The sequence below is a fragment of the Streptomyces sp. NPDC002476 genome (assembly GCF_042889785.1).
Taxonomy (GTDB): domain Bacteria; phylum Actinomycetota; class Actinomycetes; order Streptomycetales; family Streptomycetaceae; genus Streptomyces.
This window is the reverse complement of the sequence record NZ_JBIARH010000001.1, coordinates 173,015-230,685: the sequence shown is the minus strand read 5'-3', so window position 1 is coordinate 230,685 and position 57,671 is coordinate 173,015. Positions and strand designations below refer to the sequence as shown.

Here is a 57,671-nt window from a genome sequence, read left to right as displayed (position 1 = left end):
GGCGAGCGGCTCGCCCCGTACGGCGACCGGGCCACCCTGGTGCACGCGGTCTACGACGAACTGCCCGAGGTGCTCGCCAGGCTCGGCGTCCCGAAGGTCCAGGGCGTCCTGTTCGACCTCGGCGTCTCCTCCATGCAGCTGGACGAGGCCGACCGCGGCTTCGCCTACGCCCAGGACGCCCCGCTCGACATGCGCATGGACCAGACCACGGGCGTCAGCGCCGCCGAGGTCCTCAACACCTACCCCCCGGGCGAACTGGTCCGGATCCTGCGCGCGTACGGCGAGGAGAAGCAGGCCAAGCGGATCGTCTCGGCGATCGTGCGCGAGCGCCAGAAGGAGCCGTTCAGCAACAGCGCCCGGCTCGTCGAGCTGATCCGTGACGCGCTGCCGCAGGCCGCCAAGCGCACCGGGGGCAATCCCGCCAAGCGCACGTTCCAGGCGCTGCGCATCGAGGTCAACGGCGAGCTCGCCGTCCTGGAACGGGCCATTCCGGCCGCGGTGCGGAGCCTCGCGGTCGGCGGACGCATCGCCGTCCTCTCGTACCACTCGCTGGAGGACAGGCTGGTCAAGCAGGTCTTCGCGGCGGGCGCCGCCACCACGGCACCGCCCGGGCTGCCCGTCGTGCCCGAGCGCTACCAGCCCCGGCTGAAGCTGCTGACGCGCGGCGCGGAGCTGCCCACGGAGGAGGAGGTCGCCGAGAACCGGCGCGCCGCCCCCGCCCGGCTGCGCGGCGCCGAGCGGATCCGCGAGGACGAGCGATGAGCACCCGGCGCCCGGGGGCCCCGACGCCGGCGACGACCGGGGCGGCGCAGTGAGCGGACCGGCCCGGCAGGCAAGGGGGCGGGCCGCGCGGCTCGCCCGGCTGATGCCGTCCGGTCCCAGCACCGCGGCCCGTACCCCCTTCGTCCTGCTCGTCGTCCTGCTCCTCGGCGGTGGTCTGATCGCGCTCCTGATGCTCAACTCGGCCATCAACGAAGGATCGTTCAAGCTGAGCGAGCTGAAGAAGCGGACCACCGAGCTGACCGACGAGGAGCAGGCCCTCCAGCACGACGTCGACGGCCTCTCCAGGCCGGACGCGCTGGAACGGCGGGCCCGCGAACTGGGCATGGTGCCCGGTGGCAGCCCCGCCTTCCTCGGGCCGAACGGCAAGGTGCGGGGCGTACCCGACGAGGCCACTGCCGAACCGATCCCCGAGCCCACCACCGCACCGCCGGGCAAGCCCGTCCCCCCTGCCTCCGGGACGGCGACCGGGACCGCGCGGGCCACCGACCCGGTACCGGCCTCGCCCACCCCCTCGGCGACGGCCGTTGCCACGGGCGCCATCCCCACGGGCGCCGCCCCGAACCCGTCCACCGGGCCGAGCACCCCGGCGGACCAGTCCTCGACGAGCCCCGGCAGGTGACGCAGTGCCGCCCAAGGAACCACCGCGCCGCCGGGTCCCCGGCCCCGCACGCCCGCGCGGCTCCGCGGGGGGCCAGGGGCGTCCCAGGCCCGCCCCCCGCAGGTCCGCGCCCCCTGCGTCCCGCTCCCGCGCGCCCCGCAACCGCCCCGCGCGCCGCCTGCGGCTCGGCAGCCCGCGCCCCCGCCTCCGCCTGGTCGGCCTCGCCCTGACGCTCGTCATGCTGGTGTTCGTGGTCCGGCTCCTCCAGGTCCAGGCCGTCGACGCCAACGCGTACGCGGCCAAGGCCGAGGTGAACCGCTACTTCAAGCACACCGTCGCCGCCGAACGCGGCCAGATCACCGACCGCCGCGGCGTCGCGCTGGCCACCAGCGTCGACGCGTACGACATCACCGCGGACCCGTCGATGTTCACGCCCGAGTTCAGCAGGATCCCCGACGCGCCCCGGCAGGCGGCCGACCTCCTCGCCCCGATCCTCGGCGCCGACGCCACCGAGCTGACCGCCAAGCTGACCGGTAAGGGCCGCTACACCGTGCTGGCCCGTCGGCAGACCCCGCAGGTCTGGAACCAGATCAGGGACCTCAAGTCCGTCTTCGCCGAGAAGGCGGCCAAGGACAAGGCGGCGGGCGGCCCCGGGGGCAATGTTCTGGCGGGCGTCTTCCAGGAGGCGACCACCAAGCGGGTCTACCCCAACGGAGGACTCGCCGCCGGGATACTGGGCTACGTGAACGCCGAGGGCAAGGGCGCGGGCGGCCTGGAGGCGCAGCTGAACAAGCAGCTCGCGGGCGAGGACGGCACGATCAGCTACGCCCAGTCCGGCGGCCGGAGGGTGCCCACCGCGGGCACCAAGGAGGTCCCGGCCGTGCCCGGCTCCGACATCGAGCTGACCATCGACCGCGACATCCAGTGGGCCGCCCAGCGGGCCATCACCGCCCAGGTGAAGAAGTCCAAGGCGGACCGCGGCTACGTCGTCGTGCAGAACACCAGGACCGGCGAGGTCCTTGCCATGGCCAACGCGCCCGGCTTCGACCCCAACGACCTCTCGAAGGCCGATGCGGCGTCCCTGGGCAACGCGGCCCTCCAGGACGCCTACGAACCCGGCTCCACCAGCAAGGTCATGTCCATGGCCGCCGTGCTGGAGGAGGGCGTCGCCACCCCCGGCACCCACGTCACCGTCCCGAACCGGCTGCACCGCGGCGACCGGCTCTTCAAGGACGACATCGACCACCCCACCTGGTACCTGACGCTCAACGGCGTACTCGCCAAGTCCAGCAACATCGGCACCATCCTGGCCACCGGCGAACTCGGCAGGACGCAGGCCGAGGCCAACCGGGTCCTCTACTCCTACCTGCGCAAGTTCGGGATCGGCTCGCCGACCGGACTCGGCTACCCGGGCGAGACCCCCGGCATCCTCGCCAAGCCCGGGGACTGGTCGACCTCGCAGCAGTACACGATCCCGTTCGGCCAGGGCCTCTCGGTCAACGCGATGCAGGCCGCCTCCATCTACTCGACGATCGCGAACGGCGGCGTCCGCATCGCCCCCACGCTGGTACGCGGCGCCAAGGGCCCCGACGGGCGCTTCGAGTCCGCGCCCGAGCCGAAGAAGACCCGGGTGGTCAGCGAGAAGACCGCCAAGACGCTCGCCGCCATGCTGGAGTCGGTGGTCGGCGACGAGGAGGGCACCGGGACGAAGGCGAAGATCCCCGGCTACCGGGTGGCGGGCAAGACCGGTACGGCCAACCGGGTCGATCCCGTACGCGGCGGCTACCGCGGATACACCGCGTCCTTCGCGGGCTTCGCACCGGCCGACGACCCGCAGATCACCGTCTACTGCGCGATCCAGAACCCCACGAAGGGAAGCTACTTCGGCGGCCAGATCTGCGGGCCGATCTACAAGGAGGTCATGGAGTTCGCGCTGAAGACCCTCCAGACCCCGCCGTCCGGCCGGCCGCCGGCCAGGCTGCCGGTGTCCTTCGATCCCGGCCAGTGAACACGGGGAACCGATCAGTGACGACCATCACCCCCGATTCCGGGAACCACCGGGACCCGGGCCCCTCACTTCGCGAGAGGCCGGGTGAGCCCGGTACGCTCACCGCCGTGCCCCACGCTGATCAGTTCCAAACCACCCAGAAGGCCGCCCCCGTGAACCAGCCGGGAGCGCCCCGCCCGGATCGGCTCAGGCCGACGCCGCTCGGTGAGCTGGCAGCCCGGCTGGGAGTCGAGCCGCCGGGGACCGCCGAGGTCACCGGCATCACCCACGACTCCCGGGCGGTCCGCCCCGGCGACGTCTACGCCGCTCTGCCGGGCGCCCGTTTCCACGGCGCCGACTTCGCCGCCCAGGCGGCCGGCCTCGGAGCCGCGGCGGTCCTCACCGACCCGGCCGGCGCCGAGCGCGCCGCCGCCACCGGACTGCCGGTCCTGGTCACCGAGGACCCGCGCGCCCGGATGGGCGAACTCGCCGCCGAGATCTACGGACGTCCCGGCGAGGACCTCCTGCGGATCGGCATCACCGGAACCTCCGGCAAGACCACCACCGCCTACCTCGTCGAGGGCGGCCTGCGCGCCGCCGGACGGGCCACCGGACTGATCGGCACGGTCGAGACGCGGATCGGCGACGAACGCATCAAGTCCGAGCGCACCACCCCCGAGGCCACCGACCTCCAGGCGCTGCTCGCCGTGATGCGCGAGCGCGGGGTCGACGCGGTGACCATGGAGGTCTCCAGCCACGCGCTGGTCCTCGGCCGGGTCGACGGATGCGTCTTCGACGTCGCGGTCTTCAACAACCTCAGCCCGGAGCACATGGAGTTCCACTCCGGGATGGAGGACTACTTCCAGGCCAAGGCGCAGCTCTTCACCCCGCGCCGCAGCAGGCGGGGCGTCGTCAACTTCGACGACGCCTACGGACGCAGGCTGGTCGCCGAGGCGTCGGTCCCGGTCGTCACCTTCTCCGCCGAGGGCCACCCGGACGCCGACTGGCGCGCCGAGGACGTCGAGGTCGGCCCGCTGGGCTCCACGTTCACCGTCGTCGGCCCCAAGGACGAGCGGATCGCCGCCAGGGCCCCGCTGCCCGGCCCGTTCAACGTGGCCAACGCCCTCGCCGCCGTCGTCACGCTCGCCGTCGCGGGCCTCGACCCGCAGACCGCGGCCGACGGCGTCGCCGCCGTCCCGGGGGTCCCCGGGCGGCTGGAGCGCGTCGACGCCGGGCAGGACTACCTCGCCGTCGTCGACTACGCGCACAAGACCGACGCCGTCGAGTCCGTGCTCCGTTCGCTGCGCAAGGTCACCCGGGGCAGGCTGCACGTCGTCCTCGGCTGCGGCGGCGACCGCGACACCACCAAGCGCGGCCCGATGGGCGCAGCCGCGGCCCGGCTCGCCGACACCGCCGTACTGACTTCGGACAACCCCCGTTCCGAGGACCCGCTCGGAATCCTCGCCGCCATGCTCGCGGGCGCCGCCGAGGTGCCCGTCCACGAGCGGGGCGACGTCCTGGTCGACGCCGACCGGGCCGCCGCCATCGCCGCCGCGGTCGCCCGAGCCGAGCCCGGTGACACCGTGCTGGTCGCCGGCAAGGGCCACGAGCAGGGGCAGGACATCCATGGCGTGGTACGCCCCTTCGACGACCGCGTGGTCCTGCGCGCGGCCATCGAACGCTCCCTGGGACACGGCGGCACCTCCGGGGCCGCCGACCGCGCCCACACCCACGAGAACAACAGTCAGGGATGACCAAGTGATCGCCCTTTCCCTCGCCGAGATCGCCGAAATCGTCGGCGGGCAGCCACACGACATACCCGATCAGGCAGCGGTCGTCAGCGGGCCCGTCGTCATCGACTCCCGAGAGGTGGAGCAGGGCAGCCTGTTCGCCGCCTTCGTCGGAGAGCGGGTCGACGGCCACGACTACGCGCAGCGCGCCGTCGAGGCGGGCGCGGCAGCCGTGCTGGCCGCCCGCCCCGTCGGTGTTCCGGCGATCGTCGTCGACGACGTCGTGGCCGCGCTCGGCGCGCTCGCCCGCGCCGTCGTCGGCCGCCTCGGCACCACCGTCGTCGCCCTCACCGGCTCCGCGGGCAAGACCTCCACCAAGGACGTCATCGCCCAACTCCTCGAACGCAAGGGCCCCACCGTCTATCCGGCGGGCAACCTCAACAACGAGATCGGCCTGCCGCTGACCGCGTTGCGCGCCACCGAGGAGACCCGGCACCTCGTCCTGGAGATGGGTGCGCGCTACATCGGCGACATCCGCTACCTCACCGGTCTCGTCCCGCCCCGGATCGGCCTCGTCCTCAACGTCGGCACCGCCCACATCGGCGAGTTCGGCGGCCGGGAGCAGATCGCCCTGGCGAAGGGCGAGATGGTCGAGTCCCTGCCCGAGAACGGCGTCGCCGTGCTCAACGCCGACGACCCGCTCGTCCGCGCCATGACCTCCCGCACGAAGGCACGGGTGCTGCTCTTCGGCGAGGCCGCGGAAGCGGACGTACGGGGCGAGAACGTACGTCTCACCGACGACGGCCGTCCCGCTTTCACGCTCCACACACCCACCGGGTGCAGCGATGTGACGATGCGCCTGTACGGTGAGCACCACGTGTCGAACGCGCTCGCCGCGGCCGCCGTCGCCCATGAGCTGGGCCTGTCCGCAGACGAGATCGCCGAAGGGCTCTCCGAGGCGGGCACCCTCTCCCGCTGGCGCATGGAGGTCACCGAGCGTCCGGACGGCGTGACGATCGTCAACGACGCCTACAACGCGAACCCCGAATCCATGAAGGCAGCGCTGCGCGCACTGGCCGCGATGGGGAGGGGCCGGCGTACGTGGGCGGTGCTCGGCCCCATGGCCGAGCTGGGCGACGCCTCGCTCGCCGAGCACGACGCGGTCGGACGGCTCGCCGTCCGGCTCAACGTCAGCAAGCTCGTTGCGGTGGGGGGCAAGGAGGCCTCCTGGCTGCAACTGGGCGCATACAACGAGGGTTCGTGGGGTGAGGAGTCGGTGCACGTGTCCGACGCACAGGCTGCGGTCGACCTGTTGCGCAGTGAACTGCGCCCGGGAGACGTCGTGCTGGTGAAGGCGTCCCGGTCGGTCGGCCTGGAGCAGGTCGCCATGGCACTGCTGGAGAACGCGTCCGAGGGCGAGGTCGCCGGCCGATGAGGCAGATCCTGTTCGCGGGGGCCATCGGGCTCTTCCTGACCCTGGTCGGAACCCCGCTGCTGATCAAGCTGCTGGCCCGCAAGGGATACGGCCAGTTCATCCGGGACGACGGCCCGCGCACCCACGGGTCCAAGAAGGGCACCCCCACCATGGGTGGGATCGCCTTCATCCTGGCCACGATCATCGCGTACTTCCTGACGAAGGTGATCACCGGCGAGCCGATGACCTTCTCGGGCATTCTGGTGCTCTTCCTGATGGCCGGTATGGGCCTCGTCGGCTTCCTCGACGACTACATCAAGATCGTCAAGCAGCGTTCGCTGGGTCTGCGGGCCAAGGCGAAGATGGCGGGCCAGCTGATCGTCGGTGTCGCCTTTGCGGTGCTCTCGCTCCAGTTCGCCGACGGCCGCGGCAACACCCCGGCCTCCATGAAGCTGTCGTTCGTCACGGACTTCGGCTGGTCGATCGGCCCGGTGCTGTTCGTCGTCTGGGCCCTGTTCATGATCCTCGCCATGTCCAACGGCGTGAACCTCACGGACGGCCTGGACGGTCTGGCCACCGGCGCGTCCGTGATGGTCTTCGGCGCGTACACGTTCATCGGGCTGTGGCAGTTCCAGGAGTCCTGCGCCAACGCGGAGGCCCTGACCAACCCCAACGCCTGTTTCCAGGTGCGCGATCCGCTCGACCTCGCCGTGGTCGCCTCCGCGCTGATGGGCGCCTGCTTCGGCTTCCTGTGGTGGAACACCTCGCCCGCCAAGATCTTCATGGGCGACACCGGCTCGCTCGCCCTCGGCGGCGCGCTGTCCGGCCTGGCGATCTGCTCCCGCACGGAGTTCCTGCTGGCCGTCCTCGGCGGTCTCTTCGTGATGATCACCATGTCCGTGGTCATCCAGGTCGGTTCCTTCAAGATGACCGGCAAGCGGGTCTTCCGGATGGCACCGCTCCAGCACCACTTCGAACTCAAGGGGTGGTCCGAGGTCCTTGTGGTGGTCCGCTTCTGGATCATCCAGGGCATGTGCGTGATCGTCGGCCTCGGACTCTTCTACGCGGGATGGGCAGCCGAGAAGTGAGCACAGTGGACTGGCAGGGCAAGCACGTCACCGTCGCCGGTCTGGGCGTCTCCGGAATTCCGGCGGCCCGGGCGCTGCACGGCCTCGGCGCCGTCGTGACGGTCGTCGACGACGGGGACGACGAGCGCTCCCGCGCGCAGGCCGCCGAACTGGAATCCTGGGCAGCGGCGCAAAGCGCCTCGGCCGAGGGTGGCGGCGGGCGACGGGTGGGCGGCATCACCGTCCGCCTCGGCGACGGGGCGACCCTGCCCGAGTCCACCGAGCTCGTCGTCACCGCCCCCGGCTGGAGGCCCGACAAGCCGCTGTTCGCCGCGGCCGCCGAGGCGGGCGTCCCGGTCTGGGGCGATGTCGAACTCGCCTGGCGGCTGCGCGGCCCCGGCGCCGCGCCCTGGCTCGCGGTCACCGGTACGAACGGCAAGACCACGACCGTACGGATGCTCGCCTCCATCCTGGAGGCGGCCGGGCTGCGCACCGCGGCCGTCGGCAACATCGGCGTCTCCCTCCTCGACGCCGTCCTCGGCGACGAGGAGTACGACGTCCTCGCCGTCGAACTGTCCAGCTACCAGCTGCACTGGGCGCCCTCGCTGCGCGCCCACTCCGCGGCCGTCCTCAACCTCGCCCCCGACCACCTCGACTGGCACGGCTCCATGGAGGCGTACGCCGCCGACAAGGGCCGGATCTACGAGGGCAACCGCGTCGCCTGCGTCTACAACGCGGCTCAGAAGGCGACCGAGGACCTGGTCCGCGAGGCGGACGTCGAGGAGGGCTGCCGCGCCATCGGCTTCACCCTGGGCACGCCGGGCCCCTCCCAGCTGGGCGTCGTCGACGGCATCCTCGTCGACCGGGCCTTCGTGGAGAACCGGCACGAGCAGGCCCAGGAGCTCGCCGAGGTCTCCGACGTCGTCCCGGCCGCCCCGCACAACGTCGCCAACGCCCTGGCGGCGGCGGCCCTGGCCCGCGCCTTCGGCGTCGAGCCCGCGGCGGTACGGGACGGCCTGCGGGCCTTCCGCCCCGACCCGCACCGCATCGAGCACGTCGCGGACATCGCGGATGTCGCCTACGTCGACGACTCCAAGGCCACCAACACCCACGCCGCAGAGGCGTCCCTCGCCGCCTACGACCCGATCGTGTGGATCGCCGGCGGCCTCGCCAAGGGCGCCACCTTCGACGAACTGGTGGCCGGGGCCGCCGGGCGGCTGCGGGGCGTGGTGCTGATGGGCCGGGACCGGGCGCTGATCCGCGAAGCCCTCGCGCGACACGCCCCCGAGGTCCCGGTGGTCGACCTCGACCGGACCGACACTGGGGCGATGTCCGAGGCGGTCCGCGAGGCGGCCCGACTCGCCGGGCCGGGGGACACCGTCCTGCTGGCCCCGGCCTGCGCCTCGATGGACATGTTCGTCAACTACAACAAGCGGGGCGAGGCGTTCGCGGACGCGGTCCGCGCGCTCGCAGCCGAGAGCGACTGACGGGGCCGGCCTCCGCGCCGCACCGGCCGGACGACCGGGCGCGGGCGCCCGGCCCCCCGGCGGCGGCCCCGGGCGCGCACAGTGGAGGGGACAGCGACAATGCCGGCCGAAGAGAGCTCCGCCGCAGCGGCCCGTGGGAACCGCCCACGGGTCTCCGCGGCGATCAGCCGGGCACTCGCCCCGCCCCTGCCCGCAAGCGCCGGGGCACCCCTCGGACCCCTCCTGCGGGTCCGCTCCGCCACCGGTCCCCGGCGCCCCGCCGCGCCCCGCTCCAAGGGCCGTACCGCCGGTTCGCCCCGAGCCCCTCGCGGCGGCGCGGCACGGCGGCTGTACGAGCGGGCACGGCGGGCCTGGGACCGCCCCCTGACCGCGTACTACCTGATCCTGGGCGCCGGCCTGCTGATCACCGTGCTCGGCCTGGTGATGGTCTACTCCGCCTCGATGATCAAGGCCCTGGAGCTGAACAAGCCCGGCAGCTACTTCTTCCGCAAGCAGTTCCTCGCCGCCGTCATCGGTGCCGTTCTGATGGCGGTCGCCGCACGAATGCCCATCAAGCTCCACCGGGCGCTGTCCTATCCGCTGCTCCTGGGAGCCGTCTTCCTGATGGCGCTGGTCCAGGTGCCGGGGATAGGGATGTCGATCAACGGCAACCAGAACTGGCTCTCGCTGGGCGGCCCCTTCCAGCTCCAGCCCAGCGAGTTCGGCAAACTCGCGCTGGTCCTGTGGGGCGCCGACCTGCTCGCCCGCAAACAGGACAAGCAACTGCTCACGCAGTGGAAGCACATGCTCGTGCCGCTCGTCCCGGTCGCCTTCCTGCTCCTCGGGCTGATCATGCTCGGCGGTGACATGGGCACTGCGATCATTCTCACGGCGATCCTTTTCGGGCTGCTCTGGCTGGCGGGCGCCCCCACCCGGCTCTTCGCAGGGGTGCTCGCCTTCGCCACCGTGATCGCCCTCGTGCTGATCAAGACCAGCCCGAACCGGATGTCCCGGCTCGCCTGCGTGGGCGCCACCGACCCGGGCCCCGACGACTCCTGCTGGCAGGCCGTGCACGGCATCTACGCCCTGGCCTCCGGCGGATGGTTCGGTTCCGGGCTCGGCGCGAGTGTGGAAAAATGGGGTCAACTGCCTGAACCGCACACCGACTTCATCTTCGCCATCACCGGGGAGGAACTGGGGCTGGCGGGGACGCTGTCGGTGCTCGCTCTCTTCGCGGCTCTAGGCTATGCGAGTATCCGCGTGGCCGGACGCACGGAGGACCCCTTCGTGAGGTACGCCGCGGGAGGCGTGACCACCTGGATCATGGTGCAGTTCGTGATCAACATCGGTGCGGTGCTCGGCCTGCTGCCGATCGCCGGTGTCCCGCTCCCGCTGTTCTCCTACGGAGGGTCGGCCCTGCTGCCGACCATGTTCGCCGTCGGGCTGCTGATCGCGTTCGCGCGAGAGGAACCCGCCGCGAAGGCGGCCCTGGCCATGCGGAGGCCCGGGGTGAGATGGAAGACGATGAGACGGCGCGTCAAGAAGCGTCCGTCCGGAGAGCGGTGAATTTCGGTGCATGTCGTACTCGCCGGCGGGGGGACCGCCGGCCACATCGAGCCCGCGCTCGCCCTCGCGGACGCCCTGCGCAGGCAGGACCCGACCGTGGGGATCACTGCCCTCGGCACGGAGCGCGGACTCGAGACCAGGCTCGTACCCGAGCGGGGGTACGAACTCGCCCTCATCCCGGCCGTACCGCTGCCGCGCAAGCCCACCCCGGAACTGATCACCGTCCCGGGACGGCTGCGCGGCACCATCAAGGCCGCCGAGCAGGTCCTGGAGCGCACCAAGGCGGACTGCGTGGTCGGCTTCGGCGGCTACGTCGCGCTGCCCGGCTATCTGGCGGCCAAGCGCGCCGGTGTGCCGATCGTCGTCCACGAGGCCAACGCCCGGCCCGGTCTGGCCAACAAGATCGGCTCGCGGTACGCCCACGGGGTCGCCGTCTCCACCCCCGACAGCAAGCTCCGCGGCGCCCGCTACATCGGCATCCCGCTGCGCCGGACCGTCGCCACCCTGGACCGCGCCCGGGTCCGTCCCGAGGCGCGCGCCACCTTCGGCCTGGACCCCAACCTGCCGACGCTGCTGGTCTCCGGCGGTTCCCAGGGCGCGCGCCGCCTCAACGAGGTGGTCCAGCGCGTCGCCCCGCTGCTCCAGCGCTCCGGGATCCAGATCCTGCACGTGGTCGGCCCGAAGAACGAACTGCCGCACGTCGACAACATGCCCGGTATGCCGCCGTACATCCCGGTACCGTATGTGGACCGGATGGATCTCGCGTACGCGGCGGCCGACATGATGCTCTGCCGCGCGGGCGCGATGACCGTCGCCGAGCTCTCCGCCGTCGGACTGCCCGCCGCCTATGTGCCGCTGCCCATCGGCAACGGCGAACAGCGGCTCAACGCGCAGCCGGTGGTGAACGCGGGCGGCGGTCTGCTGGTGGACGACGCGGCGCTCACCCCCGAGTGGGTGCAGGGCAACGTCCTCCCGGTGCTCGCCGATCCGCACCGGCTGTACGAAATGTCCCGCGCCGCCGCCGAGTTCGGCCGCAGGGACGCCGACGACCTGCTCGTCGGCATGGTGTACGAGGCGATTGCCGCACGCCGAGGCGTGTGAGGCGGACGGGTCCGGGGGCACGGCTCCCGGACCCGGTGTGAGGAGCGAGCGTGGCCGGACCGACGACCGCCCGGCGCGGTGCAGTGCAGCAGAAGGACTCTCCGGCCGATCCGCCGAGCCCCGAAGGGCGTTGGCGGCCCAGTCGTGTCCGGTTGATCGTGACCGGCGTGCTGGTCCTGCTGCTCGGTTCGGGAGCCGTCTGGGCGCTCTACGGCTCGCCCTGGCTCCGGGTCGAACGGGTCAGGACGACCGGTGTCGGCGTGCTGACCCCGGCCGAGGTCGAGGCTGTCGCGGCGGTGCCGATCGGCGCCCCGCTCATCTCCGTGGACACCGACGCCATCGCCGACCGGTTGCGCCAGAAGGTGCGTCGTATCGACTCAGTGGATGTCGTGCGGTCATGGCCGCACGGAATCGGACTTAAAGTGACCGAACGGCAGCCGGTCCTGCTGATGAAAAAGGGTGCGAAGTTCGTCGAAGTGGACGCGAAGGGCGTGCGTTTCGCGACCGTGGACAAAGCGCCCCGGCGCGTGCCGATCCTGGAACTGACTCCTCGTCAGTCCCCCGGTCTGCGTCGCTTCGGCAGCGATCGGCTGGTGCGGGAGGCGGTCCGGGTCGCGGGCGGACTCCCGGGTGATGTCGCCAAGGACACCGCGGTCGTACGAATCACCTCGTACGATGCGATCTCCCTGGAGCTCACCCGGGGCCGTACGGTGAACTGGGGCAGCGGCGAGGACGGGTCGGTGAAGGCCGAGGTCCTGACCGCTCTGATGAAAGCCGCCCCCGAAGCGGGACACTTCGACGTGAGTGCGCCCACCGCCCCTGCGGTATCGGACGGTTGACGCATATGTGGCCTGGCCAGCACCCTGGTTGGTCAGCGCTACGGGTGATCACATAGGGTGAAAAGAAAAACGGGAGGTTCGGCGTGTTCGTTGAACACGCGCCACTTGTCGACTTAGTGTCCTGTTCGGAAGAGTCCATGAAACAGACACACTGGTAACCCTGAACTTCAACGTTAGGGTTTGGGTCGGCGTTTCGGACCGCCCCAATCGGCATCCGTCGTCGCGGCGGGAACACCGTCAAGCGACGACACGTAACTCGAGGCGAGAGGCCTTCGACGTGGCAGCACCGCAGAACTACCTCGCAGTCATCAAGGTCATCGGTGTCGGCGGCGGTGGTGTCAATGCCATCAACCGAATGATCGAGGTCGGTCTCAAGGGCGTCGAGTTCATCGCGATCAACACGGATGCGCAAGCCCTGTTGATGAGCGACGCCGACGTCAAGCTCGACGTCGGCCGCGAACTCACCCGCGGACTCGGCGCCGGGGCCAACCCGGCCGTCGGTCGCAAGGCGGCAGAGGACCACCGCGAGGAGATCGAGGAGGTCCTCAAGGGGGCCGACATGGTCTTCGTCACCGCCGGGGAGGGCGGCGGCACCGGCACCGGCGGCGCACCCGTCGTCGCGAACATCGCGCGCTCGCTGGGCGCCCTGACGATCGGCGTGGTCACCCGCCCGTTCACCTTCGAGGGCCGGCGCCGCGCGAACCAGGCGGAGGACGGCATCGCCGAGCTCCGCGAAGAGGTCGACACCCTCATCGTCATCCCCAACGACCGGCTGCTGTCCATCTCGGACCGGCAGGTCAGCGTGCTCGACGCGTTCAAGTCGGCCGACCAGGTGCTGCTCTCGGGTGTCCAGGGCATCACCGACCTCATCACGACGCCCGGTCTGATCAACCTCGACTTCGCCGACGTCAAGTCGGTCATGTCCGAGGCCGGATCGGCGCTCATGGGCATCGGCTCCGCCCGCGGCGACGACCGCGCGGTGGCCGCCGCGGAGATGGCCATCTCCTCGCCGCTCCTGGAGGCGTCCATCGACGGCGCCCGCGGTGTCCTGCTCTCCATCTCCGGTGGCAGCGACCTCGGTCTCTTCGAGATCAACGAGGCCGCCCAGCTGGTGAGCGAGGCGGCACACCCCGAGGCGAACATCATCTTCGGCGCCGTCATCGACGACGCGCTGGGCGACGAGGTGCGCGTCACCGTGATCGCGGCCGGCTTCGACGGCGGACAGCCGCCGGCCCGCCGCGAGAACGTCCTGGGCGCGAACTCCGCCAAGCGCGATGAGCCGGCACCGCCGGTCCGGTCCGAGCCCGTGCGCCACACCGGCGGGCTGGGTTCCCTGCCCCCGCGCGAGGAGCTCGCGCCGCCGGCCGAACCCGCTCCGGTGGCCGAGAAGCACCTGCCGCCGGTCACCACCGCGCCGCACATCCCGCCGGCCCGGCCCTACCCGGACTCCCAGATCGAAGAGCTGGATGTCCCGGACTTCTTGAAGTGATAGTCCCGCACCGCTCGGTTCCTGCGGTGGCCTCGGAGACCTCGGCGGGCCGCGCGCACTTCGCCTTCACCGACAGGTGGGGCGGGGTGAGCGCGGCTCCGTACGAGGAGCTCAACCTCGGCGGCGCGGTCGGTGACGACCCCGCCGCCGTTCTGGCGAACCGGGAGCGCGCCGCCGGGGCCCTCGGCCTGGACCCGGCGCGGGTCGTCTGGATGAACCAGGTGCACGGACGGGACGTCGCGGTCGTCGACGCCCCCTGGGGGGACGCCTCGCGGATCCCCGCCGTGGACGCGCTGGTGACCGCGCGGCGCGGGCTCGCGCTCGCCGTGCTCACCGCCGACTGCACCCCCGTACTCCTCGCCGATCCCGACGCCGGGATCGTGGCTGCGGCGCACGCGGGCCGCCCCGGACTGGTCGCCGGGGTCGTCCCCGCCGCGGTCGAGGCGATGACCGCGCTCGGCGCGAAGACCTCGCGGATCGTCGCCCGGACCGGACCGGCCGTCTGCGGACGGTGTTACGAGGTCCCCGCCGTGATGCGCGCAGAGGTCGCCGAGACTGTTCCGGCCTCCTGGTCCGAGACCAGTTGGGGCACTCCGGCCGTGGACGTCACCGCGGGGGTCCACGCCCAGCTCGAAGCGCTCGGGGTGGAGGACCGGCAGGCGTCGACGATCTGCACCCTCGAATCGGGCGATCACTTCTCGTACCGCCGCGACCGCACCACCGGGCGGCTCGCCGGCTATGTCTGGTTGGACTGATAGGGCATGACGGACCGTAGAACCCAACTCGCCGGAAATCTGGCACGGGTGGAGGAACGTATCGCTTCCGCCTGCTCCGCCGCGGGCCGTGCGCGGGAGGAGGTGACCCTCATCGTGGTCACCAAGACCTATCCCGCGAGCGATGTGCGGATTCTGAGCGAACTCGGTGTGCGCCATGTCGCGGAGAACCGCGATCAGGATGCCGCCCCCAAGGCCGCCGCGTGTGCGGATCTGTCGCTCACGTGGCATTTTGTCGGTCAGTTGCAGACGAATAAGGTTCGTTCTGTGGCTGGTTATGCCGATTTTGTGCAATCGGTGGATCGGGTCAAACTGGTCACAGCGCTCTCCGCGGCGGCCGTGCGCGAAGGGCGCGAACTCGGCTGCCTCGTACAGGTGGCGCTCGACGCGGAGAGCGGCGAGCGGGGTGTCCGGGGCGGTGTCGCGCCGGACGGGATCGAGGAGTTGGCCGCCGCGGTCGCCGCGGCGCCCGGACTGCGGCTCGCCGGTCTGATGACCGTCGCGCCGCTCGCCGGGCCGTACGCGGGACGGCGGCGTGCCGCCTTCGATCGGCTGATGGAATTCTCGTCCCGCCTGCGCGCGGACCATCCGGCTGCGAACATGGTCTCCGCGGGGATGAGTTCGGACCTCGAGGACGCCGTCGCGGCCGGAGCGACACATGTACGCGTCGGTACGGCGGTACTCGGAGTCCGACCGAGCCTCGGGTAACGTCGCCAAACGAGTCGGACCACAGCAGAAAATATGGTCAATCCCGCTGATGGCGGGCGGACCACAGTGGATCGCGGGGCACTTGGTGACAGATGCCGATCCACCACAGAGCGGAGGATTCAGAGCATGGCCGGCGCGATGCGCAAGATGGCGGTCTACCTCGGCCTCGTGGAGGACGATGGGTACGACGGTCCGGGGTTCGACCCCGATGACGAATTCGAACCCGAGCCGGAGCCCGAGCGCGACCGGCGGCGGCATCAGCCCGCGCATCAGGTCGAACGGGAGCGGGACCGCGAGCGGGAGCGCGAACAGGACGAACCGGTGCGAGCGGTGCAGCCTCCCGCGCAGCGGGAGCCGGTGCAGATCCCGGTGGAAAGGGAGCGACCCGCCCGGATCGCACCCGTGGCATCCATCACACCCGAACGCCCGAACATGGAGAAGAACGCACCGGTGATCATGCCCAAGGTCGTGTCCGAGCGGGAGCCGTACCGCATCACCACACTGCACCCCAGGACCTACAACGAGGCCCGTACCATCGGTGAACACTTCCGTGAGGGTACTCCGGTGATCATGAACCTCACGGAGATGGACGATACGGACGCGAAGCGACTTGTCGACTTTGCGGCAGGACTCGTCTTCGGACTCCATGGCAGCATTGAGCGCGTGACGCAGAAGGTGTTCCTGCTGTCTCCTGCTAACGTCGATGTCACGGCGGAGGACAAGGCCCGCATCGCTGAGGGCGGATTCTTCAATCAGAGCTGAGAACACGGCACCAAGAACGACCCGGCCGGGAGGCCGGAGCGAGAGAGCCAGGGGAGAGGGAAGCGCGAAATGGGCGTCGCACTGCAGGTTGTCTATATCGCGTTGACGTGTTTCCTCATCGTGCTGATCTTCCGGCTGGTCATGGACTACGTCTTCCAGTTCGCGCGTTCATGGCAGCCAGGCAAGCCGATGGTGGTCATACTCGAGGCCACTTATACGGTCACCGATCCACCGCTCAAGCTTCTGCGGCGGTTCATCCCGCCGCTGCGTATCGGGGGCGTGGCACTCGACCTGTCCTTCTTCGTTCTGATGATCATCGTTTTCATCCTGAGAGGCATCGTGATCGGGTTGTGAGCGATACGGTCTTGCCGACTGCCGACGACTACGTAGAGGTGAAGAAGAGATGCCGCTGACCCCCGAGGACGTGCGGAACAAGCAGTTCACAACCGTCCGTCTCCGAGAAGGCTACGACGAGGACGAGGTCGATGCCTTCCTCGACGAGGTCGAGGCCGAGCTGACCCGCCTGCTCCGTGAGAACGAGGACCTGCGCGCGAAGCTGGCCGCCGCCACGCGTGCCGCCGCGCAGAACCAGCAGCAGGGCATGCGCAAGCCGGAGCCGCAGGACCGGCCCGGGGCCCCCGTGCCCGCCGCCATATCGGGACCGCCGGTCCAGCAGCAGCCCCCGCAGATGGGTCCGCCCCAGCTGCCCGGTGGCGCTCCGCAGCTGCCCGCCGGCCCCAGTGGTCATGGCCCCGGCCCCCAGGGTCAGCACGGTCCCGGCCCCCAGGGTCAGCACGGTCCCGGTCCGCAGGGCCCGCACGGCCCCGGCCCGATGCAGGGCGGCCCCATGGGTGGCCCGATGGGCGGCCCCATGGGCGGTCACGCCCCGCAGCAGCAGATGCAGCAGCCGCCGCAGATGCAGCAGCCCGGTCAGGGTCCCGGCGGCGACAGCGCCGCCCGTGTTCTCTCGCTCGCGCAGCAGACGGCCGACCAGGCGATCGCGGAGGCCCGTTCCGAGGCCAACAAGATCGTCGGCGAGGCGCGCAGCCGTGCCGAGGGGCTGGAGCGCGACGCGCGGGCCAAGGCAGACGCGCTGGAGCGGGACGCGCAGGAGAAGCACCGTGTGGCGATGGGCTCGCTGGAGTCGGCCCGCGCGACGCTGGAGCGCAAGGTCGAGGACCTGCGCGGCTTCGAGCGCGAGTACCGCACGCGGCTGAAGTCCTACCTGGAGAGCCAGCTGCGTCAGCTGGATACCCAGGCGGACGACTCGCTCGCCCCGCCGCGCACCCCGGCGACCGCTTCGCTGCCGCCGTCGCCCTCGCTGGCCCCGGCCGGTGCGGGCGCCATGGGCCACAGCATGGGCGGCAACCACGGCAACCAGCCGATGGGCGGCAACCCGTCCATGAGCGGTGGGCCCTCGTACGGCGGTCAGCAGCAGATGTCGCCGGCGATGACCCAGCCGATGGCGCCGGTGCGACCGCAGGCGCCGCAGCCGATGCAGCAGGCGCCGTCGCCGATGCGCGGTTTCCTGATCGACGAGGACGACAACTGAGCCGGGTGCGCGCGGTGAGCGCGTAGCCGTCGGCAGGCTGAGGGCCGGGCCCCGGGGTTTTCCCCGGGGCCCGGCCCTTTGCGTGTTCCGGTGGGTCCGGGGGATACGGCCGTAGGCCGGGGCACATGCCGGCGGGCCCGTCCGGAACGGTTGGTTCCGGACGGGCCCGCCAGGGAGCCGGGGGTGTTGCCCCCGCTCGGTCCTACCGCTCCGTCCTGCGGAGGCGGAACGTCAGGGCCAGGCCCTCGTCCTCGAACGGCTCGCCGAAGGCCGCGTCCGCCTCGCCCTGTGCGTAGTCCAGTGCCAGGACCTCGTCCGCGATCAGGGCCGCGTGCTCGGTCAGTGCCTCCACCGTGGCGGGGGAGGCGGACGTCCAGCGGACGGCGATGCGGTCCGCGACGTCCAGGCCGCTGTTCTTGCGGGCCTCCTGGATGAGGCGGATGGCGTCACGGGCCAGGCCCGCGCGCCGCAGCTCCGGTGTGATCTCCAGGTCCAGGGCGACGGTCGCGCCCGAGTCGGAGGCCACCGACCAGCCCTCGCGCGGCGTCTCGGTGATGATCACCTCATCGGGGGCGAGGGTGACGGTCTCGCCGTCCACCTCGACCGACGCCGTGCCCTCGCGCAGGGCCAGCGAGAGGGCCGCCGCGTCGGCGTTCGCGACTGCCTTGGCCACCGCCTGGACGCCCTTGCCGAATCGCTTGCCGAGGGCGCGGAAGTTGGCCTTCGCGGTCGTGTCGACCAGCGAGCCGCCGCCCGCTGGACCAGCGGAGGAATCGGAGAGCGATGCCAGGGACTCGACGTTCAGCTCCTCGGTGATCTGGGCGTGCAGCTCGGGCGAGAGGGACTCGAAGCCGGCCGCCGCGACCAGGGCGCGGGACAGCGGCTGGCGGGTCTTGACGCCCGACTCGGCACGGGTGGCCCGGCCGAGCTCGACCAGGCGGCGCACCAGCGCCATCCGGACCGACAGCTCGGGGTCGACGGCCGTGAGGTCGGCCTTCGGCCAGGCGGACAGGTGCACGGACTCGGGGGCGTCCGGGGTGACCGGGACCACCAGGTCCTGCCAGACCCGTTCGGTGATGAACGGGGTGAGCGGGGCCATCAGCCGGGTCACGGTCTCGACGACCTCGTGCAGCGTGCGCAGCGCGGCCTTGTCGCCCTGCCAGAAGCGGCGGCGCGAGCGGCGGACGTACCAGTTGGACAGGTCGTCGACGAACGCGGACAGGAGCTTGCCGGCGCGCTGGGTGTCGTACCCCTCCAGTGCCTGCGTGACCTGGTCGACGAGGGCGTTCAGTTCGCTCAGCAGCCAGCGGTCCAGGACCGTGCGGTCCGCCGGGGCGGGGTCGGCCGCGGAGGGGGCCCAGCCCGACGTACGGGCGTACAGGGCCTGGAAGGCCACCGTGTTCCAGTAGGTCAGGAGGGTCTTGCGGACGACTTCCTGGATGGTGTTGTGGCCGACGCGGCGGGCCGCCCAGGGGGAGCCGCCGGCCGCCATGAACCAGCGGACCGCGTCGGCGCCGTGCTGGTCCATGAGGGGGATCGGCTGGAGGATGTTGCCGAGGTGCTTGGACATCTTGCGGCCGTCCTCGGCGAGGATGTGGCCCAGGCAGACCACGTTCTCGTAGGACGACTTGTCGAAGACCAGCGTGCCGACCGCCATCAGCGTGTAGAACCAGCCGCGGGTCTGGTCGATGGCCTCGGAGATGAACTGCGCCGGGTAGCGGCTCTCGAACAGCTCCTTGTTCTTGTACGGGTAGCCCCACTGGGCGAACGGCATCGAGCCCGAGTCGTACCAGGCGTCGATGACCTCCGGGACGCGGTACGCCTCCAGCTGGCAGTTCTCGTGCGAGCAGGTGAACGTGATCTCGTCGATGAACGGGCGGTGCGGGTCGAGACCGGACAGGTCCGTGCTGGCGAGCTCGCCCAGTTCGGCGCGCGAGCCGACGCAGGTGAGATGGCCGTCCTCGCAGCGCCAGATCGGCAGCGGGGTGCCCCAGTAGCGGTTGCGGGACAGCGCCCAGTCGACGTTGTTGTTCAGCCAGTCGCCGAAGCGACCGTTCTTGACCGACTCCGGGAACCAGTTGGTCTTCTCGTTCTCCGCGAGCAGCCGGTCCTTGATCGCGGTCGTGCGGATGTACCAGGACGGCTGCGCGTAGTAGAGGAGTGCGGTGTGGCAGCGCCAGCAGTGCGGGTAGCTGTGCTCGTACGGGACGTGCCGGAAGAGCTTGCCGCGGGCGGCCAGGTCCTTGGTGAGCGCCTCGTCGGCCTTCTTGAAGAAGACGCCGCCGACCAGTGGCATGTCCTCCTCGAAGGTGCCGTCGGGGCGGACCGGGTTGACGACGGGAAGACCGTACGCCTTGCAGACCTGGAGGTCGTCGGCACCGAACGCGGGGGACTGGTGGACCAGACCCGTGCCGTCCTCGGTCGTCACGTACTCGGCGTTGACGATGTAGTGGGCCTCGGCCGGGCCCGGGAAGTCGACAAGCGCGAACGGACGCTCGTAGGTCCAGCGCTCCATCTCGCGGCCGGTGAAGGTCTCACCGGTGGGCTCCCAGCCCTCGCCCAGGGCCTTCTCGACCAGCGGCCGAGCGACGACGAGCTTCTCCTCGCCGTTGCTCGCGACGACATAGGTGACGTCGGGGTGCGCGGCGACGGCGGTGTTGGAGACCAGCGTCCAGGGGGTGGTCGTCCAGACGAGCAGGGACGCCTCGCCGGCGAGCGGGCCGGAGGTGAGGGGGAAGCGGACGAAGACCGACGGGTCGACGACCGTCTCGTACCCCTGCGCCAGCTCGTGGTCGGACAGGCCGGTGCCGCAGCGCGGGCACCAGGGGGCCACGCGGTGGTCCTGTACCAGGAGGCCCTTGCCGAAGATCTCCTTCAGCGACCACCACACGGACTCGACGTACTCGGGGTCCATGGTGCGGTAGGCGTCGTCGAGGTCGACCCAGTAACCCATCCGGGTGGTCAGCTCGGTGAAGGCGTCGGTGTGGCGGGTCACCGACTCGCGGCACTTGGCGTTGAACTCGGCGATGCCGTACGCCTCGATGTCCTTCTTGCCGTTGAAGCCCAGCTCCTTCTCGACCGCGAGCTCGACCGGCAGGCCGTGGCAGTCCCAGCCGGCCTTGCGGCCGACGTGGTAGCCCTGCATGGTGCGGAAGCGGGGGAAGACGTCCTTGAAGACGCGGGCCTCGATGTGGTGGGCGCCGGGCATGCCGTTGGCGGTGGGCGGGCCCTCGTAGAAGACCCACTCGGGGCGGCCCTCGGACTGTTCGAGGCTCTTGGCGAAGACCTTGCTCTCGCGCCAGAAATCGAGCACGGCGTGCTCCAGCGCGGGCAGGTCGACCTGGGCGGGTACCTGGCGGTACTGCGGCGATGTCATGGGCGGACTTCCTCCGGCGGACGATTTCCACTTCCGTCGGAGGGACGAGAGCCTCGTCGACTCCCGCGGTACCACCCTCCTTGGCCCCGGGCACGCACCCGTGGCCCCCTCATTGGGGTCGCGATGCCGGTTCTACTTGCCTCGTGGCGTTCTTCCGGCGGCTCCGGGTGATCTTCACGACGCGCTCGCCCCCGGGCTTCCACCGTCCCCGGGTCGCTCCTGGCTGCGTACGACGCTACTCGTCCCATCCACGCCTCTCGCTCAGGCCAGTGTACGGGCCCGTCGGGGCGTCGGCCGACCGGATATCGGGCGGTGCGGGGCGTGACCCGAATGGGGAGACGGGGACGGACGGGTCCGGGGGAGCCGGCCGGGGCGTCGCGGGAGTCGGATTATCGGGCTGTGAGCTGGGCACAACGGATTCAGGCAGGTCGGCGTCCGGACGCGGGCGGTGGCGAATCGGCGGCGTGCCCCGTTGCCGCGGGGTCGGGGCCGATTTATCGTCCCAGCACGATTCGCGTGCGAGATCACAATATGTGAAGGGGCCGCGGCCATGGTGGCGAAGAAGACCGCCGCGAAGAAGACGGCGTCGACGAGATCCACGGGTGCGGCGGCCGCAGGGACGGACGCGGAGGGCGGCCCCGAGACCGCGGCGAAGAAGAAGACGACCCCGGGGAAGGCGACCGGAAGGGCCGGGAAGAAGTCGCCCGCGGCGAAGAAGGCTGCGGCGAAGAAGGCCGCGGCGAAGAAGGCCGCGGCTGAGGAGGCCGCGGCGAAGAAGGCCGCAGCCTCGAAGGCGGTGTCCGCCGCGCGCACGGATGCCGGGCGCGCGGCACCGGCCAGGAAGGCCCCCTCGAAGAAGAGCGCGGCCAGGAAGTCCTCGAAGAAGGCCGCCGCGGTGGCCACGGAAGCGGCTGAGTCCGCCGAGCAGACGGGAGCCCACACGGTGGTAGCCAAGAAGAGCGAGGCCCGGACCCGCGTGGCCGGCGAGGCCGCGGCGTCCGTCGCGCCGTCGGGCGGAGGAGCCGTCACGACGGCCCCCGGCGAGCTGGCGGTCCGGCCGGACGAGGACCCCTGGACCCCGGAGGAGGTCGACGAGGCGCGGGCCGTGCTGAGCGGCGAGATCACGCGGCTGCGCAATGAGCTGGAGGCCGCGGGCATCGCACTCGCCGGGCTGATGCGCGACTCCGGCGACGGGGCGGGCGACGACGAGGCCGACACCGGTACCAAGAACATCACACGTGAGCACGAGATGGCGCTCGCCGCCAACGCCCAGGAGATGCTGGCCCAGACCGAGCGGGCGCTGGCCCGGCTCGACGCCGGGACGTACGGACTGTGCGAGGTCTGCGGCAGGCCGATCGGCAAGGCCCGGATGCAGGCGTTCCCCCGCGCCACCCTCTGTGTCGAGGACAAACAGAAGCAGGAGCGACGCGGCTGATCCGGCGCGCCGTGCCGTACCCTCGTCCTCAGTCAGGAACCTAGGTTGAGGGACTCACGTGGCAGAGGCGGAGCGCATCATCGGTACGCCGGACATCCCCGAAGCTGAGGGGACCGGGGGAGAGGAGACCGGGAGCCCGGCAGAGGAGACGCCCCGGGCCGGAGGCAAGCGGAAGATCGCGGTGCTCTTCTGCGTGGCCGCCTTCGCCTATCTGCTGGACCTGGTCAGCAAGCTGCTGGTGGTCGCGAAGCTGGAGCACCACCAGCCGATCGAGGTCATCGGCGACTGGCTGAAGTTCGAGGTGATCCGGAACTCGGGCGCCGCGTTCAGCGTCGGCGAGGCGTACACGATCGTCTTCACCGTCATCGCGGCGACCGTGGTCGTGGTGATCGCCCGGCTGGCCCGCAAGCTCTACAGCCTGCCGTGGGCCATCGCGCTCGGTCTGCTGCTCGGAGGGGCGTTCGGCAACCTGACCGACCGCCTCTTCCGTTCCCCCGGCGTCTTCGAGGGCGCGGTGGTGGACTTCATCTCCGTCGAGCACTTCGCCGTCTTCAACCTCGCCGACTCCGCGATCGTCTGCGGCGGCATCCTGGTCGTGCTGCTCTCCTTCCGCGGCCTGGACCCGGACGGGACCGTGCACAAGGACTGACCGTGCGCAGCGGCCGGCCGTGCACGGGACGGACGAGGCCGTGCGCGAGGGCCGGGCGGGACCGTGCACGAGGACCGGCCGCCGCAAGGCATACTCGATCGGGTGAGTACGTATCCCGAGGTCCGCACCCTGCCCGTACCGGACGGCCTGGAGGGCGAGCGCGTCGACGCCGCCATCTCCCGGATGTTCGGCTTCTCCCGCACCAAGGCCGCCGATCTGGCCGCCGCCGGAAAGGTGCAGGTGGACGGTGCGGTGGTCGGGAAGTCCGAGCGGGTGCGGGGCGGCGCCTGGCTCGAGGTGGAGATGCCGCAGGCGCCCGCGCCGGTGCAGGTCGTCGCCGAGCCCGTCGAGGGCATGGAGATCGTGCACGACGACGAGGACATCGTGGTCATCGTGAAGCCGGTCGGGGTCGCCGCCCACCCGAGCCCCGGCTGGACCGGTACGACGGTGATCGGCGGCCTCGCCGCGGCCGGGTACCGGATCTCGACGTCCGGCGCGGCCGAGCGCCAGGGCATCGTCCACCGCCTCGACGTCGGCACCTCCGGCCTGATGGTCGTGGCCAAGTCGGAGCGGGCCTACACCCTGCTGAAGGCGCAGTTCCGCGACCGGGTCGTCGAGAAGAAGTACCACGCGCTGGTGCAGGGCCACCCGGATCCGATGAGCGGCACCATCGACGCCCCCATCGGGCGCCACCCCAACCACGACTACAAGTGGGCCGTCACCGCCGACGGCAAGCCCTCCGTGACGCACTACGACCTCATCGAGGCGTACCGGGCCGCCAGTCTCCTCGACATCAAGCTGGAGACCGGCCGCACGCACCAGATCCGGGTGCACATGTCCGCCCACCGCCACCCCTGTGTCGGGGACCTCACCTACGGCGCCGACCCGACGATGGCCAAGCGCCTCGGACTGACGCGGCAGTGGCTGCACGCCGTCCGGCTCGGTTTCGAGCACCCGTCCGACGGCAGCTGGGTGGAGTTCTCCAGCGAGTACCCGGACGACCTCCAGCGGGCCCTGGACAGGATCGTGGCCGAGAGCCGGTGAGCAGCCGGTGAGGGCCGGTGCCCCATGGGCCGCGGCCGGCGGGGCGCGGTGCCCGCAGGGGTGAGAAGGGGGTTTTTCCGGGCAGCGGCCGGTGCGTGGCAGGCTTGAATTCCCAGACCGCCCGGCCACGACGGCCGGTCCGTCGCGCTCCGGAAGGCACCTCGTGGACCAACTGACACTGCTCCTCCTGCTGTTGCTCGGAGCCGTGGTCACGGTGCCACTGGGGGAGCGGCTCGGACTGCCCGCACCGGTGCTGATGACGCTCGCCGGGGTCGGCATGGCGTTCCTCAGCTTCGTGCCGAACGTGGACATCCCGCCGGAGATCATCCTGCCGGCGGTCCTGCCGCCGTTGCTCTACGCCTCCGTGCAGCGCACCTCCTGGCGGCAGTTCGCCGCCAACAAGCGGCCGATCTTCCTGCTGGCCGTGGCGCTGGTCTTCGTCACCACGGCCGCCGTCGCCGCCGTGGCCAACGCGATAGTCCCCGGACTTCCCCTCGCCGCCGCCGTGGCCCTCGGCGCGCTCGTCGCCCCGCCCGATCCGGTCGCCGCGACCGCCGTCGCGGGCTCGGTCGGACTGCCGCGCAGGCTCGTCTCCATCCTGGAGGGCGAGGGACTGTTCAACGACGTGACCGCGATCGTGCTGTACCACGTGGCGATCGCCGCCGCGGTGAGCGGCACCTTCTCGCTCCCCGAGGCGTTCGGGCTGCTGGTCCTGTCCGCGGTCGTCGCCGTGGTGGTGGGGCTGGTGCTCGGCTGGCTCACCATCAAGCTCATGGGCCTGCTCGGCGACGCCACCCTCCAGGTCGGGCTCACCCTGCTGGTGCCGTTCGTGAGCTATGTGCTCGCGGAGGAGCTGATGGGGTCGGGCGTCCTGGCCGTCCTCACCACCGCGCTCTTCCTCGCGGAGCACACCGCCGACGCCGACGACGTGCTCGGCCGGCTCACCGGCCGCTCCTTCTGGGAGATCGTCGACACCCTCGTGACGGGGGTCGCCTTCGGGCTGGTCGGCCTCGAACTCCACAACGTCTTCGGTACGGCGGACGGCCGCGAACTCCAGATGCTCGGCTGGGGCCTGGCGATCGTCGCGGTCGTCGTCGGCGTACGGCTGCTCTACCTGCTGCCCGCGACCTGGCTCGCCAAGCGGCTGCACACCCGGCGCGACGTCAGCGAGGACATCCCCACCAGCTGGCGGGAGACCGTCGTCATGTGGTGGTCCGGAATGCGAGGGGTCGCCTCGGTGGCCCTGGCGCTCGCGATCCCGCTGAAGACCGACGACGGGCAGCCCTTCCCGGGGCGCGAGGAGATCATTTTCATCGCCTTCGCCGTGATCATGGCCACGCTCGTCGTCCAGGGGCTCACCCTGCCGTGGCTGGTCCGCAAGCTCCACGTCAAGGCCGACACGGCGGCCGAGGAGGCGCTGGAGAAGGACCTCGCGATCCGTGCCGCCAAGGCCGCGAAGCAGCGGCTCAAGGAGATCCAGGAGGACGAGGAGTTCCCGGAGGAGGTCGCCGAGCGGTTGCAGCGGCTGGCCTACGACATGGGGGCCCGGATCAGCCCCGACATGGTCGACGAGGAGCGCCGCGAGGCGTACGCGCAGCGCGCCGAGCGCTTCAAGGCGGTCAACCTCGTCCAGCGCGAGATGATGTCCGCCGCGCGCCACGCGGTGCTGTCCGCCCGCAGCGAGGCGGGCAACGACCCGGAGGTGGTCGACCGGGTGCTGAGACAGCTGGACGTGCGCAGCCTGCGGTGACGCCCGAGGCGCCGGACCGGAGCGGCGGCGGTCCGGTCCGTGCGGTGCGCGGCGGTGCCCGGGAGCGCGGTTTCGGCGATCGGGATGCCGGGCCGGGCCGTTCCGGCGGGCACCCCGCGGCCGGGCCCCATGCGACGCGAGGCACGGCGGCAACTGGCACCATGGCCCCATGGACATCATGCTTTTCCATTCGACGTACGGTCTGCGCCCCGCGGTGCACGCGGCTGCGGCCCGGCTGCGCGCAGCCGGGCACGAGGTGCACGTACCCGATCTCTTCGAGGGGCGCACGTTCGACACCGTCGAGGAAGGCCTGGCGTTCAAGGAGGAGCTGGGCAAGGACGAACTGCTGCGGCGGGCCGTGCTGGCCGCCGCGCCCTACTCCGACCGCGGCCTGGTGTACGCCGGGTTCTCCCTGGGGGCGGCCACCGCGCAGACGCTGGCGCTCGGTGACGAGAAGGCGCGCGGTCTGCTGCTGTTCCACGGCACCTCGGACATCGCCGAGAACGCGTCGGTGGACGAGCTTCCCGTACAGCTGCACGTCGCCGATCCCGACCCGTTCGAGACGCACGACTGGCTGAACTCCTGGTATCTGCGGATGCAGCGGACCGGTGCCGATGTGGAGGTCTACCGCTACCCGGGCGCGGGGCACCTCTTCACCGACCACGAACTGCCCGACCACGACGCGGCGTCGGCCGAACTGGCCTGGAAGGTCGCGCTCGGGTTCCTCGCCACCCTGTGACCGCGCGGGAAGGGCGACCTCGCCGGGAGGGCGCCCGCGCGAGGGGTCCGGCGCGGTGCGCGGGCCCCTCGCGCGGGCACTCGGCGAACGGGGCGGATCAGGCGCGGTAGGCGATCCAGCTGTCGCTCATCCGCTGCACCTGGCCCGAGGTGAACTGGTACATGCAGGCGTCGTACGAGTAGTCCATGAAGTTGTGGATCGGGTCGACGCCCGGCTTGCTGGTGCAGGTGTCACGCCCGGTCGGGCACCCGGACGCGGGGCTCTGCTCGGCGGGCGTGTCGGAGACGTAGTCGCCGTTGCCATTGCAGCCGCCCTGGAACGTGTGGTAGAGCCCCAGCCAGTGGCCGACCTCGTGGGTGGCGGTGTCGCCCTCGTTGTAGTTGGTGGCCGAGCCGCCGGGCAGCGAGGAGTTCAGGATGACGACGCCGTCGTCGGACGGGTTGGACTTGTACGAGCTGGGGAACGTCGCCCAGCCGAGCAGCCCGCCGCCGAGGTTGGCGGTGTACACGTTGAGGGCGTCGGCGCCACCCTTGCGCAGCGCGGACTTCATCGACTTCTCGGCGGAGGAGCCCGGCGAGACGCCGTACCAGGAGCTGTTGTCCGTGTAGTCCGTGCCGGCCAGCGTGAACCGGAAGCCGGAGTCGGTGTTGCCGGTGCCCTGGCCGCCGTAGGCGGCGTTCAGGACGTTCAGCTGGTTGTTGATGGCGGTCGCGCTCAGCTTGCCGGTCGTCCCGGAGTGTATGACGTGGAAGTACACCGGGATCGTGGCGCCCGCGGCGAGCGCGGAGCCGCCGGCCCGGCGGTCCGAGAGTCTCTGCCGCAGCTGCGTGTCCATGGCCTTGGCCTGGGCGGCGGACAGCTCGTTGGGGTCGTGGGCGTTCGTGGTCTTCTCGGGGTGCGCCCTGCGCGCCGTGGCGTCGGTGGCCGTGCCGTCCGCGCACTGCTGGGCGGACGCGGCGGTCGCGGAGGTGGCGGAGGCGGCGGACACCTTCGCGGAGGCGGAGCCAGGGGCGGCGAAGAGCGGTGCCAGGGCCAGGGTTCCGGCCAGGACGGCGGTGCCGAGCGCACGGTTGCGCATACGCGGCGAAATACGGGCAAGAGCCTGCACGGGGTCTCCTCGCGGGTGTGTGGAGGAGGCACTTCCTCCTCGCCGCCAGGGAGATTACGTGGGCATGTCAGGTCGCCAGCAGAGATGATCAAGCCGCATCGACCGAGGGGTGAACCGTCCGGAACAGGGAGGAAAGAATCCTGGCGTTCCAGGGTTTGAGGCGCGGACCTGACATCATGCGTTACTCCGGCGGGCGGTGTGTCCCCATTGGTGTGTGGAGGCACGCCACCCGCCGTAGCGATGTCATGCGCCGTCAACGCGAGCCCGAGTGGCTGAAAATGGCCCCTCAGCGCACTGGCTGGTTCACCCGCTCGACCTTCTGCGTTCCGCTCAGCGTCCGGTACGAACGCGCCCAGGACGAGGTCGCGTCCCGCTTCGAGCGGTCGGACACGGCGTAGTAGTCCATCTGCGAGCGCTCCGCGGTCACATCGAGGACGCCGTAGCCGTGCGCGTCCATGTCCACCCACTTCACATGGCGGTTGGCGGCCTTCACCGCCGTGCTCGCGACCGCCGAGAGGGTCCCCGGCGCCACGTGCAGGATGTCGTCCAGGTTGTCCGAGGTCACCGACGTCACCACGAACTCGGTGGCCGCCGAGGCCGAGAGCGGGTACGTGGCCGCCTTCACCGGCACGTCGTTGGCCCATGCCATGTGGATGTCGCCCGTCAGGAACACTGTGTTGGTGATCGACCGGTCCCGCAGATGCGTGATCAGTTCCTTGCGGTCGCTGGTGTAGCCGTCCCACTGGTCGACGTTGACGGCGAGCCCCTCCTTCGGCAGCCCCAGCAGCTCGGCCAGCGGCTCCAGCAGGTGCGCGGGCAGCGAGCCGAACGCGACCGGCGAGATCATCACCGACGTCCCGACCAGCTTCCAGGCGGCGTCCGAACCGGCCAGACCCGCCTTCAGCCAGTCCAGCTGCGCCCGGCCGGTGATCGTGCGGGCCGGGTCGTCGACCGAGCCGTTGCCGACCGTCGACTGCTGCGAGCGGAAGGTGCGCAGATCCAGGAGATGGAGGTCGGCCAGGTTGCCGAAGCGCAGCCGCCGGTAGACGGTGCCCTCGGTGGCGGGGCGGACCGGCATCCACTCGAAGTACGCCTGCCTGGCGCCCGCGGCGCGCTCGGCCCAGGAGCCCTCCGCGTCCGGCGTGTGGTTCTCGGCCCCGCCCGACCAGGTGTCGTTGGCGATCTCGTGGTCGTCCCAGATCGCGATCACCGGGTGGGTGGCGTGCAGGGCCTGGAGGTCGGCGTCCGTCTTGTAGTGGCCGTGCCGGGTGCGGTAGTCGGCGAGGGTGAGGATCTCGTGCCGGGGCTCGTGCGGCCGTACGACGTACTTCGCGGCCGGGTAGACGCCCGACGCGTACTCGTAGATGTAGTCGCCCAGGTGCAGCACCGCGTCGAGGTCGGTGCGGGCCGCGAGGTGCCGGTACGGGGAGAAGAAACCGGCCTCCCAGTTGGCGCACGAGACCACGCCGAAGCGCAGACCGGCGACGGTGGCCCCGGCGGCGGGCGCGGTACGGGTGCGGCCGGTGGGCGAGAGGACCGCCGAGCCGTCGCCCGCCGAGAAGCGGAACCAGTACGCGGTGGCCGGGCGCAGCCCGCGTATGTCGGCCTTGACGGTGTGGTCGGAGGCGGCCCGCGCGACGGTGGAGCCGCGGGAGACGATCCGGGAGAAGTCCTTGTCCTCGGCCACCTCCCAGCTCACCGTTGTGTCGGCGCCGCGGCCGGAACCGGGCACGGCGTCGGGCGTGGGGGTGACGCGGGTCCACAGGAGGATGCCGTCGGGGAGCGGGTCGCCGGAGGCGACGCCGTGCAGGAAGGCGGGCCCGTCGGCGGCGCGCGCGGTGGTGGCGGAGCCGAGTACGGGGAGCGCGACGGCGGCGGTGGCCGCGGCCTTGACGACCGTGCGGCGACTGGGGGCGGCCGACTGCGGCGGAAGGTGTCGAGAGGTCATGGGCCAGGACCTTACTGACCGGTAAGCCCAACGGGCAGGCGAACGACGGAAGTTCGCCTGCCCGTTGCTGAAGAGTCGTCAGGATTTGGCCGTGACGCGGGGTGCCCCTTCCGCCCGGAACGTTCGGCTCCGGTGCGGCGGGGCGGGGCTCAGCCCTTCAGCGCGGCGTTGATCGTGGTGTTGAACTCCTCCACCGTCGACGGCGCGTTCTTGCCGTCCGATCCGGTGAGCGGCTTGCCGTTCATCTTCAGCGTCGGAGTGCCCCGGACGCCGCTCTTGTCGAACGTCTCGGACATCTTCATCGCCCAGGCGTCGAACGTGCCGTCCTCGACGTTCTTCTGGAACTCCTTGTTGCCCTTCAGGGCGTCGACCGAGTCGGCGATCTTGATCAGGTACGCGTCGTCCTTGAACTTGTCGTCGGCCTCCTCCGGGTGGTACTTCGCGGAGAAGAGTGCGGACTTGTAGTCCAGGAAGGTCTGCGGGCTGACATCGAGGGCGGCGCCCAGCGCGCTCAGCGCGTTCTTCGAGCCCTCGCCGGGGATCATGTCGTCGAGGAACGTGGCACCGATGTACTTGACCTTGTACTTCCCGGCGTCGATGTCCTTCTGCATCGTCTCGCCGATGGACTGTTCCAGCGTGGCGCAGATCGGGCAGCGCGGGTCCTCGTAGACCTCCAGCGTCTTCTTGGCGGTCGGCTTGCCGATGACGACGGTCGTGCCGTTCTCGCCCGAGGTGTTCTTGGGCGCCGTGACGTTCTTCTCGTCCTTGGCCGCCTCCCACTGGGACGGCTTGTTCATCTGCATGACACCCCAGCCGACGCCGCCGGCGATCGCCAGCACGCCGACGACCGAGACGCCGACGAGGATCTGCCTGCGGGTCTTCTCCTTCTTGGCCTGGCGCTCGCGCTCGGCGCGCAGACGCTCGCGGGCTGCCGCCTTGTTGGCCTGGCTGTTGCGATTGCTCATGTCGCTCTCTCCGTGGTGTGAGTTCTTCGGGGACGTACGTGCTCAGGCGGTGGCGCGGGCCGAGCGCGGCGGTCCCCTCCGTCCCACGGAGTGCACGAGCACACGGGCGTGCAGGAGCGGGTGCGGGCCGTGCCCGGCGGGGCGCACCTTGAGGCGTACGGTCCGGCAGGCCGCGCCCACCACGGCGACCGCGATCAGCAGCGGCCGGAACGCCAGGACGGCGACCGCGCCCAGCAGGGCGACCAGCGCGGACTCGCCGCGCCGGAGCCAGGCCGCGGCGAGCAGACCGACCGTCACATGGGCGGCGAGCAGCAGCCACGGCACCGCGGGGCCGGGGGAGGCCAGCAGCGCGACCGCGGTGTGTCCGCCGCCGGTCACCGAGGTGAGCGGGGCGCCGACGTCACCGGCCGGTGACGCGCCGGCGCCGATGTCGCCGCCACCGCACAGCACGTCCACCCCGACCGAGCGCAGCGGCCCCGCGATCGGACCGCCCGCCGCGCCGTAGCAGAGGTGCTGACCGGTGGTGAAGAAGGTGTCGGCGGCCAGCTCCAGCGGGACCAGCAACCCGGCGATGGCCCAGAAGCCGCGCTCCCGGCCTGCCAGCGCGTACGCCACGGCGAAGACCGCCCCGGCCAGCAGGGCCACGGCGGTCAGCGGCAGCGGGACCCGGGAGAGCAGCACGTGGGACGCGGTGGAGAGCGTCACGACGAGCGCTGTGAAGAGCGCCGCGCGAACGACTCTGAGGTGCGTCCCGGATACGTCCATCGTCGACGAGTGTCGCATGCGGACCTGTGGACGTCCCTTGAAGGGGTGTCGATCCGCCGGGACGGCGTTTCCCCCTCCCGGAGACGTAGACTTCCACGCTGTCCCCACCCGTCACCCGCAGCCCGCCCACCCGTCGCCCCTCATCGAGGCGCTCCGCGCCACGCCTGCACTTCGGAGGCCCACCGCCGTGACCAAGCCGCCCTTCACGCACCTGCACGTCCACACCCAGTACTCGCTGCTGGACGGTGCCGCGCGGCTCAAGGACATGTTCGAGGCGTGCAACGAGATGGGCATGACGCACATCGCGATGACGGACCACGGCAACCTCCACGGGGCGTACGACTTCTTCCACTCGGCGAAGAAGGCGGGGGTGACGCCGATCATCGGGATCGAGGCGTATGTCGCCCCGGAGTCCCGCAAGCACAAGCGGAAGATCCTCTGGGGACAGCCGCACCAGAAGCGCGACGACGTCTCGGGTTCCGGTGGTTACACCCACAAGACGATCTGGGCGTCGAACAACACGGGCCTGCACAACCTCTTCCGGCTGTCATCGGACGCGTACGCCGAGGGCTGGCTGCAGAAGTGGCCGCGCATGGACAAGGAGACCGTCGCCCAGTGGTCCGAGGGCCTCATCGCCTCCACCGGCTGTCCCTCCGGAGAGGTGCAGACCCGGCTGCGGCTGGGCCAGTTCGACGAGGCGCTCCAGGCGGCCTCCGACTACAAGGACATCTTCGGCGAGGGCCGGTACTTCCTGGAGCTGATGGACCACGGCATCGACATCGAGCACCGGGTCCGTGACGGCCTCCTGGAGATCGGCCGGAAGCTCGGCATCCCGCCGCTGGTGACCAACGACTCGCACTACACCTACGCGCACGAGGCCACCGCGCACGACGCGCTGCTGTGCATCCAGACCGGCAAGAACCTCTCCGACCCGGACCGCTTCCGCTTCGACGGCACCGGCTACTACCTCAAGACGGCCGACGAGATGTACGCCGTCGACTCCTCCGACGCCTGGCAGGAGGGGTGCCGCAACACGCTGCTGGTCGCCGAGCAGATCGACACCGGCGGCATGTTCGAGAAGCGCGACCTGATGCCGAAGTTCGAGATCCCGGAGGGCTTCACCGAGGTCACCTGGTTCCAGGAGGAGGTGCGGCGCGGCATGGCCCGCCGCTTCCCGGGCGGCGTCCCCGAGGACCGGCAGAAGCAGGCCGAGTACGAGATGGACGTCATCATCCAGATGGGGTTCCCGGGCTACTTCCTCGTGGTCGCCGACTTCATCATGTGGGCGAAGAACAACGGCATCGCGGTCGGCCCCGGCCGAGGCTCCGCGGCCGGCTCGATCGTGGCGTACGCGATGGGCATCACCGACCTCGACCCGATCGAGCACGGACTGATCTTCGAGCGGTTCCTCAACCCCGAGCGCGTCTCGATGCCCGACGTCGACATCGACTTCGACGAGCGTCGGCGCGTCGAGGTGATCAGGTACGTGACGGAGAAGTACGGCGCCGACAAGGTCGCCATGATCGGCACGTACGGCAAGATCAAGGCGAAGAACGCCATCAAGGACTCCGCGCGTGTCCTCGGCTACCCGTACGCGATGGGCGACCGGCTCACCAAGGCCATGCCCGCCGATGTCCTCGGCAAGGGCATCGACCTCGACGGCATCACCAACCCCAAGCACCCGCGCTACAGCGAGGCGGGCGAGATCCGGGGGATGTACGAGAACGAACCGGACGTGAAGAAGGTCATCGACACCGCGAAGGGTGTGGAGGGCCTGGTCCGGCAGATGGGCGTGCACGCCGCCGGCGTCATCATGTCCAGCGAGCCGATCGTCGACCACGCACCGGTCTGGGTGAGGCACACCGACGGCGTCACCATCACGCAGTGGGACTACCCGCAGTGCGAGTCGCTCGGCCTGCTGAAGATGGACTTCCTCGGCCTGCGCAACCTCACCATCATGGACGACGCCGTCAAGATGGTGGAGAGCAACAAGGGCGTCAAGCTGGACCTGCTCGGCCTCCCGCTGGACGACCCCAAGACGTACGACATGCTCTGCCGCGGCGACACGCTCGGCGTGTTCCAGTTCGACGGCGGCCCGATGCGCTCCCTGCTGCGCCAGATGCAGCCCGACAACTTCGAGGACATCTCCGCCGTCTCGGCCCTGTACCGGCCGGGCCCGATGGGCATGAACTCGCACACGAACTACGCCGAGCGCAAGAACGGCCGCCAGGAGATCACCCCGATCCACCCGGAGCTGGAGGAGCCGCTCAAGGAGACCCTGGGCCTGACCTACGGCCTGATCGTCTACCAGGAGCAGGTGCAGAAGGCCGCCCAGATCGTCGCCGGCTACTCGCTCGGCGAGGCCGACATCCTGCGCCGGGTGATGGGCAAGAAGAAGCCCGAGGAACTGGAGAAGAACTTCGTCCTCTTCCAGGCCGGCGCCAAGAAGAAGGGCTACTCGGACGAGGCGATCCAGGCGCTGTGGGACGTGCTGGTCCCGTTCGCCGGATACGCGTTCAACAAGGCGCACTCCTCCGCGTACGGCCTGGTCACGTACTGGACCGCGTACCTGAAGGCGAACTACCCCGCCGAGTACATGGCGGCGCTGCTGACCTCGGTCAAGGACGACAAGGACAAGTCCGCGATCTACCTCAACGAGTGCCGCCGCATGGGCATCAAGGTGCTGCCGCCCAATGTGAACGAGTCCCTGTCGAACTTCGCGGCCCAGGGCGACGACGTGATCCTCTTCGGCCTGACGGCCGTGCGCAACGTGGGTCAGAACGTGGTCGACTCGATCATCCGGTGCCGCAAGGCGAAGGGGAAGTACAGCAGCTTCCCGGACTTCCTGGACAAGGTCGAGGCCGTGGTCTGCAACAAGCGGACCGTGGAGTCGCTGATCAAGGCCGGGGCCTTCGACGAGATGGGGCACACCCGCAAGGGCCTGGTCGCCCACCACGAACCGATGATCGACAACGTGGTGCAGGTCAAGCGGAAGGAGGCCGAGGGCCAGTTCGACCTCTTCGGCGGCATGGGCGACGAGGACAGCGACGAGCCGGGCTTCGGGCTCGACGTGGAGTTCTCCGACGTCGAGTGGGAGAAGTCCTACCTGCTGGCGCAGGAGCGCGAGATGCTGGGCCTCTACGTCTCCGACCACCCGCTCTTCGGCCTGGAGCACGTGCTCTCCGACAAGGCCGACGCCTCGATCTCCCAGCTGACCGGCGGGGAGCACGCGGACGGCGCCATCGTCACCGTCGGCGGCATCATCTCCGGCCTCCAGCGCAAGATGACCAAGCAGGGCAACGCCTGGGCGATCGCCACCGTCGAGGACCTGGCCGGCTCCATCGAGTGCATGTTCTTCCCGGCCACCTACCAGCTGGTGTCCACCCAGCTCGTCGAGGACACCATCGTGTTCGTCAAGGGCCGCCTCGACAAGCGCGAGGACGTGCCCCGGCTGGTCGCGATGGAGATGCAGGTCCCCGACGTCTCGGCGGCGGGCACCAACGCCCCCGTGATCCTGACCATCCCCACCGTCAAGGTCACCCCGCCCATGGTCAGCCGCCTCGGCGAGGTGCTCAGCAACCACCGGGGCGACACCGAGGTGCGGATCAGGCTCCAGGGCCCCCGCAAGACCACGGTGCTCCGGCTCGACCGGCACCGGGTGAAGCCCGACCCGGCGCTCTACGGCGACCTGAAGGTGCTGCTCGGACCGTCCTGCCTGGCCGGCTGAACCGGTCCCGCGACGGCGGGACGCGCACACCGGGACACATTGCACCGGGGCGTGCGCGCACGGAAGGCGGTCGTGCACGCGAGGCGCACCCAGGGGCGCCCCCGCCCTGTGCGGGGGCGCCCCTGCCGGTCCCGCGGCCTGTCACCGGACGACCGGAAATCGTCGGTCAGTTGTGGCCGAAGCGGCGCTGGTGCTTACGGGCGACATCGGAAGGGCTGCCCTGGGCCTGCGACTGCTGTATCTGCGTCTCGTACGAGGTCTGCTTGGCCTCTTCCGCGCCCTGCTGGGGTGCGGACGTGCGGTTCTGCCGGCTGCTCTGTTTGCGGTTCTTGTTCTTGGCCATGGTGTTCCTCCTGGGGGGACTCTCGGGGCCAGGACCGCGTTCAGGCTCACATAATGGGATGAACCGCGCATGTTGGATCATTACCGTGCGTAATGAACCTGTGGTGAGGGTGTATAATTCGCGCCTTCCCGGGTTCGCCACGCCGATGATCGAGTTCCGGCCGTTTACCTCCGCGCATTCGGGCAGACTCGAAGGAAACTCTTCGCAAAGACCACACCCGAACTCCCGGAAGAGGGTGGAACGCGTGGACCGTTGCGTCGTCCTGGTGGACGCCGGTTACCTGCTGGGTGCGGCCGCGAGCCTGCTGGCCGGGGAACCTGCCCGTTCCCGCATCACCGTCGACCACGCGGCCCTCATCCGGGGGCTGCGCGAGCTGGCGGAGGCCGATACGCGGCAGCCGTTGCTGCGGATCTACTGGTTCGACGGCGCCCCCGACCGAGTGCCGCAGCCCGAGCACCGCAGACTGCGCGTGATGCCCCGGGTGACCGTCCGGCTCGGCGCCCTGACCCGCAGCGACGGGCGCTGGGCGCAGAAGGGCGTCGATGCCGCGATGCACGCGGAGCTCACCGAACTGGCCAGGAACCGGGCCTGTTCCGACGTGGTGCTGGTGACCGGCGACGGGGACCTGCTGCCGGGCCTGATGTCGGCGAAGGAACACGGCGTCGCCGTCCATCTGTGGGCCGTGCAGGCCGCCGACGGCGACTACAACCAGTCCGAGGACCTGGTCGCCGAGGCCGACGAACGCCGGGTGCTCGACCGGACCTGGATCACCCAGGCCGTCCGGGCCAAGGAGACCGGCGGCGTCTGCGCCCCACCGCCCGCACCCGGTCCGGAGATCGCGGCGATCCTCTCCGCGCCGCTGCCGGAGGCGGCCCTCGCGGCGTCCGCCGAGCAGGCGTCGGAGCCGCGGGCGGCGGCCGAGGCCGACGGGAGCGCCCCGCAGTCCGAGGAGGGCGGCGCCGACGAGCGGCCCGGCCCCGGCGGAAGGGGCGTCCCCACCCCGAAGGACCTGGCGGGCAGCCTGCGCGGCCCCGGCACCCAGCCCTCCACCCCGTCCACGCCGGCGGGCGCCACGCTGCGCTGGTCCTCCGACAAGGGCTGGATCGAGCGCGGCGGACCGCTCGGCGAACCCGCCGACACCGCGCCCCTCCCCACGCTGGCCCAGCTCACCAGCGCCGAGCAGCGCTGGGCGGACCGGGAGGAGGACATCACCACCGTCGGCGGCGACCCCTTCGAGGTGGGCCAGGTCTTCGCCCGCCGCTGGATGGAGCGGCTGTCCGACCACACCCACCTGCAGAAGCTGTCGACGATGTACCCGCGCATCCCGCACCGCATCGACGGCGAACTGCTGCGCTACGCGGCACGCTTCGGACTGCTCGCCCACAAGGACGACCAGATCGACGAGCACGACCGCTATGCCATCCGTGCGGGATTCTGGCGGGAGATCGACGTACGCGCTGCGGCGGGGCGCACCCCGGTGCCGGAGCGCACGGGTTCTTCCGGGGACTGACGGCGTCCGGGGCGCCCGGCCCGGGACCGTACGCGCCCCGTGCGCGCCCCGTCCGCGCGCCCGGAGGCGCACCGGGCGCGCGGACGGACGAAGCGGCCGGTGGGAGCGGCGCCGGCGCCGGCCGGGCCCGGCCCCGGGCGTGATCCGGGTCGTGCGACCCCGTACTCTCGTACCTCGTGAGTACGGGCACAGCACAGGCGCAGACGGGGACCGGGACCGTGTGCGCGGTGCGTGACCTGGTCAAGACCTACCCCGCCGCGCGCGGCCGTCGCGGCGCACCGGCCACACCGGAGGTCCGCGCCACCGACGGCATCAGCCTGGATGTGCGGCGCGGCGAGATCTTCGGACTGCTCGGCCCCAACGGCGCCGGGAAGTCCACCCTGGTACGGCAGCTCACCGGGCTGATGCGGCCCGACTCCGGCAGCGTCACCGTGCTGGGCCACGATCTGGTGCGCCACCCCGAACGGGCCTCCCGGCTGATCGGCTACCTCGGGCAGGAGTCCACCGCCCTCGACGAGCTGACCGTGTCGCTCGCCGCAGAGACCACCGGCCGGCTGCGCGGTCTCGCGGTGGCCGAGGCCCGGGCCGAGCGCGACGACGTGCTCGACGAACTGGGCCTCACCGGCATCGCCGGGCGCCCACTGAAGAAACTCTCCGGGGGACAGCGGCGGCTCGCCTGCTTCGCCGCCGTGCTGGTCGGCGAGCGGCCCGTGCTCGTCCTGGACGAACCGACCACCGGAATGGACCCGGTCGCGCGCCGCGCGGTGTGGGCCGCCGTGGACCGGCGCCGGGCCGAGCGCGGCACGACCGTCCTGCTGGTCACCCACAACGTCATCGAGGCCGAAACGGTCCTCGACCGGGTCGCGGTGATCGAGCACGGCCGGGTCATCGCCTGCGACACGCCGAACGGGCTCAAGGAGCGCGTCGCCGGTGAGGTCCGGGTGGAGCTGGTGTGGCGCGAACGGGCGCCGCTGGACGTCCCCGAGGTGGCCGCGCTGCGCGGCTCGGCGCAGGAGTCCGGGCGCCGCTGGGTGCTGCGGCTCGGGCCCGACGAGGCACGGGCCGCGGTCGCCGCGGCGACCGGCGGCGCGGCGTTCGCCGCGCTCGACGACTTCACCCTGGCGACGCCCAGCCTGGAGGACGTCTATCTCGCGCTCGGCGGGGACGTGCGCAAGGGGCTGGTGAAGTCGTGACCGGGGCGGCCGGTACGGGCGGGACGGCGGGGGCGGCCGAGGAGGCCGAGGTGTCGGGGGCGGCAGAGGCGGTCGGGTGCGCGCGCGTGGCCGGGCAGCGAGTGGACAGGAGCAGCGCCAGGTGACGAGCATCGTTCCCGCACAGGCGGTGGCCGGACCGGCCGGGCCCGCCACCGGCGTCCGGGCCGACGGCGGCGACGGCCACGACGGGGCGGCGCCACGGGCGGGCTCGGAGCAGGCTCTGGCGCCGCGGGCCCGGCTGTTCCCCTCGCTCGCGGCCGTGTACCGCGCCCAGCTGTCCCGGGCCCGGGTGGCCCGTATTCCGCTGCTGTTCGTCGCGACGTTCCAGTCCGTCGGGATCATGGTGCTGATGCGCGGGGTCGTCGACGGCGGCTCCGAGGCACGGGCGGTCGTCGCCGGTTCCAGCGTCCTCGTGGTGGCGTTCGTCGCGCTCAACCTGCTCGCCCAGTACTTCGGGCAGCTGCGGGCCGGGGGCGGGCTCGACCACTACGCCACCCTGCCGGTACCGCCCGCCGCCGTGGTGCTGGGCGCGGCAGGGGCGTACGCCTCCTTCACCGTGCCCGGCACGGTCGTCACGGCGGTAGCGGGGAGCGTGCTGTTCGGGCTTCCGCTGACGCATCTGTGGGTGCTCGTCGCCGTCATCCCGCTGTCCGGGGCGGCGCTCTCCGGGCTCGGCGCCGCGCTGGGGCTGCTCGCGCCCCGGCAGGAGCTGGCCACGCTGCTCGGGCAGCTGGGCATGTCGGCGGCGCTGCTGCTCGGCGTCCTGCCGGCCGACCGGCTGCCCACCCCCGTCGACTGGGCGCGCGATCTGCTGCCGTCGACGTACGGGGTGGAGGCGCTCGCACGGTCCTTCGACGCCCACCCGGACTGGGCGGCCGTCGCCCTGGACCTCGCGGTCTGCGCGGTCGTCGGCGTCCTCTCGCTCGCCGCGGCCACCTGGGCGTACCGCAGGGCGGCGGTCCGATGAGGCGGTGTGCGGGGATGCCTGGCACGATGGCACGGTGACCGCACCTCTGACGCCGCCCGACCGGCCCTCCTCCGACAACCCCTGGCAGACCCCGCAGTACGGGGACGGTTCCGGGAAGACCGGCCCCGGATCCTGGCCGGCTGCGGAGGGGGAGAGGGACCCCGGACCGGAACTGCTGCGCGCGGTGGCCGTCGCCCTGCTGGTGACCGTGGCCGGTGTCGGGCTCGGGCTCCTGTGGGTGTGGCTCGCGCCGAGGGTTCCGCTGATCTCGGACGGCACGGCCGTCTTCCTCCAGGACAGCGAGGGCGAGGAGGCGATCGGCGCCGACGGTACGTTCGTGCTGCTGGCCCTGGGTTTCGGGGCCCTGACCGCCGCGCTGGTCTTCTGGTTCCAGCGCCGCGGCGGTGTCGCCATGGTGGTGGCGCTCGCGGTGGGCGGGGTGCTCGGATCGCTGCTCGCCTGGCGGCTCGGAGTGTGGCTCGGGCCGGACCAGGACGTGGTCGCACACGCGCGGGCGGTCGGCAAGGGCGTGGTCTTCGACGCGCCGCTCCAGCTGAGGACGGCGGCCGCGGCATGGCTGGCCTGGCCGGTGGCGGCGATGGTGGTGCACCTCGCGCTGACGGCGCTGTTCGGGCCGAGGGACCCTGAGCCGGAGTGGGGCACCTTCCCGGGGTGGGCGGCCGGCGGCCCGGTCCCGGGCGCGGGGCAAGGGGCCGCAGGGCCGGGGACGGCCCCGGGCGGAAGTACGCCGCCGGTGCCGCCGACCGGCTCGTAGACGCGGAGGAAGGAGCGGGGGAGCGCCCGCCCGGGGTGCGGGCAGGCGCTGCCCGCGCCCGCCGTGCGCAGGCGCTGTGCGGCCGTGTCTGCCGTGCGCGGGCGCCGCCTGTTCGCATTGCCCATGCCCGCCGTGCGCAGGCGCTGTGCGTTCGCGCTGCCCGCGCCCGCCGTGCGCAGGAACTGCCTGTGCTGCCCGCGTCGGCCGGGGCAGGCGCTACCCGCGGCCGATCTCCGCGAACACCGCCCCCGTCAGCGACGCCAGATCGTCGGGGGACAGCTCGACCTCGAGGCCGCGGCGGCCCGCCGACACACAGATCGTCCCGTGCGCGCGCGCCGACGCGTCCAGCACCGTGCGCAGCCGCTTGCGCTGGCCCAGCGGCGAGATGCCGCCCCGCACGTAACCGGTGGTGCGTTCCGCCGCGGCCGGGTCGGCCATCGAGGCCCGCTTGCCGCCCACGGCGGAGGCCAGCGCCTTGAGGTCGAGGGTGCCGGCCACCGGGACGACCGCCACGGTGAGGGTGCCGTCCACGTCGGCGACCAGGGTTTTGAAGACCCGGTCGGGGGAGACGCCCAGGGCTTCGGCGGCCTCCTCGCCGTACGAGGCCGACGCCGGATCGTGGTCGTAGGAGTGGATGGTGAACGCCGCACCGGCCGCGGTCAGCGCGACCGTCGCCGGGGTGCCGCCGGACTGCTGCTTCTTCGGCTTCTTCGCCACGGTGAGGATTCCTCGGGTGGTCGGTTCGTCGGTCGGCGCGATCCGGTTCCTCGGCCGGAGTGCTCGGGCCTGGACGGTCCGCCGGTCAGTTGGGGTGGGTCGGGCCGCGCGTCAGTTCCACGGCGGGCAGCGACGGGAGATGCCGTATGACGGCGGCCTCGGCGCGCAGCATCTTCAGCTCCTCGCGCAGCCTGGTCGCGGTGTCGGGGGCCTGGAGCAGCCGCTGCTTCGCCGGGACGTCCAGCACGGCCGCGGCCGCGACGAGATAGGAGACGACCGAGGGGTCGTCGGGCAGCTCCGCCCCCGTGGTCAGGGAACGTCGGCTCGCCCCGGCCAGACGCTTCTGGTAGCCGCGGAACGCCCGCAGCACGCCCTCGGCGAGCGCACCCGCCTCCTCGCCCGGTTCCTCGTCCAGTTCGCGGAGTTCCGCCGTCAGGTAGGGGCCGCTCGCGTCGACGGAGAGCAGCTCGACGCGGGTGGTGCCGGTCGCGAGGACCTCGAAGGTGCCGTCCGGCCGTTCCCGGATCTTCGCCGCGTCGGCGACGCAGCCCACCGAGTGGAAGGCCCGGATCGGGTCGGGACCGAAGCCGTCGGCGGGGCCGCGCCCTGGGGAGTCGTGTGCCTCCCCCGGCATTCCGGTGGCCGTCGGGGCGACCTCGTGGCCGTCCCGGATCGCGACCACCGCGAAACGGCGGGGTTCGTCCTCGTCGGTCCGGAGCAGTTCGCGCATCATGGCGCGATATCGCTCCTCGAAGACGTTCAGCGGCAGCACGAGGCCCGGGAAAAGGACCGCGTTCAGCGGGAACAGTGGCAGGCGAGCGGTGGTCACAGCGGTCAAGCGTAATGGCCGCGCCGACGGCCCCTGCGGGCCCGCCCCGGCAGGGGCCCCGCACCGGGCGCCCGGGACCGCGCCTCCTCCCGCGCTTCGAGGAATCGTCCCAGCGGGTCCTCGGAGACCGACGCCCACGGGAACGACGTCGCGTGGGGCCCGATCCGCCGGAACTGTTCCAGCGCCGCGTCCCACCGGCCCCGGGTCACCAGCACGTACGCCAGCAGGTTGCGGACCTCGGCGGGCCAGGGGTCGCCCGGCGCGAACGAGGCGGACAAGGTGGCCGCCAGGTCCGCCGCCGCGTCGATCCGCTCCTCCTGCACCGGGGTGGTCCGTGCCCGCGGCCCCTCGACCAGCAGGGAGTACGCCGCCCGCAGCGGCAGCGCCCGCACCAGCGAGCCGGGCAGCGAGTCCTCGGCGGCCCGCTCGGCGAAGTCGAAGCACTCGCGGTGCGAGCCGTACCAGGCGGCCGAGAGGTACCGCAGGGCCGCGACATGGCAGCCGTAGTGGTGCGAGGAACGCCGGACCGCCTGCTCCCACAGCGCCTCGAACGCGGTGTGCGTGGCCCGGGTGCCGCGGGCGTGGTCGAGCGCGAGCCGCCATGGCACCGGGTCGCGCGGATCGCTCTGTGCCGCCGCGGTGATCAGCGGCGTCACCTCGCGCAGCTGCTCGGCCCTCACGGGCGACTCCCAGGCCCTGCGGACCGCCAGCTCGGCCTTGACGAGCAGCGCGTCGGGATCGTGCGGGGCGGCGGCCAGCCACGCGGTCAGCCAGCCGTCACGGCTGCGGGCGAACGTGACGAGCCGGCCGAGGTACCGGTCGCGGTTCTCCCACTCGGCGCCGTCCCGGGTGGCGGCGAGGAGTTCCGCGGCCGGTTCGTACGCCCCGAAGGCGGCGGCGACGAGCGCGGGGGAGAGCCGTTCGTCGGGAGCGTCGAGCAGCACCGCGCCGTCCGCCGTCAGCCCGGCGGACTCCTGCGGGGAGCGCCGGGCCGTGCGCGTGGCACGGAGCAGGGAACGAAGGAGTGACATGGTGCAGACCATTGAAAAGTGCGGGTCGGGACGGCGCCAGTGGGGTGCTGTGAAGCTTTGGTGCCGAGTGAACGGGTTGTACCGGACAAGGTCGATGAAAAGTGAAGGAACGCGGGGCCGGGCGGCAGGTCCACGGCGAGGTGTGCGGCACGGCGACCCGGCCCCGCGGGCGCCGCGGAGCCTGTCGGGTGGCCTCTGGCCTGACGGCCACGCCCTGGCGCGCACGATTCCGGCGCTGCCGGAATCGCACGCACCACGCCGCGTCCGCTTTCCGGCCGAAGGTCACCCGACAGGCTCTCAGCCGCGGCGCAGCAGCCGGGAGGCGCCCGCCGCGACCGCCGTGGCCAGGATCCAGCCCAGCAGGATCAGCGCGGCCGACCCCCACTGCCAGCCGTCCTTCATCCGCCAGTAGCCGTCCTGGCCGAGGTTGATCACCGGTATCAGCAGGTCGAGCGCGTACAGCGCGGGGTTCCACTCCGGGTGTTCGTCCTCCTTGATCGGCGCCGGGGCGTGCCGCGAGAAGGCCAGCGTCCCCGCCGCCCACAGCACCGCCATCCACACCGCGGCCCGCCCCGGCCGGTAGCCGTACGCCACCGTCCAGTCCTGGAGAAACCCCCAGAGCTTCGCGGCGAGCGGCAGCGTCTCGCGCCGCCGCCGCTGCTTGGCCAGCAGCACCTCGCGGGCGTCGGCGTCCTCTCCGCAGTTCCGCAGGACCGTCGCCAGGCGTTCATACGGCTCCGGTACGTACTCCGGGGTCGCGGCGGCCACCCACTCCAGGCGCCGGGCGAGCGGGAAGTGCCCGTACGGGACGAGGTTCTCGTACACGAACCCGCCCATCGCCAGACCGCCGGGGCCAGGCCAGCTGGTCGACACGTCGATCAGCGTGACCACCCGCGCGCCGTTCAGCACGACCCGGCCCTCCTCCGGCCGCTCCGCGTTGAACCGCAGCTCCGGGGTCACGATCCGGCGCAGCGACAGCTCCTCGTGCCGGGCCAGCACGAACCGCGCCTTGTGCAGGTCGACCGCGTCCCCGAACCGCCCGTCGTCCAGCCGCACCCCGCCCCGGCACTCGAAGATCTGCGAACGCGTGCCACGGGCCGGGGTCGGCGCCATGACGATGCCGTACGGAGGGGTGGTGCCCTGGATCCCGGTGTCGACGCTCACCCACGCCTCGCTCATGTACAGCGACCGCTCCACCGTCAGCTGCGGCGCGTTCAGCGCGCGCCGGCCCTCCCGGCCGCGCAGCCGGCTGCCGCGCAGACTGAGCGAACCGCCGACCTTCGCCCCGCGCAGGCTCAGCTCGCCGCGCGCCTCCACCAGCTCCGCCTGGAGGTCCTGGGCGACCGCGAGACCGTCGGCTGCCAGGGCGCGCCCGTTGCGATCGGGGCCGACCTCGATCTGGTTGATCAGCAGATCGGTGCCGATCTGGGCGTCGGTGAGCCGGATTCCGCGACGGACCCGGCAGCGCGGCAGATGCAGATCGCCCTCGGTCCGCAGCCGGGCCGCCTCCAGCCGGGGCATCGCGCAGCCGACGATCCGCAGCGTCGTGAAGTGGCACTCCGGAAACACCACCTCGTTCTCGAAGCGGCAGCCGGTCAGCTCGACGTACGGCGCGACCCGCCCGCCCGCCAGATCCAGCGTGCCGCTGATCCGCACCCCGCGGAGCTTCAGCGCCGCGACCCGCCCGGGACGCGGCGGCGGCCCCGACAGCAGCAGCCGGGCCACGACACGCCCGTCCACACTCCGTTCCGGACCCCAGACGCAGGGGGCGAACGGGTCGTCCCGCGCCGGGTCGCGGGCCCGCAGATCGTAGGTGCTGCCGTTCCGGAACGCCTGCCACATGCCCAGCTCCGCCGCGCTGAGACCATCCGGGAAATCGCCGTCGTGCGCTTCGGTCACGGGTGTACCCCCTTCCGCTCTCGGAGCTGTTCTTCCCTCTGAGTGACGACGTGAACGCTATGGGGCACCGGGCACGGCCAGGACGCGTATCAGCCAGTGAAGCGGTGACGGCGGGGGACACGTATCAGCCAGTGATACGGACACCGGGACGACGGGTGCGGTCTGCGAGAATTGCGGTGTGATCTCTCGAATCGATCTGCGCGGCGCCGCCCTCCCCGAGGGCCGGGCGCTGCGCGACCTGCTGCCCCGTGCCGAGTTCGACGTGGAAGCCGCCCTGGAGAAGGTGCGGCCCATCTGCGAGGACGTACATCATCGGGGCGACGCGGCGCTGATCGAGTACGCGGAGAGGTTCGACGGCGTGCGCCTGGACCAGGTGCGCGTCCCCGCCGCCGCGCTCACCGAGGCGCTGGCCGGACTGGACCCGCTCGTACGCGCGGCCCTGGAGGAGTCGATCGCGCGCGCCACCCTCGTCCACGCCGAGCAGCGCCGCGCCCCGCACCCCGTCCGGGTCGTGCCCGGCGGCACCGTCACCGAGAAGTGGGTCCCGGTCGAGCGGGTCGGGCTGTACGCGCCCGGCGGCCGGTCCGTCTACCCCTCCTCCGTGATCATGAACGCCGTGCCCGCGCAGCAGGCCGGCGTCGCCTCCGTCGCGCTCGCGTCCCCGCCGCAGAAGGAGTTCGGCGGCCTGCCGCACCCGACGATCCTCGCCGCCTGCGCCCTCCTCGGCATCGACGAGGTGTACGCGGCCGGCGGCGCCCAGGCCGTCGCGATGTTCGCGTACGGCACCGAGACCTGCGCGCCCGCCAACATGGTCACCGGCCCCGGCAACATCTGGGTCGCCGCCGCCAAGCGCTACTTCACGGGACGCATCGGCATCGACACCGAGGCCGGACCGACCGAGATCGCCGTCCTCGCCGACGACACCGCCGACCCGGTGCATGTCGCCTCCGACCTGATCAGCCAGGCCGAGCACGACCCGCTCGCGGCCGCCGTGCTCGTCACCGACTCCGAGGAACTCGCGAACGCGGTCGCCAAGGAGCTTCAGCCGCAGGTCGCCGCGACCAAGCACGTCGAGGACCGGATCCTCCCCGCCCTGAGCGGCAGGCAGTCCGCGATCGTCCTGGTCGACGGCCTCGACGAGGGACTGCGCGTGGTCGACGCCTACGGCGCCGAGCACCTGGAGATCCAGACCACCGACGCCGCCGCCGTCGCCGAGCGCGTGAAGAACGCGGGCGCGGTCTTCGTCGGCCCCTGGTCCCCGGTCTCCCTCGGCGACTACTGCGCGGGCTCCAACCACGTGCTGCCGACCGGCGGCTGCGCCTGCCACTCCTCCGGGCTCTCCGTGCAGTCCTTCCTGCGCGGCATCCACATCGTCGACTACACGCGCGACGCCCTCGCCGACGTGGCGCACCACGTGGTCACGCTCGCCGAGGCCGAGGACCTGCCCGCCCACGGCGCGGCCATCAAGGCCCGCTTCGGATGGAAGGTGCCGAACCAGTGAGCACTTCCCCCGAACGCCCCGTGCGCATCGACGACCTCCCCGTCCGGGACGAACTGCGCGGCAAGTCCCCGTACGGCGCGCCGCAGCTCGACGTGCCCGTACGGCTGAACACCAACGAGAACCCCTACCCGCTGCCCGAGGCGCTCGTCGACCGGATCGCCGAACGCGTCCGCGAGGCCGCCCGCGACCTCAACCGCTACCCCGACCGGGACGCCGTCGAACTGCGCACGCAGCTCGCCCGCTACCTCAGCCGCACCGCCGGGCACGAGGTCGGCCTCGCCAACGTCTGGGCCGCCAACGGCTCCAACGAGGTGCTCCAGCAGCTGCTCCAGACCTTCGGCGGCCCCGGGCGCACCGCGATCGGCTTCGAGCCCTCGTACTCCATGCATGCCCTCATCGCCCGCGGCACCGGCACCGGCTGGATCTCCGGTCCGCGCAACGAGGACTTCACCATCGACGTCGAGGCTGCCAGGAAGGCGATCGCCGAGCACCGGCCCGACATCGTCTTCATCACCTCGCCCAACAACCCCACCGGCACCGCCGTCGACGCGGAGACCGTCCTCGCCCTGTACGAGGCGGCCCAGGCGGCCAGGCCGTCGATGGTCGTCGTCGACGAGGCGTACGGCGAGTTCAGCCACCACCCCTCGCTGCTCCCGCTGATCGAGGGCCGTCCGCACCTGGTGCTCTCGCGCACCATGTCGAAGGCGTTCGGCGCCGCCGGGCTCCGCCTCGGCTACCTCGCCGCCGCCCCGGCCGTCGTCGACGCCGTCCAGCTCGTGCGGCTGCCGTACCACCTGTCCTCCATCACGCAGGCCACCGCCCTCGCCGCCCTGGAGCACACCGATACGCTGCTCGGGTACGTCGCCCAGCTCAAGAGCGAGCGGGACCGGATCGTCGAGGAGCTGCGCGCCAAGGGCTTCGAGGTCGTCGAATCGGACGCCAACTTCGTCCAGTTCGGCCGCTTCGCCGACAGCCACACCGCCTGGCGTCGGATCCTCGACCGGGGCGTCCTGGTCAGGGACAACGGCGTACCGGGATGGCTGCGGGTCTCCGCGGGCACCCCGGCGGAGAACGACGCGTTCCTCGACGCGGTCGACGGACTGCTCGACGGAACCGCGGCCGACGCACCGACGGCGACGGCCGCACGTGAGATCAAGAAGGAGCACGACGCATGACCCGCGCGGCCCGCGTAGGCAGAGTGGAACGCACCACCAAGGAAACCTCGGTGCTCGTCGAGATCGACCTCGACGGCACCGGCTCGGTCGACGTGTCGACCGGCGTCGGCTTCTACGACCACATGCTCGACCAGCTCGGCAGGCACGGGCTGTTCGACCTCACGGTCAAGACCGACGGCGACCTGCACATCGACACCCACCACACCATCGAGGACACCGCCCTCGCGCTCGGCGCCGCGTTCAAGCAGGCCCTCGGCGACAAGACGGGCATCCACCGCTTCGGCAACTGCACCGTCCCGCTGGACGAGTCGCTCGCCCAGGTCACCGTCGACCTCTCCGGACGCCCCTACCTGGTGCACACCGAGCCGGAGAACATGGCGCCCATGATCGGCACCTACGACACGACGATGACCCGCCACATCCTGGAGTCCTTCGTCGCCCAGGCACAGATCGCCCTGCACGTCCACGTCCCGTACGGGCGCAACGCCCACCACATCGTGGAGTGCCAGTTCAAGGCACTGGCCCGCGCCCTGCGGTACGCCAGCGAGCACGACCCCCGGGCCGCCGGGATCATCCCCTCCACGAAGGGCGCGCTGTGACCGGCCTCAGCACCATATTGATCGTCGTCGGCCTGTTCCTGGCCGGCGGCGTCTACTCCTTCTCGAAGCAGAAGATGCCCCGGGGCGTCATCGTCCTCCTGGGGATCGGGTCCGCGATGTGCCTGGTCGCGGGCGTCATGCGGATCCAGGGACTCTGGGACTGAGGTACGACTGGTGAGCGACAACACGAAGAGCGGGAAGAAGAAGGTCGTCGTCTTCGACTACGGCTTCGGCAACGTCCGGTCCGCCGAACGGGCCCTCGCCCACGTCGGCGCGGACGTCGAGATCACCCGCGACTACGACGCGGCGATGAACGCCGACGGACTGCTGGTGCCCGGCGTCGGCGCGTTCTCCGCCTGCATGGAGGGGCTGCGCAAGGCCCGCGGCGAATGGGTCATCGGCCGCAGACTGGCCGGCGGCCGGCCCGTCATGGGTATCTGCGTCGGGATGCAGATCCTCTTCGAGCGCGGCATCGAGCACGGCGTGGAGGCCGAGGGGCTGGACGAGTGGCCCGGAACCGTCGGCCCGCTGAAGGCCCCGGTCGTGCCGCACATGGGCTGGAACACCGTGCGGGCGCCCGAGGACTCCCAGCTGTTCGCCGGGCTCGACCCGGACGCCCGGTTCTACTTCGTGCACTCCTACGCCGTGCACGAATGGACCCTGGAGGTCACCAACCCCAAGATCCGCGCCCCCCGGGTCACCTGGGCCACCCACGGCGAGCCGTTCGTCGCCGCCGTGGAGAACGGCGCCCTGTGGGCCACCCAGTTCCACCCCGAGAAGTCCGGCGATGCCGGCGCCCAGCTGCTGACCAACTGGATTGAGACGCTGTAATGCCGAAGCTTGAACTCCTCCCCGCCGTCGACGTCCGCGACGGCCAGGCCGTCCGCCTCGTCCACGGCGAGTCCGGTTCCGAGACCTCCTACGGCGACCCGCTGGAGGCGGCCCTCGCCTGGCAGCGGTCGGGCGCGGAATGGCTGCACCTCGTCGACCTGGACGCCGCCTTCGGCACCGGGGACAACCGGGAGCGGATCGCGGAGGTCGCCCGCTCCATGGACATCAAGGTCGAGCTCTCCGGCGGCATCCGCGACGACGCCTCGCTCGCCGCCGCCCTCGCCACCGGCTGCACCCGGGTCAACCTCGGCACCGCAGCCCTGGAGACCCCCGAGTGGGTCGCCAAGGTCATCGCCGAGCACGGTGACAAGATCGCTGTCGGCCTCGACGTGCGCGGCACCACACTGCGCGGCCGGGGCTGGACCCGCGACGGCGGCGACCTGTACGAGACGCTCGCCCGCCTCGACTCCGAAGGCTGTGCCCGCTACGTCGTCACCGACATCGCCAAGGACGGCACCCTCCAGGGCCCCAACCTGGACCTCCTGAAGAACGTCTGCGCCGCCACCGACAAGCCCGTCGTCGCCTCCGGCGGCGTCTCCTCGCTCGACGACCTGCGCGCCGTCTCCGCGCTCGTCCCGGACGGAGTCGAGGGCGCGATCGTCGGCAAGGCGCTGTACGCGAAGGCGTTCACCCTCGAAGAAGCACTGAGGGTGGTCTCGGAATGACCGAATCCGTCAACCGCGTCTCCTCCGGCGCCCCCTGGGAGGAGAGGTTCGGCTACTCTCGCGCGGTCCAGCTGCCGAACGGCCTCGTCCTGGTCTCCGGCTGCACCTCGGTGGAGAACGGGCAGATCTCGGCGGGCGGCCCGTACGAGCAGACCGTCACCTCCTTCAGGGTCGCCTTCGACGCGCTGAAGCAGCTCGGCCTGGGCCGCGAGGACGTCGTCCGCACCCGGATGTACGTCACCCACGCCCGGGACGTGGACGAGGTGGGCCGCGCCCACAAGGAGCTGTTCGACGACGTCCGCCCCGCCGCTTCGATGCTGATCGTGGCGGGCCTCGTGGACCCGAGCCTGGTCGTCGAGGTCGAGGTCGAGGCGTACCGGGGAGGTGCGCGATGAGCCTCGCGGTACGCGTCATCCCGTGCCTGGACGTGGACGCCGGCCGGGTCGTCAAGGGCGTCAACTTCCAGAACCTGCGCGATGCGGGCGACCCCGTCGAGATGGCGAAGCTGTACGACGCCGAGGGCGCCGACGAGCTGACCTTCCTGGACATCACCGCGTCCAGTGGCGACCGCGAGACCACCTACGACGTGGTGCGGCGCACCGCCGAACAGGTGTTCATCCCGCTCACGGTCGGCGGCGGCGTCCGCACCGCCGACGACGTCGACAGGCTGCTGCGGGCCGGCGCGGACAAGGTCGGCGTCAACACCGCCGCGATCGCCCGCCCCGACCTCGTCCGGGAGATCGCCGAGCGCTTCGGCCGCCAGGTCCTGGTGCTCTCCGTGGACGCCCGGCGCACCCCCACCGGCGGCTTCGAGGTGACCACGCACGGCGGGCGCCGGGGCACCGGCATCGACGCCGTCGAATGGGCGCACCGGGCCGCCGAGCTGGGTGCGGGCGAGATCCTGCTCAACTCGATGGACGCCGACGGCACCAAGGACGGCTACGACACCGAGATGATCACGGCCGTGCGCAAGCACGTGACCGTCCCCGTCATCGCCTCCGGCGGCGCCGGCCGGCTCGCGGACTTTGCTCCGGCCATCGCCGCGGGAGCCGACGCCGTGCTCGCCGCGTCCGTCTTCCACTTCGGCGACCTGCGGATCTCCGAGGTCAAGGCGGCGCTCAGAGAGGCCGGGCACCCGGTCCGCTGACCGTACGGGCACCCCGTCCGCCGTACCCGCCGCGCATCGGCCGGTACGGCGGACGGCTCCCGCCGAACGCCGTCGGGGCGGCCCCGGGCCTACATCCCCAGCTCCGCCGTCCGCAGCCGGGCCACCGCCTCCTGGCCGCCGTCCAGCCCCACCACCGCCGCGTCCTGGCGGCCGAACGCGAACAGCAGCAGCTCGCCCGGCTCGCCGGTCACCGTCACCACCGGCGTGCCCTTGTGGGCCACCACCGTCTGGCCGTCCGGGCGGCGCAGCACCAGCCCCACAGGGGACCTGCGGCCCAGCACCCGGGCCGTCCGCTCGGCCCGCGACCACAGCAGATCGGCGAAGACCGGGTCCAGCTCGCGCCGCGACCAGTCCGGCTGGGCCCGGCGCACGTCCTCCGCGTGGACGTAGAACTCGACGGTGTTGGCCGCCTCGTCGATCTGCTTCAGGCCGAACGGGGACATCCGCGGCGGTCCCGTGCGGATCAGCTGGATCAGCTCCTCGTACGGCTTCGCCGCGTACTCCGTCTGCACCCGGTCGAGCCGGTTCTTCAGGACGCCAAGCAGCACACCTCCCGCCGCGTCCGGCCGGCGCTCCCGCACCACCACGTGGGCGGCCAGGTCCCGGGTCGTCCAGCCCCGGCACAGGGTCGGGGCCTCCGGTCCCGCCGCTTCCAACAGGTCGGCGAGCAGGAGTCGTTCACGCTTCGCATGGGTCGACATGCCCGCCAGCGTACGACCACCGCGCCCGGTCCGCCCAGCGGACGCCGCCCCGGACCGGCCCCCGGCCACGGCACAATGGGCGCATGACCAGCGCGCCCGCCCCAGGCACCCCGACGCCGCAGAGCAACCTCGACCCGGACATCGCCGCCCGCCTCAAGCGCGGCGCCGACGGGCTCTTCCCGGCCATCGCCCAGCAGTACGACACCGGCGAGGTGCTGATGCTCGGCTGGATGGACGACGAGGCCCTGCACCGCACCCTCACCACCGGCCGCTGTACCTACTGGTCCCGCAGCCGCCGCGAGTACTGGGTCAAGGGCGACACCTCGGGCCACATCCAGACGGTCAAGTCCGTCGCCCTCGACTGCGACGCCGACACCGTCCTCGTCAAGGTCGACCAGACGGGCGCCGCCTGCCACACCGGTGACCGCACCTGCTTCGACGCCGACGTCCTCCCACTCGCCCAGTAGGGTTCGGCGCCATGGATCCCGACACGTTCCGCAAGCTGGCCGTCGAACGGCGCGTCATCCCCGTCGGCCGCAGGCTCCTCGCGGACGGCGACACCCCGGTCGGCCTCTACCGCAAACTCGCGGGCGGGCGCACCGGCACCTTCCTCCTCGAATCCGCGGAGAACGGCCGCACCTGGTCGCGCTACTCCTTCATCGGCGTGCGCAGCGCCGCCACCCTCACCGCACGCGACGGCCGGGCGCACTGGCTGGGCACCCCGCCCGTCGGCGTCCCCGTCGACGGCGATCCGCTGGAGGCCCTGCGCGCCACCGTCGAAACCCTCCACACCCCGCGCGACCTGGTCGCCGACGCCGGACTGCCCCCGTTCACCGGAGGCATGGTCGGCTACCTCGGCTACGACGTCGTGCGGCGCCTGGAGCGGATCGGCGACAGCGCGACGGACGACCTGCGCCTCCCCGAGCTGACCATGCTGCTCACCTCGGACCTGGCCGTCCTCGACCACCGGGACGGCAGCGTCCTGCTGATCGCCAACGCGATCAACCACAACGACCTCGCGACCGGCGTCGACGAGGCGTACGCGGACGCCGTCGCCCGCCTCGACGCCATGGAGCGGGACCTCGCGCGTCCCGTCGAGAGCGCCCCCGCCGTCCTCCCGCCCTCCGAGCTGCCCCCGTACACCGCCCTCTGGGGCGGCGAGTCGTACCAGGACGCCGTCGAGGACGTGAAGGAACGCATCAGGGCCGGCGAGGCGTTCCAGGTCGTGCCCTCCCAGCGCTTCGAGACCCCGTGCACGGCGAGCGCGCTGGACGTCTACCGGGTGCTGCGCGCCACCAACCCGTCCCCGTACATGTACCTCTTCCGGTTCGACGGCTTCGATGTCGTGGGCTCCAGCCCGGAGGCTCTCGTCAAGGTCGAGGACGGACAGGCCATGCTGCACCCGATCGCCGGGACCAGGCACCGCGGCGCCACTCCGCAGGAGGACCAGGCCCTCGCCGAGGAACTCCTCGCCGACCCGAAGGAACGCGCCGAGCACCTCATGCTCGTCGACCTCGGCCGCAACGACCTGGGGCGGGTCTGCGAACCCGGCACCGTCGAGGTCGTCGACTTCATGTCGATCGAGCGGTACTCGCACGTGATGCACATCGTCTCCACCGTCACCGGCCGGGTCGCCGAGGGCCGCACCGCCTTCGACGTGCTGACCGCCTGCTTCCCCGCGGGCACCCTCTCCGGCGCCCCCAAGCCCCGCGCCATGCAGATCATCGAGGAGCTGGAACCGAGCCGCCGCGGCCTGTACGGGGGCTGCGTGGGCTACCTCGACTTCGCCGGGGACTCCGACACCGCCATCGCGATCCGGACGGCGCTGCTCCGCGACGGCACGGCGTACGTCCAGGCCGGGGCGGGCGTCGTCGCCGACTCCGACCCGGTCGCCGAGGACACCGAATGCCGCAACAAGGCCGCGGCGGTGCTCCGGGCCGTCCACACCGCCAACCGGCTCGGCGGCGCATGAGGCGGTGACGGCCCCCGCGGCGGGCGGGGGACCCCGCGTCCGGCCGCGGACCGGGCCGTGAGGGATAGTGGGGTACGTGAGTGCTGTCCCCGTACCCCAGCCCCGTACCCGCACGGCCGCCCCCGGCGCCGCGGTGAGCCGCCGCAGCCTGGCCGCCGGCCTGCTCCTCGGGGCGGCCGGCGCCACCGTCGTCCTGCTCGCCTCCGGCCGGACCTGGGCCGAGGGCCGGGCGGCCGTCGTCGGCGGCTCCCTGCCCCTGACGGCCGACGGCCAGGACGTCACCGGCCTCCCGGCGGCCCTCGCCGTCGTCGGCCTGGCCGCCCTCGTCGCCGTCTTCGCCGTCCGCGGCGGCGGACGGCTGGTCGTCGCCGGGCTGCTCGCCCTCAGCGGCCTCGGCGCCGCGCTGAGCGCCAGCCTCGGCGCCTCCGACAGCTCCGCGCTGAACGAGAAGGCCGCGCAGACCACCGGCGACACCTCGGCCACCGTGCAGGCCCTCGCCCACACCGTGTGGCCCTACGTCACCGCCGCGGGCGGCCTGCTGATCCTCCTCGCCGGGCTGCTCGCCCTGCGCTACGGCAGGCTCTGGCCCAGCATGTCGGGCCGGTACGAGCGGGACGGCACACCCCGCCCGCGCCGGGCCGCGGGCAGGGCCCCGGACCCGGACCGGCCCGAGGACCTCTGGAAGGCCCTGGACCGGGGCGAGGACCCGACGCGCTAGGTGTTCTGCCTCGCAAGGCGGAGGGACGTCCTCGTACGGGGCGTACACGGACGATCCCGACGACGTGGCGAGGCGCCGTGCCAGGCATCGCGGGCCGGACGGGACTTCCGAAACGCGCCCCAGACCCCCAGCTCACGTCCTACCCGCACGTACGGGACAATGGGGCGGAGCTTTCTGCACAGCGGCACCACAGCGCCACCAGCTTTGCGTACAGCGACACCAACAGCGCAACACCAACAAGGAGCAACTCATGGCGGGCAGCAGCCACGGACACACCCCGGCCGCCTGGACCGGTGTCATCATCTCCTTCTTCGGCTTCTGCGCCGGGGGCGTCTTCATGGTCGCGGCCAACCCGGTCGGGTTCTGGGCCAGCATGGGCGTCATCCTCCTCGGGGGGATCGTCGGCCTCGCGATGAAGATGGCCGGCCTCGGTACGCCGAAGGAGACGGCGGAGGTGGCCGCGGCCCGGGCACGCGCCGCACAGGCGCAGATCTCCTGACGCGCGCGAAAGCCGTACGAACGCGAGGCGCAGCCCAGGAACGGGCTGCGCCTTTCCGTTTCAGCGGGGACAATCACCGGGTGGACGCATCGCCGACTTCCGCCGCACCGACGTCGCACGGCCCCGGACCCGCCGACGCCGCCCGCCCGCCGACGCCCGGACGGCCGCCGTTCCTCTCCCCTGCACCTGCACCTGCCCCTGCCCTGGCCCCCGGGCCCGGCGCACGCCTGCGGCGGCTCGCCGTCCCCGTGGGCGTCATGGCCGCCGTCGTCGGGGCCTTCGGCTACGTCGGTGCCGTCGACCCCAACGAGCCGGGCCACTACCCGGTCTGCCCGCTGCTCCGGCTCACCGGCCTGTACTGCCCGGGTTGCGGCGGTCTGCGCAGCGCCCACGCCTTCGCGCACGGCGACATCGCCGCCGCCCTCGGCTCCAACGCCCTCGCCGTGGCCGGATACGTGCTCTTCGCCGTCCTGTGGGTGGTCTGGACGGCCCGCGCCGCCCGGGGAAGGCCCATGAGCATCGCCGCAGGGCCTGCCGTCTGGTGGGGGATCGGGGCCGCGCTGATCGTCTTCTCCGTCGTCCGGAACCTCCCGTTCGGGGCAGCGCTGGCACCCTGACCGTTCAGCTGGTGGGACGCCCGCCGACCGGATTCGGGCCTCGGCCCTCCTGCGGATAGCATTGACATGGCTGATCCTGTTCCCTCATCACCTTCCCGGAAGGGGGGCCGCTCGCGTGAGTGTGCTCGACGAGATCATCGACGGCGTACGTGCCGACCTCGCGGAGCGGCAGGCGCGTGTCGGCCTCGACGAGCTGAAGGAACGCGCGCGGCGCGCTCCCGCGGCCAAGGACGGGGCCGCCGCACTGCGCGGCGAGGGCGTCAGCGTCATCTGCGAGGTCAAGCGCTCCAGCCCCTCCAAGGGGGCGCTCGCCGCGATCGCCGACCCGGCCGCGCTCGCCGCGGACTACGAGGCGGGCGGCGCGTCCGTCATCTCGGTCCTCACCGAGGAGCGCCGGTTCGGCGGTTCGCTCGCCGACCTGGAGGCCGTCCGCGCCAAGGTCGACATCCCGATCCTGCGCAAGGACTTCATCGTCACCTCGTACCAGCTCTGGGAGGCCCGCGCCTACGGCGCCGACCTCGCCCTGCTGATCGTCGCCGCCCTCGACCAGGAGGCCCTGGTCTCCCTGATCGAGCGGGCCGAGTCCATCGGCCTCACCCCGCTCGTCGAGGTGCACGACGAGGAGGAGGTCGAGCGTGCCGTGGACGCCGGGGCGAAGGTGATCGGTGTCAACGCGCGCAACCTGAAGGACCTCAAGGTCGACCGCTCCACCTTCGAGCGCGTCGGCCCCGAGATCCCGGACCACATCGTCAAGATCGCGGAGTCCGGTGTCCGGGGCCCGCACGACCTGATCGCGTACGCGAACGCGGGCGCCGACGCGGTGCTCGTGGGCGAGTCCCTGGTCACCGGCCGCGACCCCCGGGGCGCCGTCGCCGACCTGGTCGCCGCGGGCGCCCACCCGGCGCTGCGGCACGGACGGGGCTGACCACGACCGTGACCGCCGACCGTCCCGAGCCGTCCCGCACCCGGCAGGCCCCGCGCCCGGCCGGTGCGACGGCTGCCCACCCGTACGCGCCGTCGGCGCGCGGCGGCCACCCGCCCGTCCCGCTCGACCATCCCCAGCCGAGGCGCTGCGCGCCGCCCTTCTGGCACCGGGGCTGCCGCGCCCCGGCGCGCCGGGTGCACGGCCGGCGGGTGCGGTACGTGATCGGCGACGAGCCCGGTCAGGTCAACGGCATGCGATGGCGCACGGTGCCCGCGCCGTAGCGAGCCCCCGGCCGACGTACCCGCACCACCTCTGTACGTATGACCGCACCGCCCGACCGCTCCCGGTCGCGGCGGCGCTCCGCTCACGGCGCATACGGTGAACCCACCTGTTGCGATGTCGAGGAGCACGTCGGATGTCATCTGACTTCTTCATCCCGGACCCGGAGGGTCTGATCCCCAGCGCCGAGGGGTACTTCGGTGCGTTCGGCGGCATGTTCATCCCGGAGGCGCTCGTCGCCGCCGTGGACGAGGTCGCCGTCGAGTACGACAAGGCGAAGGCCGATCCCTCCTTCGCCACCGAACTGAACGCGCTGATGGCCGACTACACCGGCCGCCCCAGCGCGCTGACCGAGGTCCGGCGCTTTGCCGAGCACGCGGGCGGGGCCCGCATCTTCCTCAAGCGCGAGGACCTGAACCACACCGGCTCGCACAAGATCAACAACGTGCTGGGCCAGGCGCTGCTCACCCGGCGCATGGGCAAGACCCGGGTCATCGCCGAGACCGGGGCCGGCCAGCACGGCGTCGCCACCGCCACCGCCTGCGCGCTCTTCGGACTCGACTGCACCATCTACATGGGCGAGATCGACACGCAGCGCCAGGCGCTGAACGTGGCGCGGATGCGGATGCTCGGCGCCGAAGTCATCGCCGTGAAGTCCGGCTCCCGGACGCTCAAGGACGCCATCAACGAGGCGTTCCGCGACTGGGTCGCCAACGTGGACCACACGCACTACCTCTTCGGTACCGTCGCCGGACCGCACCCCTTCCCCGCCATGGTCCGCGACTTCCACCGGGTCATCGGCGTCGAGGCGCGCCGCCAGATCCTGGAGCACACCGGCCGGCTGCCGGACGCCGCGATCGCCTGCGTCGGCGGCGGCTCCAACGCCATCGGCCTCTTCCACGCCTTCATCCCGGACGCCCGCGTGCGGCTGATCGGCTGCGAGCCCGCCGGGCACGGCGTGGAGACCGGGGAGCACGCGGCGACCCTGACCGCGGGCGAGCCCGGCATCCTGCACGGCTCGCGCAGCTACGTCCTCCAGGACGACGAGGGCCAGATCACCGAGCCGTACTCCATCTCGGCCGGTCTGGACTACCCGGGCATCGGCCCGGAGCACGCGTACCTGAAGGACACCGGCCGTGGCGAGTACCGCGCGGTCACCGACGACGCCGCCATGCAGGCGCTGCGTCTCCTCTCCCGCACCGAGGGGATCATCCCGGCGATCGAGAGCGCCCACGCGCTGGCCGGGGCCCTGGAGGTCGGGAAGGAACTCGGCAAGGACGGACTGCTCGTGGTCAACCTGTCCGGCCGCGGCGACAAGGACATGGACACGGCGGC

Annotated in this window: 53 protein-coding genes (2 of these 53 running past the window's edge); 42 read left to right on the top strand and 11 right to left on the bottom strand. The window is 71.8% G+C overall.

Going from position 1 to position 57,671, the window contains the following annotated elements; genetic code table 11:
- The 16 genes from rsmH to ACFYXM_RS00905 form a co-directional block, all read left to right on the top strand.
- On the top strand, window positions 1-762 hold the 3' portion of the coding sequence (rsmH, locus tag ACFYXM_RS00980) for a 16S rRNA (cytosine(1402)-N(4))-methyltransferase RsmH (RefSeq protein WP_389285606.1). It extends 204 nt beyond the left edge of the window; the window shows 762 of its 966 coding nt (coding positions 205-966); the start codon falls outside the window, past its left edge; the stop codon is at window positions 760-762.
- Between the two features lie 49 nt (window positions 763-811).
- Window positions 812-1,402: a septum formation initiator family protein gene (locus tag ACFYXM_RS00975; RefSeq protein WP_389285604.1), complete on the top strand. Its 591-nt coding sequence runs from the start codon at window positions 812-814 to the stop codon at window positions 1,400-1,402.
- Between the two features lie 4 nt (window positions 1,403-1,406).
- Window positions 1,407-3,389 carry a peptidoglycan D,D-transpeptidase FtsI family protein gene (locus ACFYXM_RS00970; RefSeq protein WP_389285602.1) on the top strand — a complete coding sequence of 661 codons (1,983 nt, stop codon included), beginning with the start codon at window positions 1,407-1,409 and terminating at the stop codon, window positions 3,387-3,389.
- 17 nt (window positions 3,390-3,406) lie between these two features.
- Complete coding sequence (locus ACFYXM_RS00965; protein WP_389285600.1) at window positions 3,407-5,122, top strand: UDP-N-acetylmuramoyl-L-alanyl-D-glutamate--2,6-diaminopimelate ligase; 1,716 nt, start codon at window positions 3,407-3,409, stop codon at window positions 5,120-5,122.
- A 4-nt stretch (window positions 5,123-5,126) separates the two neighbouring features.
- Window positions 5,127-6,533: a UDP-N-acetylmuramoyl-tripeptide--D-alanyl-D-alanine ligase gene (gene murF, locus ACFYXM_RS00960; protein ID WP_389285598.1), complete on the top strand. Its 1,407-nt coding sequence runs from the start codon at window positions 5,127-5,129 to the stop codon at window positions 6,531-6,533.
- On the top strand, window positions 6,530-7,600 hold the full coding sequence (gene mraY, locus ACFYXM_RS00955) for a phospho-N-acetylmuramoyl-pentapeptide-transferase (protein ID WP_389285596.1): 1,071 nt from the start codon (window positions 6,530-6,532) through the stop codon (window positions 7,598-7,600). Before murF ends, mraY begins: the two co-directional genes overlap by 4 nt.
- Complete coding sequence (murD, locus tag ACFYXM_RS00950) at window positions 7,597-9,066, top strand: UDP-N-acetylmuramoyl-L-alanine--D-glutamate ligase (RefSeq protein ID WP_389285924.1); 1,470 nt, start codon at window positions 7,597-7,599, stop codon at window positions 9,064-9,066. Before mraY ends, murD begins: the two co-directional genes overlap by 4 nt.
- Before the next feature lie 99 nt (window positions 9,067-9,165).
- Window positions 9,166-10,611: a putative lipid II flippase FtsW gene (ftsW, locus tag ACFYXM_RS00945; RefSeq protein WP_389285594.1), complete on the top strand. Its 1,446-nt coding sequence runs from the start codon at window positions 9,166-9,168 to the stop codon at window positions 10,609-10,611.
- A 6-nt stretch (window positions 10,612-10,617) separates the two neighbouring features.
- On the top strand, window positions 10,618-11,712 hold the full coding sequence (murG, locus tag ACFYXM_RS00940; RefSeq protein ID WP_389285593.1) for an undecaprenyldiphospho-muramoylpentapeptide beta-N-acetylglucosaminyltransferase: 1,095 nt from the start codon (window positions 10,618-10,620) through the stop codon (window positions 11,710-11,712).
- Window positions 11,713-11,762: 50 nt separating this feature from the next.
- Window positions 11,763-12,551, top strand: coding sequence for a cell division protein FtsQ/DivIB (locus ACFYXM_RS00935; protein WP_389285592.1), 789 nt, complete (start codon window positions 11,763-11,765; stop codon window positions 12,549-12,551).
- Between the two features lie 277 nt (window positions 12,552-12,828).
- Window positions 12,829-14,040, top strand: a complete 1,212-nt coding sequence (gene ftsZ / locus ACFYXM_RS00930; RefSeq protein ID WP_389285590.1) for a cell division protein FtsZ — start codon at window positions 12,829-12,831, stop codon at window positions 14,038-14,040.
- On the top strand, window positions 14,037-14,795 hold the full coding sequence (pgeF, locus tag ACFYXM_RS00925) for a peptidoglycan editing factor PgeF (protein ID WP_389285589.1): 759 nt from the start codon (window positions 14,037-14,039) through the stop codon (window positions 14,793-14,795). The genes ftsZ and pgeF overlap by 4 nt, the downstream gene beginning before the upstream one ends.
- A gap of 6 nt (window positions 14,796-14,801) precedes the next feature.
- Window positions 14,802-15,521 carry a YggS family pyridoxal phosphate-dependent enzyme gene (locus tag ACFYXM_RS00920; protein WP_389285587.1) on the top strand — a complete coding sequence of 240 codons (720 nt, stop codon included), beginning with the start codon at window positions 14,802-14,804 and terminating at the stop codon, window positions 15,519-15,521.
- Between the two features lie 126 nt (window positions 15,522-15,647).
- Complete coding sequence (locus ACFYXM_RS00915) at window positions 15,648-16,283, top strand: cell division protein SepF (protein ID WP_073788811.1); 636 nt, start codon at window positions 15,648-15,650, stop codon at window positions 16,281-16,283.
- 69 nt (window positions 16,284-16,352) lie between these two features.
- The gene (locus tag ACFYXM_RS00910; protein ID WP_351523868.1) at window positions 16,353-16,637 is read left to right on the top strand and encodes a YggT family protein; all 285 of its coding nucleotides are present in this window, start codon (window positions 16,353-16,355) and stop codon (window positions 16,635-16,637) included.
- Between the two features lie 49 nt (window positions 16,638-16,686).
- Window positions 16,687-17,835 carry a DivIVA domain-containing protein gene (locus ACFYXM_RS00905; protein ID WP_389285584.1) on the top strand — a complete coding sequence of 383 codons (1,149 nt, stop codon included), beginning with the start codon at window positions 16,687-16,689 and terminating at the stop codon, window positions 17,833-17,835.
- A gap of 202 nt (window positions 17,836-18,037) precedes the next feature.
- Here ACFYXM_RS00905 and ileS read toward each other — a convergent pair whose 3' ends face one another.
- Window positions 18,038-21,211 (bottom strand): isoleucine--tRNA ligase, encoded by a 3,174-nt coding sequence (gene ileS / locus ACFYXM_RS00900; protein ID WP_389285582.1) that lies wholly within the window; start codon window positions 21,209-21,211, stop codon window positions 18,038-18,040.
- A 550-nt stretch (window positions 21,212-21,761) separates the two neighbouring features.
- Here ileS and ACFYXM_RS00895 point away from each other — a divergent pair.
- The 5 genes from ACFYXM_RS00895 (at window position 21,762) to ACFYXM_RS00875 (ending at window position 26,828) form a co-directional block, all read left to right on the top strand.
- Window positions 21,762-22,646, top strand: coding sequence for a TraR/DksA family transcriptional regulator (locus ACFYXM_RS00895; protein WP_389285580.1), 885 nt, complete (start codon window positions 21,762-21,764; stop codon window positions 22,644-22,646).
- Window positions 22,647-22,704: 58 nt separating this feature from the next.
- A complete protein-coding gene (lspA, locus tag ACFYXM_RS00890; protein WP_389285578.1) occupies window positions 22,705-23,295 on the top strand; it encodes a signal peptidase II in 591 nt (196 codons plus the stop codon).
- Window positions 23,296-23,397: 102 nt separating this feature from the next.
- A complete protein-coding gene (locus ACFYXM_RS00885; protein WP_389285576.1) occupies window positions 23,398-24,339 on the top strand; it encodes an RluA family pseudouridine synthase in 942 nt (313 codons plus the stop codon).
- A gap of 163 nt (window positions 24,340-24,502) precedes the next feature.
- A complete protein-coding gene (locus tag ACFYXM_RS00880) occupies window positions 24,503-26,089 on the top strand; it encodes a Na+/H+ antiporter (RefSeq protein ID WP_389285574.1) in 1,587 nt (528 codons plus the stop codon).
- A gap of 169 nt (window positions 26,090-26,258) precedes the next feature.
- A complete protein-coding gene (locus tag ACFYXM_RS00875) occupies window positions 26,259-26,828 on the top strand; it encodes a dienelactone hydrolase family protein (protein WP_362022108.1) in 570 nt (189 codons plus the stop codon).
- Window positions 26,829-26,925: 97 nt separating this feature from the next.
- Here ACFYXM_RS00875 and ACFYXM_RS00870 read toward each other — a convergent pair whose 3' ends face one another.
- The 4 genes from ACFYXM_RS00870 to ACFYXM_RS00855 all read right to left on the bottom strand — a co-directional run bounded on the left by ACFYXM_RS00870 (window position 26,926) and on the right by ACFYXM_RS00855 (window position 31,614).
- Window positions 26,926-27,906, bottom strand: a complete 981-nt coding sequence (locus tag ACFYXM_RS00870; protein WP_389285573.1) for a zinc metalloprotease — start codon at window positions 27,904-27,906, stop codon at window positions 26,926-26,928.
- A 316-nt stretch (window positions 27,907-28,222) separates the two neighbouring features.
- Complete coding sequence (locus ACFYXM_RS00865; RefSeq protein WP_389285571.1) at window positions 28,223-29,884, bottom strand: alkaline phosphatase D family protein; 1,662 nt, start codon at window positions 29,882-29,884, stop codon at window positions 28,223-28,225.
- A 149-nt stretch (window positions 29,885-30,033) separates the two neighbouring features.
- Window positions 30,034-30,849 carry a DsbA family protein gene (locus ACFYXM_RS00860; protein ID WP_389285570.1) on the bottom strand — a complete coding sequence of 272 codons (816 nt, stop codon included), beginning with the start codon at window positions 30,847-30,849 and terminating at the stop codon, window positions 30,034-30,036.
- Between the two features lie 42 nt (window positions 30,850-30,891).
- The gene (locus tag ACFYXM_RS00855; protein WP_389285569.1) at window positions 30,892-31,614 is read right to left on the bottom strand and encodes a hypothetical protein; all 723 of its coding nucleotides are present in this window, start codon (window positions 31,612-31,614) and stop codon (window positions 30,892-30,894) included.
- Between the two features lie 187 nt (window positions 31,615-31,801).
- On the opposite strand from ACFYXM_RS00855, the gene dnaE reads away from it, so the two are divergent.
- Window positions 31,802-35,341: a DNA polymerase III subunit alpha gene (gene dnaE / locus ACFYXM_RS00850; RefSeq protein ID WP_389285568.1), complete on the top strand. Its 3,540-nt coding sequence runs from the start codon at window positions 31,802-31,804 to the stop codon at window positions 35,339-35,341.
- 166 nt (window positions 35,342-35,507) lie between these two features.
- Here dnaE and ACFYXM_RS00845 read toward each other — a convergent pair whose 3' ends face one another.
- A complete protein-coding gene (locus ACFYXM_RS00845) occupies window positions 35,508-35,684 on the bottom strand; it encodes a hypothetical protein (RefSeq protein WP_389285566.1) in 177 nt (58 codons plus the stop codon).
- Between the two features lie 235 nt (window positions 35,685-35,919).
- On the opposite strand from ACFYXM_RS00845, the gene ACFYXM_RS00840 reads away from it, so the two are divergent.
- The 4 genes from ACFYXM_RS00840 to ACFYXM_RS00825 all read left to right on the top strand — a co-directional run bounded on the left by ACFYXM_RS00840 (window position 35,920) and on the right by ACFYXM_RS00825 (window position 40,150).
- On the top strand, window positions 35,920-37,194 hold the full coding sequence (locus ACFYXM_RS00840; protein ID WP_389285564.1) for an NYN domain-containing protein: 1,275 nt from the start codon (window positions 35,920-35,922) through the stop codon (window positions 37,192-37,194).
- A gap of 218 nt (window positions 37,195-37,412) precedes the next feature.
- Window positions 37,413-38,387 carry an ABC transporter ATP-binding protein gene (locus ACFYXM_RS00835; RefSeq protein ID WP_389285922.1) on the top strand — a complete coding sequence of 325 codons (975 nt, stop codon included), beginning with the start codon at window positions 37,413-37,415 and terminating at the stop codon, window positions 38,385-38,387.
- Window positions 38,388-38,628: 241 nt separating this feature from the next.
- A complete protein-coding gene (locus tag ACFYXM_RS00830) occupies window positions 38,629-39,375 on the top strand; it encodes an ABC transporter permease (protein WP_389285920.1) in 747 nt (248 codons plus the stop codon).
- 34 nt (window positions 39,376-39,409) lie between these two features.
- Window positions 39,410-40,150, top strand: a complete 741-nt coding sequence (locus ACFYXM_RS00825; protein WP_389285562.1) for an ABC transporter permease — start codon at window positions 39,410-39,412, stop codon at window positions 40,148-40,150.
- 216 nt (window positions 40,151-40,366) lie between these two features.
- Here the strand turns inward: ACFYXM_RS00825 and ybaK are convergent, their stop codons facing one another.
- The 4 genes from ybaK to ACFYXM_RS00805 all read right to left on the bottom strand — a co-directional run bounded on the left by ybaK (window position 40,367) and on the right by ACFYXM_RS00805 (window position 44,626).
- Window positions 40,367-40,867 (bottom strand): Cys-tRNA(Pro) deacylase, encoded by a 501-nt coding sequence (gene ybaK / locus ACFYXM_RS00820; RefSeq protein ID WP_389285561.1) that lies wholly within the window; start codon window positions 40,865-40,867, stop codon window positions 40,367-40,369.
- Window positions 40,868-40,952: 85 nt separating this feature from the next.
- Window positions 40,953-41,696 (bottom strand): LON peptidase substrate-binding domain-containing protein, encoded by a 744-nt coding sequence (locus ACFYXM_RS00815; protein ID WP_389285560.1) that lies wholly within the window; start codon window positions 41,694-41,696, stop codon window positions 40,953-40,955.
- 5 nt (window positions 41,697-41,701) lie between these two features.
- The gene (locus tag ACFYXM_RS00810) at window positions 41,702-42,727 is read right to left on the bottom strand and encodes a hypothetical protein (protein ID WP_389285559.1); all 1,026 of its coding nucleotides are present in this window, start codon (window positions 42,725-42,727) and stop codon (window positions 41,702-41,704) included.
- 297 nt (window positions 42,728-43,024) lie between these two features.
- Complete coding sequence (locus ACFYXM_RS00805; protein WP_389285557.1) at window positions 43,025-44,626, bottom strand: oxidoreductase; 1,602 nt, start codon at window positions 44,624-44,626, stop codon at window positions 43,025-43,027.
- Between the two features lie 178 nt (window positions 44,627-44,804).
- On the opposite strand from ACFYXM_RS00805, the gene hisD reads away from it, so the two are divergent.
- Genes hisD through hisF form a run of 8 tightly spaced genes read left to right on the top strand, consistent with a single transcriptional unit; the run spans window position 44,805 to window position 50,604 of the window.
- Entirely contained in the window at window positions 44,805-46,127 is a 1,323-nt protein-coding gene (hisD, locus tag ACFYXM_RS00800; protein WP_389285556.1) for a histidinol dehydrogenase, read from the top strand.
- Window positions 46,124-47,302 carry a histidinol-phosphate transaminase gene (locus ACFYXM_RS00795; RefSeq protein ID WP_389285554.1) on the top strand — a complete coding sequence of 393 codons (1,179 nt, stop codon included), beginning with the start codon at window positions 46,124-46,126 and terminating at the stop codon, window positions 47,300-47,302. The genes hisD and ACFYXM_RS00795 overlap by 4 nt, the downstream gene beginning before the upstream one ends.
- Entirely contained in the window at window positions 47,299-47,901 is a 603-nt protein-coding gene (gene hisB, locus ACFYXM_RS00790; protein ID WP_389285553.1) for an imidazoleglycerol-phosphate dehydratase HisB, read from the top strand. The genes ACFYXM_RS00795 and hisB overlap by 4 nt, the downstream gene beginning before the upstream one ends.
- The gene (locus tag ACFYXM_RS00785; protein ID WP_389285552.1) at window positions 47,898-48,065 is read left to right on the top strand and encodes a hypothetical protein; all 168 of its coding nucleotides are present in this window, start codon (window positions 47,898-47,900) and stop codon (window positions 48,063-48,065) included. The genes hisB and ACFYXM_RS00785 overlap by 4 nt, the downstream gene beginning before the upstream one ends.
- A gap of 10 nt (window positions 48,066-48,075) precedes the next feature.
- Window positions 48,076-48,732, top strand: coding sequence for an imidazole glycerol phosphate synthase subunit HisH (hisH, locus tag ACFYXM_RS00780; protein ID WP_389285550.1), 657 nt, complete (start codon window positions 48,076-48,078; stop codon window positions 48,730-48,732).
- Entirely contained in the window at window positions 48,732-49,457 is a 726-nt protein-coding gene (gene priA / locus ACFYXM_RS00775) for a bifunctional 1-(5-phosphoribosyl)-5-((5-phosphoribosylamino)methylideneamino)imidazole-4-carboxamide isomerase/phosphoribosylanthranilate isomerase PriA (protein ID WP_073788770.1), read from the top strand. Before hisH ends, priA begins: the two co-directional genes overlap by 1 nt.
- Window positions 49,454-49,852 carry a RidA family protein gene (locus ACFYXM_RS00770; protein WP_073788769.1) on the top strand — a complete coding sequence of 133 codons (399 nt, stop codon included), beginning with the start codon at window positions 49,454-49,456 and terminating at the stop codon, window positions 49,850-49,852. The genes priA and ACFYXM_RS00770 overlap by 4 nt, the downstream gene beginning before the upstream one ends.
- A complete protein-coding gene (hisF, locus tag ACFYXM_RS00765; RefSeq protein ID WP_073788768.1) occupies window positions 49,849-50,604 on the top strand; it encodes an imidazole glycerol phosphate synthase subunit HisF in 756 nt (251 codons plus the stop codon). Before ACFYXM_RS00770 ends, hisF begins: the two co-directional genes overlap by 4 nt.
- Window positions 50,605-50,693: 89 nt before the next feature.
- Here hisF and ACFYXM_RS00760 read toward each other — a convergent pair whose 3' ends face one another.
- Window positions 50,694-51,326 carry a TIGR03085 family metal-binding protein gene (locus tag ACFYXM_RS00760; RefSeq protein ID WP_389285549.1) on the bottom strand — a complete coding sequence of 211 codons (633 nt, stop codon included), beginning with the start codon at window positions 51,324-51,326 and terminating at the stop codon, window positions 50,694-50,696.
- A gap of 83 nt (window positions 51,327-51,409) precedes the next feature.
- On the opposite strand from ACFYXM_RS00760, the gene hisI reads away from it, so the two are divergent.
- The 8 genes from hisI to trpB form a co-directional block, all read left to right on the top strand.
- Window positions 51,410-51,793 carry a phosphoribosyl-AMP cyclohydrolase gene (gene hisI, locus ACFYXM_RS00755; RefSeq protein ID WP_351517821.1) on the top strand — a complete coding sequence of 128 codons (384 nt, stop codon included), beginning with the start codon at window positions 51,410-51,412 and terminating at the stop codon, window positions 51,791-51,793.
- A gap of 11 nt (window positions 51,794-51,804) precedes the next feature.
- The gene (locus tag ACFYXM_RS00750) at window positions 51,805-53,298 is read left to right on the top strand and encodes an anthranilate synthase component I (RefSeq protein ID WP_389285547.1); all 1,494 of its coding nucleotides are present in this window, start codon (window positions 51,805-51,807) and stop codon (window positions 53,296-53,298) included.
- 67 nt (window positions 53,299-53,365) lie between these two features.
- A complete protein-coding gene (locus tag ACFYXM_RS00745; protein ID WP_389285545.1) occupies window positions 53,366-54,016 on the top strand; it encodes a TIGR02234 family membrane protein in 651 nt (216 codons plus the stop codon).
- Window positions 54,017-54,266: 250 nt separating this feature from the next.
- Window positions 54,267-54,515, top strand: a complete 249-nt coding sequence (locus tag ACFYXM_RS00740; RefSeq protein WP_389285544.1) for an HGxxPAAW family protein — start codon at window positions 54,267-54,269, stop codon at window positions 54,513-54,515.
- A gap of 80 nt (window positions 54,516-54,595) precedes the next feature.
- Entirely contained in the window at window positions 54,596-55,132 is a 537-nt protein-coding gene (locus tag ACFYXM_RS00735) for a DUF2752 domain-containing protein (RefSeq protein ID WP_389285542.1), read from the top strand.
- A gap of 115 nt (window positions 55,133-55,247) precedes the next feature.
- Entirely contained in the window at window positions 55,248-56,057 is an 810-nt protein-coding gene (trpC, locus tag ACFYXM_RS00730) for an indole-3-glycerol phosphate synthase TrpC (protein WP_073788761.1), read from the top strand.
- An 8-nt stretch (window positions 56,058-56,065) separates the two neighbouring features.
- Window positions 56,066-56,338 (top strand): tryptophan biosynthesis modulator TrpM, encoded by a 273-nt coding sequence (gene trpM, locus ACFYXM_RS00725; protein WP_389285540.1) that lies wholly within the window; start codon window positions 56,066-56,068, stop codon window positions 56,336-56,338.
- Between the two features lie 134 nt (window positions 56,339-56,472).
- On the top strand, window positions 56,473-57,671 hold the 5' portion of the coding sequence (gene trpB, locus ACFYXM_RS00720) for a tryptophan synthase subunit beta (RefSeq protein WP_389285539.1). Its footprint extends 82 nt past the window's final position; only the first 1,199 of its 1,281 coding nucleotides appear in the window; its start codon is at window positions 56,473-56,475; the stop codon falls past the right edge of the window.

Bases quoted from the DNA above. Each gene is read 5' to 3' on its own strand.
- mraY (WP_389285596.1), top strand. From the start codon at position 6,530: ATGAGGCAGATCCTGTTCGCGGGGGCCATCGGGCTCTTCCTGACCCTG.
- ftsW (WP_389285594.1), top strand. From the start codon at position 9,166: ATGCCGGCCGAAGAGAGCTCCGCCGCAGCGGCCCGTGGGAACCGCCCA.
- ACFYXM_RS00920 (WP_389285587.1), top strand. From the start codon at position 14,802: ATGACGGACCGTAGAACCCAACTCGCCGGAAATCTGGCACGGGTGGAG.
- ACFYXM_RS00915 (WP_073788811.1), top strand. From the start codon at position 15,648: ATGGCCGGCGCGATGCGCAAGATGGCGGTCTACCTCGGCCTCGTGGAG.
- ACFYXM_RS00910 (WP_351523868.1), top strand. From the start codon at position 16,353: ATGGGCGTCGCACTGCAGGTTGTCTATATCGCGTTGACGTGTTTCCTC.
- ACFYXM_RS00905 (WP_389285584.1), top strand. From the start codon at position 16,687: ATGCCGCTGACCCCCGAGGACGTGCGGAACAAGCAGTTCACAACCGTC.
- ileS (WP_389285582.1), bottom strand. From the start codon at position 21,211: ATGACATCGCCGCAGTACCGCCAGGTACCCGCCCAGGTCGACCTGCCC.
- ACFYXM_RS00895 (WP_389285580.1), top strand. From the start codon at position 21,762: ATGGTGGCGAAGAAGACCGCCGCGAAGAAGACGGCGTCGACGAGATCC.
- ACFYXM_RS00875 (WP_362022108.1), top strand. From the start codon at position 26,259: ATGGACATCATGCTTTTCCATTCGACGTACGGTCTGCGCCCCGCGGTG.
- ACFYXM_RS00870 (WP_389285573.1), bottom strand. From the start codon at position 27,906: ATGCGCAACCGTGCGCTCGGCACCGCCGTCCTGGCCGGAACCCTGGCC.
- ACFYXM_RS00865 (WP_389285571.1), bottom strand. From the start codon at position 29,884: ATGACCTCTCGACACCTTCCGCCGCAGTCGGCCGCCCCCAGTCGCCGC.
- ACFYXM_RS00860 (WP_389285570.1), bottom strand. From the start codon at position 30,849: ATGAGCAATCGCAACAGCCAGGCCAACAAGGCGGCAGCCCGCGAGCGT.
- ACFYXM_RS00855 (WP_389285569.1), bottom strand. From the start codon at position 31,614: ATGGACGTATCCGGGACGCACCTCAGAGTCGTTCGCGCGGCGCTCTTC.
- ACFYXM_RS00845 (WP_389285566.1), bottom strand. From the start codon at position 35,684: ATGGCCAAGAACAAGAACCGCAAACAGAGCAGCCGGCAGAACCGCACG.
- ACFYXM_RS00810 (WP_389285559.1), bottom strand. From the start codon at position 42,727: ATGTCACTCCTTCGTTCCCTGCTCCGTGCCACGCGCACGGCCCGGCGC.
- hisB (WP_389285553.1), top strand. From the start codon at position 47,299: ATGACCCGCGCGGCCCGCGTAGGCAGAGTGGAACGCACCACCAAGGAA.
- priA (WP_073788770.1), top strand. From the start codon at position 48,732: ATGCCGAAGCTTGAACTCCTCCCCGCCGTCGACGTCCGCGACGGCCAG.
- ACFYXM_RS00770 (WP_073788769.1), top strand. From the start codon at position 49,454: ATGACCGAATCCGTCAACCGCGTCTCCTCCGGCGCCCCCTGGGAGGAG.
- hisF (WP_073788768.1), top strand. From the start codon at position 49,849: ATGAGCCTCGCGGTACGCGTCATCCCGTGCCTGGACGTGGACGCCGGC.
- ACFYXM_RS00760 (WP_389285549.1), bottom strand. From the start codon at position 51,326: ATGTCGACCCATGCGAAGCGTGAACGACTCCTGCTCGCCGACCTGTTG.
- hisI (WP_351517821.1), top strand. From the start codon at position 51,410: ATGACCAGCGCGCCCGCCCCAGGCACCCCGACGCCGCAGAGCAACCTC.
- ACFYXM_RS00750 (WP_389285547.1), top strand. From the start codon at position 51,805: ATGGATCCCGACACGTTCCGCAAGCTGGCCGTCGAACGGCGCGTCATC.
- ACFYXM_RS00740 (WP_389285544.1), top strand. From the start codon at position 54,267: ATGGCGGGCAGCAGCCACGGACACACCCCGGCCGCCTGGACCGGTGTC.